This is a genomic window from Burkholderia sp. BCC0405 (genome assembly GCF_902833075.1).
Lineage (GTDB): Bacteria > Pseudomonadota > Gammaproteobacteria > Burkholderiales > Burkholderiaceae > Burkholderia.
Window position 1 is genome coordinate 339,593 of sequence record NZ_CADFEO010000007.1, and the last position, 56,758, is coordinate 396,350.

A 56,758-nucleotide genomic window follows, 5' to 3' on the forward strand; every position below is an offset into this window, starting at 1 on the left:
TCGACTTGCGCGCGATCGCGCGGTTCGGATGATCTTCCGCGTAGCCGAGCACGTCGTACATCATCACCGCGTTGGCCATCGCCGGATAGATCGCGCCGAGGCCGTCCTCGCCGTTCAGGCGCTCGTCGACGAACGACACGGCCTGGCGGATCGCGCGTTCGCGCGTGTAGTTCGGGAACAGGCCGTCGACCGCGCGCAGCGCATGGTCGACCACGCGGAAGAACGCGAACCAGCCGGGGCTCTGGTGACCCTGGCGCGGCAGCAGCCCGGCGTTGACGGGCGGATCGATGAACAGTTCGTCGATGCGCACGCCGCGCGGGTTCTTCGCGAGCGGGCGCTTCGCGTTCAGCACCAGCAGCGGCACGATCACGGTACGCGCCCAGTACGACACCTTCGACAGATGGAACGGGAACCACTGCGGCAGCAGCATGATCTCGACCGGCATCATCGGCACCGCGCGCCACGGAATCGCACCGTACAGCGCGAGCTGGATGCGCGTGAACACGTTCGACATCTCGGCGCCGCCCATCGCGTGAATGGCGCGGCGCGCACGCTGCATGTGCTCGGCGTTCTCGTCGTCGCCGATCACCTTCAGCGCGAAATACGCCTTCACGCTCGCGCTGATGTTCGGCGCGCCGTCGGTGAACAGCGGCCAGCCGCCGTCGGCCTGCTGGATGCGGCGCAGATACTTGCCGATCTTCTGCTCGAGCTCGAGGTTCGGCGTCTCGCCGAGATAGTGGACGAGCAGCACGTATTCGGCGGGAATCGTCGAATCGGCTTCGAGTTCGTAGACCCAGTGTCCGTCCGCGTTCTGCGCGGCCAGCAGCGCATCGGTCGCGCGCGAGACGGCCGTGTCGACGCCGGCCGGCACGGCGCCGGCCGACAGGGTAGCCATTTCGGTGAGATCGTTCATCGGTCCCTCTCTTATTGTGTCTGGAGCACGTCCGCGGCCAACTGGCCGGAGCGGATCGCGCCCTCGATCGTGGCGGGCAAGCCGGTGGCAGTCCAGTCGCCCGCCAGCACAAGATTGGTCCAGCGCGTACGCACGGCCGGACGTTTCATTTCCTGCGACGGCACCGCCGCAAAGCCCGCGCGCGGCTCGACGACGAGCTGCCACGCGGGGATGGTTTCCGGGTTCGCGCCGGTCACGCGCGCGACGTCTTCCCAGATGCGCCGCGCGAGCGTGTCGCGCGGCGTGTCGAGCCAGCGGCCCGCGTCGCGGATCGTCGCCGCGAGCTGGCCGCCGCCGGTGCGCACCGCATCGACGACACCGTTCACGACGGACGTCTGCTGCGGATTGCCGGCCGGCGCTTCGACCGCGAAATACGCGGTCACGACCGCGCTGAACGTGTCGGGCGCGGTGAGTTCGGGCACGAGCGGCTGCGCGACCTCGGGCGGCACGGCCAGCACGACGGCGTCGCCCGGCGCGAGATCGATCCGCTCGCCGCCGACCGAGATCGCATCGACCGCATTCCCGTGCGCGCCGAATTCGAACGCATCGAGCCGCGCGTTCAGCCGGATCTGCGCGCCGCCGTGCTGCAGCATCCGCAGCGCCGGTTCGACGAAGGCGCTGCCGAGGCCGTGGCGCGCGACGAGCGGACGGCAGCCGGGGCCGCCCGCGGCAAACGTGCCGCACAGCGCCGCGCGCGCGAGCTCGGCACTCGCGTGGCGTGGCTCGACGTTCAGCACACCGAGGAAATACGGCCGCAGCCAACGTTCCCACAGCATGCCGTCGCATCGCATCGTCTGTGCGAGCGAGCGGCCCATGCGCGCGAACGCGAGCGGGGCGAGCGCGAGGTAGTCGAGCGGCGTCGTGCCCGGCGCGCGCGACGCGGCATCGAACAGCCACGACGGCCAGCGCCCGTTGCCGAAGCGCAGCGTCCAGCGCTGCCGCGACGCGACGTCGACGACCGGAAATTCAGGCAGCGCGGGCCCCGCGAGCTGGTCGGCCGCGCCGATCGCGCGCAGGTAGCGCTGCGTCGCGGGCTGCCCCGCGAACACCGTGTGCAGCCCGCTGTCGAGCGTCGTGTTCAGCGTCCCGTCGAACCACGAGCGGCAGCGGCCGCCCGCATGCGCGTGCGCGTCGTGCAGCACGATGCGTCGCCCGCGACGTTGCAGCTCGACCGCGGCCGACAGGCCGGCAAGGCCGGCACCGATCACGTGGACGGTCCTGGGCATCGACTCGGGCGGCTCAGAACAGCGCGTAGCGCGCGGCGATCATCAGCATGCGCGCTTTCGGCTTGCGCAGCGGTGCGCGCGGGAAGGCAAAGCCGCGTGCGATCGCGGCTTCGAGAATGCAGCGATACGCGCCCGACATGATGCGCGGCGCCTTCACCTGCGCACGCGCGCAGGTATCCATCACCGCGTCGGCCTGGCGGAAATGCTCGAGCGCGCGCTCGACGAGCGTCGCGCACACGCGCGGCAGCGCCGGATCGCGCACGATCGTCGCCGGTTCGGTGATCGCGATGCCTTCGCGCGCCAGCAGCTCGCGCGGCAGATAGCAACGGTTGATCGCCGCATCGTCGTCGATGTCGCGCAGGATGTTGGTCAGTTGCAGCGCGCGGCCGAGGTGATGCGACAGCTTGATCCCTTCGGCTTCCGGCATCCCGAAGATCCTCACCGACAGCCGGCCGGCCGCGCTCGCCACGCGATCGCAGAAGAGGTCGAGCGTCGGTTCGTCGGGCGCGCAGATATCTTCAGCCGCATCCATCGCCATCCCGTCGATCATCGCGTGGAAATCCTCGCGCTGCAGGTTGAATGCGCGGATCTCGCGGTCGAGCGCGGCCAGGTGGCGCGGCGGGCGGCCGGCGAAGCACGCGTCGATGTCCGCGCGCCAGCGGTCGAGGCCCGCGTTGCGCTCGGCGCGCGGCAGGTCGCTGTCGGCGATGTCGTCGACCGCACGGCAAAACGCGTAGACCTGGAACATCGCATCGCGCTGCACGGCCGGCAGGATGCGCATCGCAAGATAGAAAGAACTGCCCGATGTGACGGCAGCGGCGTCGGTTTCTTGTTCGTCCACGACGGAATGGGAAACGGCCAAGGCGAGCTCCACGGAGACACCCACGCGGGGCGATTGAAGAAGCCATGCCCGGCTGGGATGGTCAGGGTGTCATGCGTGCGAGATATGCGAACGATCGACGCAGACAGGCACAAATTACCGGCCGGAAGCCGGAATTGGGCGAAAGTATAGCAATCTTTGAAGTTCGATGGCGGACACGCGCCGCGTGCGGCGGCGTGCCGGAAGCGGTGGGCCGGCAAGCGCGGCCGGCCCGGGCGGAACCCGGCGCCGGCGGCGCGTCAGCCGTAAACGATGTCGCGCTGCAGGTCGAGCGCAATGAGCCCCATTTCGGAGGTGAGCTGCAGCATCGAGCGGCGTTCGAGACGCGAGCCCATGAAGCTCGTCACGCGGCCGTCAGGCTCCGCGGTGAACTGGAAGACCGCGCCGCCCGTGCCGAACCACGCGCCCGGCACATCGGGAGATTCCTGCCAGTCGATCTGCGCGAACACGCGCGCGATGCCCGCGCGCACCAGGTCGCCCGGGCCGATCGGCGGCGCGATGTCGCCCAGGTCGTCGAGCGAGTAGGGACCGGGTTTGTCCGGCTTCCGGTAGAAGAGGTAGTCGACGTTCATGGGGCGCAACCGCAGGCAAAGCAACAAAGTAGCGTGCTTCGGGATAAATTCAAATCGGATACGGACGAAATGTGGCCTGTACGAGACAAGGGGGACAGGTCGAATCCGGCCCGTCTGGGCGCACGCCGGTTCGTCTAAGATGACACCTTTCTCAAAATCTGTAGACCCGGACACCATGGAGACGAACGCAAGCGCCACCCCGCAGTCCGATCGATCCGTTTTCGTGCTGGTGCACGGCGCCTGGCACGGCGCGTGGTGCTACGCGCACGTCGCGGCCGCGCTGGCCGCGCGCGGCCACCTGTCGATCACGCGTGACCTGCCCGCGCACGGCATCAATGCCCGCTTTCCCGCTTCCTACTTCGCACGCCCGCTCGACAAGGACGCGTTCGGCGCCGAGCCGTCGCCGGTCGCGAACACGACGCTCGACGATTACGCCACGCAGGTGATGCAGGCGGTCGACGACGCCTACGCGCTCGGCCACGGCAAGGTCGTGCTCGTCGGGCACAGCATGGGCGGCCTCGCAATCACGGCGGCCGCCGAACGCGCGCCGGAAAAGATCGCGAAGATCGTCTATCTCGCGGCCTTCATGCCCGCGTCGGGCGTGCCGGGCCTCGACTACGTGCGCGCACCTGAAAACACCGGTGAAATGCTCGGCCCGCTGATGCTGGCGAGCCCGCGCGTTGCCGGTGCGCTGCGCATCGATCCGCGCAGCGGCGACGCCGCGTATCGCGAACTCACGAAGCGCGCGCTGTACGACGACGTGCCGCAGGCCGACTTCGAGGCCGTCGCGAACCTGATGACCTGCGACGTGCCGGCCGCGCCGTTCGCGACCGCGATCCCGACGACGGCCGCACGCTGGGGCGCGATCGACCGCCACTACATCAAGTGCCTGCAGGATCGCGTGATCCTGCCCGCGCTGCAGCAGCGCTTCATCGACGAAGCCGACGCGTTTGCGCCCGGCAACCCGACCCACGTGCACCAGCTCGACAGCAGCCATTCGCCGTTCATGTCGCAGCCGGCCGTCCTGGCCGGCGTGCTGGCCGACATCGCGAAAAGCTGAGCGCGGCACGCGCCCAGGGGCATCCGCTCCGCGCGCGGCGGGGCGGATGCGTCGCCTATGCGTATGCGACCGACCGGTCGCGCCCGAGCCGCTTCGCGCGATAGAGCGCGGCATCGGCCTCGTTGACGAGCACGTCGCAGGTCGGCGCCCCCGTCTTCGCATACGCGCCGCCGACGCTCGCCGTCACCGGCACGCTGACCCCCTCGGCATCGACCGGCGCGCTGCCGATCGCATCGCGCACCTTGTCGGCCACCCGCATCGCCTCGTCGAGATTCGTGCACGGCAGCAGCAGCGCGAATTCCTCGCCGCCGAAGCGGCCGAACGTGTCCTGCGCGCGCACGATCGACGCAACGCGACGCGCGGTCTCGCGCAGCACGGCATCGCCGACCGCATGCCCGAAACGGTCGTTGATCGTCTTGAAGTGGTCGAGGTCGAACAGCAGCACCGACATGTCGCCGCCGTAGCGCTGCCAGCGCGCGAATTCTTCACCGAGCCGCGCCTCGAAGAAGCGCCGGTTCGCGATGCCGGTCAGGCCGTCGCGATTCGCGTGCTCGCGCAGCTTCGCGACCGCTTCTTCGCGCTCGCGCTGCATCACGCTCACATGCGTGACGTCCGAGATCGTCACGCACACGGCCTCGACCTCGCGGCCGCGCGTGAGCGGCATGAACGTGCAGTCCTGCTGCATGTAGTCGACGCCGCCCGTGATCGGCCGATCGTGCTCGAAGCGGAACAGATAGGGCCGCTGCTCCCACGAGCTGAACGCAAAGCTGCCGAGCTGGAACACGCTCTCGAGCTTGCGCGACAGCCATGCGCGCGGCAGGTCGGGAAAGCAGTCGAACAGGTTGCGGCCGATCACGTCGGCGGCCGGGATGCCACTGTGGTCCTGCATGAAGCGATTCCACATCAGCACGGTCATCGCGCGGTCGAGCACGAACAGGCCGAAGCCCACCCGCTCGATCACGAGGTCGCTCAGCGACGGGGTGGCGGCCGTCATAGCGCGGACAGCAACGCGTCGAGCGCGTCACCCATCAGCCGGATCGAATCCTCGGCCATCAGCATCACGAAGTGAGCCCGGAACGCGTGGTCCTCGAGCCCGAAGTTCACTTCCAGCAGCAATGCCACGCTCCATGCCAGCTCGGTCGGCTGGAATACGTCGTCGAACGACACGTTCGCGCCGAGCAGCCCCGGCGGAAAAAATACGGGCTTGCGGCCGAGCTCGTCGAGGATCGACGCGACGCACGCGCCCATCAGCACGTTCGCGACGTCGAACACGACTTCGTCGGGTGTCGCCATCCCGCCGTACACGCCGTCGCCGAACGTGCGGTCGACGACCGACATGAGCCGCGCGATGCTCGCGGTGCGGCACAGCACGATCGCTTCGCCCTTGATGTCGGAACGGAAGCCCTGGCGCACGGCGGTCACGTTGTCGTGAATGCCCGTCATCTCGCGCAGCGCGTCACTCGCGTCGGTCGCTTTCACGACCCGCACGCGCGGCACCGACAGCTCGATGAAATGCCCGAGCAACAACGCGAGCCGTGCGGCGGCGCGGCCCATTGCGAGGTTGGCGATCTCCTGCAACGCGTCGCGTTGCTCCGCCGTGAACACCGAGTCAGGCATACAACCCATACTCCTTGAGAATGGGCAGCAATGCCTCCGACGTCACGGGTTTGGCTACGAATGCGATCGCGCCCAATTCGCGCACGCGTGCTTGCGCCTGCGGCTGGATATCGGCGGATACCACGATCACGAACGTGTTCAGATCTTCGTGGCGCAGTGTCTCAAGAACCTGATATCCGCTCATGTCGGGCATCGTCAGGTCCAGAAACATCACGGAAGCTTTGCCGTCACGATAGAGCGCCAAGGCCTCTCGACCATTCGCGGCATACGCGACTTCGACGTCCCAGTCTCCCGGCAGCGCCTTTGTCAGAAGTTTGCGAGCGAGCAGCGAATCGTCGGCAATTACAATCGGCAAAGGCATGGAACGAAGCGGTATACGGAATGGTTTCTCTCGCGTTAACGACCGCGCGGCGCACTTCTTTAGGCGCCATGCGTTCGGGTGCGGGCAACCGCCGCAGCCACGCGCGGGCGCCGCGACGCGGATGCGCGCGACGCACCGCGCGGCGAACGCCGGCGGGCGCATATATCTGTCATTGGGAAAGCAAGGCGCGATTCTCTGAGTAAAACGGAGGCGATGCAACTCGCCATTTTCACCATTTCGAACAGAATTGGTCCGAACCTGCGCCATTCCGAAAACAGACGCGACCATTTTCGAGATAAGAACGCAAAATTTTTCCTTGTGTACGTTTGCGCTGCCGGATTCGTCGCGTTTTCAATCTGACAATTTCTTCTGTCGGAATCGACAGGATTGCTGGCGTTCAGGGCCGTGCGGCGGCCCGTCGCAACTCGTTTATGATGGCAGGCACCTCTGCCTCACCCGCCTTTTCGATGACGTCCGACCGGCCCGCCGACTCCCACGCTCCCGCCTCCCCACCCGCCGACGACTGGCAGGACGACGGCAACTATGCGTCCGGTGCGCCCGAGCACGATTTCGCGGTGCGCCGCGTGACGCTGATCGTGCTGCTCGTCGCGGCGATCGTGCTGCCGTGCATCTACGTCGTGGTGATGGCGTACAACGACCTGAAGACGCGCGAGGCCGCCGCGAGCGACGTGACGATGCGCACGGTGCGGGTGGCCGAGGAGCATGCGCTCAAGGTGTTCGACCTGAGCGAGACGCTCGATGCGCGCATCGTCGATCTCGTGCAGGACATGGACGACGCGACCGTGCGCAACCGGGAGTCCGACATCCACGAAGCGCTGAACACGATCGGCGGCGGCTATCCGCAGGTGGCCGCCGTGTCGATCTTCGGCGCGAGCGGGATGCTGCTCGCGAACAGCCTCTACTATCCGGCGCCCTATGCGTCGATCGCGAACCGCGACGACTTCGCCGGCATCCGCGACGGCAAGGTCATCGAACACATCTCGCGGCTGATGATGGGGCCGCTCAAGCTCGAGAACATTCCCGTGTTCAACACGGGCGTCGCGCGTCGCCATAGCGACGGTTCGTTCGCCGGGATGGTGTCGATCGCGCTGAAGTCGTCGTATTTCAACGCGTTCTACCGCGACCTGCTCGGCGGTGCGAGCACGCCGATGACGATGGCGCTCGCGCGCTCGGACGGCGCGGTGATCGCGTCGTATCCGCCGCCGCCGGCGCTCGCGCACACCGATCGCGCCGTCACGTTCGGCGACGCGCGCAACGATCCGCGCGCCGGTGTCGTGCGCGTGCGTCACGACGGCGCGAGCAGCGAGATCGTCGCGTATCGCCAGGTCGGCAGCTATCCCGTCTACGTGACGTGCGCGTACCGCACGTCGGCGATCTGGCATGAATGGTACGAACACCTGAGCGTGCTGTTCATCTCGATGTTCGCACCGTCGGTCGCGCTGTGGTCCGTGATCTGGCTGTCGCTCAAGCGGCTGAAGGCGGAAGAGGAAGCGTGGGATCGCTGGCAGGCCGAAGCGTCGATGCGGCGCTCGATCGAATCGGCGTACCGGCAGTCGCGCAAGATGCAGGCGCTCGGCAACCTCGTCGGCAGCGTCGCGCACGACTTCAACAACCTGCTGATGATCATCTCGAGCAACGTGCAGATCGTGCGGCGGCGAGGGATCCAGCACCTCGACAAGGAGCTCGGCGCGATCGAACGCGCGCTGAAGAACGGGCAGTCGCTCACGCGCCAGCTCCTCGGTGTCGCGCGCAAGCAGCCGCTGCACAACGAGACGATCGACGTCGGGCAATGGCTCGGCACGTGCCACGAATTACTGAAGACATCGCTCGGTTCGAAATCGGCGCTGGTCGTCGCGATCGAGCCCGGTGTGTGGCCGATCCGCGTCGACGTCGCGGAGCTCGAGCTCGCGGTGATCAACCTCGCGGTCAACGCGCGCGACGCGATGGCGACCGGCGGCCGCTTCACGGTCGGCGCGCGCAACGTGACGCTGCGTCGCGAGGACGGCTTTCCGCTGACCGGGGATTTCGTGCAGATCTCGTTCGACGATACGGGTTCGGGCATGGCGCCCGATGTGCTCGCGCGCGCGTTCGAACCGCTGTTCACGACGAAGGCGCAGGGGATGGGGACGGGGCTCGGGCTGCCGCAGGTGTTCGCGTTCTGCGAACGCTCGGGCGGCCTCGCGACGATCGACAGCGCGGTCGGCGCCGGCACGTCGGTGCGCCTCTACCTGCCACGCGCGCGCGCCGAGGATGTCGTCGCGCGGCCACCGGCGATCGTGCACGACGCGGGGGCAGGCGCGCTCGCCGGCCTGCACGTGCTGCTCGTCGAGGACAACAGCGAAGTCGCGGCCGGCACCGAAGCGCTGCTGTCGCTGCTCGGGCATCGCGTGACCTACGCGCCCACCGCCGACGACGCGTTGCGCCTGATCGAAGGCGCAGCCGCGAACGACGCGTTCGACCTCGTGATTTCGGATATCCACATGCCGGGCCGCCTGAACGGCATCGACCTCGCCGAAGCAGTCGAGCAGCGGCCGGAGAAACTGCCCGTGATACTCGTCACGGGTTACGCGGAGGAACTCGACCGCACGCGCACCGTCAACGTCCGCGTGCTGTCGAAGCCGTTCGACATCGCGCTGCTCGACGAGATCCTGCTGGGCATCCGCGAAGCGCGCGATGCACGACACGCGCGGCACGCCGGCACGTGACCCGCTGCGTGCGGGCCGGCGCCGCCGGCGTGAACGGGTGGGCCGCTCAGGCCGACTTCAGCAGGCGCACCCAGCCCGTGTAGAGATCGACGAAACCTTGCAGGAACTTGCGGGTGTCTTCGCTGACGATCTGGCCCTGGTCGTCGATGCGCGCCGGATCGTGCTTGATGAACATCTCGGGCTGCCCGAGCGTCTTCACGTCGAGATACGCGAGCACGTTGCGCAGGTGCTGTTGCGCGAGCGCGGTGCCCGTCGCACCCGGCGACGTGCCGAGCACCGCGCCCGGCTTGCCCGACCACGAGTTGGAACCCCACGGGCGAGAGCCCCAGTCCAGCGCATTCTTCAGCACGCCCGGAATCGAGCGGTTGTACTCGGGCGTGACGAACAACAGCGCGTCGGCGGCCTCGATCGACTGCTTGAAGCGCTTCGCGACTTCCGGGAAATCCGCGTCGTAGTCCTGGCTATACAGAGGCAGTTCGCCGATCTCGACGAACTCGAACGAGAAATCGGCGGGGGCGAGCGAGATCACGGCGTGTGCGAGCGCACGGTTCCACGACGCGCGACGCAGGCTGCCGACGACCACAGCGATGCGGTAGGACATGGCATTCTCCTTCCGTTGAGTGAGGAATCGGATCGATTGCTTCCGAACGAGCGACAAAGGTCTGTTTATAGGCAAGCCAGCCCGCGAACCGCCCCACGGGGCCGTCCGGCCGACTTTCCACAAGGTTTTCCACAGAAATTGTGGATAACTCGGCCGTGATGTTCCGACGTTACAGATTGCCCGCCGCGTGCCGTCGCCGACACGCGACACAAGGTTCGGCAAGCATAGCGCAGCGCGCCGGCCGCTTTCGTGAATTCGTGACGGAACATGCATTGCAGGCCGGCACCGCGCCCAGTAAGCTGCTCGCACCGCGACGCGCCCGCTTGGGCAAGTGCGCTTGCCTCGAGACACCGCAACCCAGACATGCCGGCTGCTTACGACGATCCCGCCTATCTCGCGCAACTGCGGCGCGACCTGCTGCGCTTCGCGCGACTCCAGCTCCGCGATGCCGACGCGGCCGAAGACGCCGTGCAGGAAGCGCTCGCCGCCGCGTGGTCGCATGCGGGCGATTTCGCCGGACTGTCGGCACACAAGACCTGGGTGTTCGGGATCCTGCGCAACAAGCTGATCGACGTGCTGCGCGCGCGGCAGCGGACGGTCAACCTGTCCGCGCTCGATGCCGAACTCGACGGCGAATCGGTGCTCGATCGCGAACTGTTCAAGGAAAACGGGCACTGGGCCGCACATGCGAAGCCGCGACCGTGGCCGCGCCCCGAAACGCTGTTGCAGCAGCAGCAGTTCTGGACGCTGTTCCAGGCCTGCCTCGATCACCTGCCGGAGCAGATCGGGCGCGTGTTCATGATGCGCGAATTCCTCGACGTGGAAATAACGGACATCTGCAGCGAATTGACGCTGACGACAAATCATTGCAGCGTGCTGCTGTATCGGGCGCGCACGCGCCTGCGAACCTGCCTGAGCGAACAAGGACTGACGACCGAAGATGCTGCCGGGGAAATGTACTGACGTGACGCGACTGCTGTCGGATGCTCTTGATCGGCATCTGACCCTGCATGAACGCCTGCAGGTGCGCATACACCTGCCGACCTGCAGTGGCTGCAGGGCCTATCGCGGCCAGATCACGCTGCTGCGGACGGCCGCGAAAGCGGCGGCGGGGCAGGAGCCTGCCCCGGATGATGACGGTGGGTCGTCCGGGAAAGGCTAGGGCCTGTTCATATGGGCTTGCGAACGAGCCTTGCCGGCTGTCCCCCAAGGGGACTTCCTTCGGGCGCGTGCAAGAAGCAAGAAGCGCCGTTTGGCCGAGCCAAACAAGCGACGCGCGACGCCGCAATGCGGCCGGCAACGCGCCTTCCCCTGTCTGGAAAAAATCATTCGTGGGGCTGGCCCCCAGAAGGGCCGATCGCCACGTCATGCGCCTCGCGAATACGTCGAGTATTCGCTCCGTCGCGATCCTTGCGCACGGCCCTTCCGGGGGCCAGCGCAAGCCCGTTATTCGCGTGAACAGGCCCTAGGCCGGATCGCGTGATCGCGATCGTCCGGGCGATGGCGGGTGGGGGCGTGCTGCCCGGCTTCGATTGCCGGCTTCGATTGCCGGCTTCGATTGCCGGCGTTTGTGCCGGTGCTTGCGCTGGGCTGACGCAATCAGAAAAATACGGCGGGCAAGAATTATTCGAACAGTACCTGCACCGATTCGGGCGGCCGGCCGATGGCGGCCTTGCCGAGGTAAACGACGATGGGCCGCTGCAGCAGAATCGGATGAGCGGCAATTGCCACATAGGCTTCCGCATCGGTCAGATCGGCGCGAGCAAGATTCAGCTCCTTGTACGGCTCCTCACCGTCGCGCAGCATGTCGCGAACCGGACGGCCAAGCTGCCGATGCAGCGCTTCCAGTTCCTCGACCGTCGGCGGCGTCTTCAGATACTCGATGACATTCAGCGGCGCAGCGGTGGTATTCAGCGACTCGACCAACGCAAGCGTCTCGCGCGACTTCGAGCATCGGGGGTTGTGGTAGATCGTGATCATCATTCAGGCCTGGAGGGTAGAGCCCTGTATTGTAGCTAGTCTGCATCGGGGGCTTGGTGGGGCGGTGGACGCGGGATCTCGGGTGCGGATTCGCTGCTTCGTAGCAGCAGGTGGATGAAGCCGCACGACTGCCCGCGAGAGGGGAGTGCTGCTCGGGATGCGCTTCAATGAATTGGTGGGTTTATGCGCATAAAGGCGAGCGGGACTCTATCGCGGGAGGATGAATAAAGGTCTCGCACGCCTGATCAATACGAAGAGAGGCAATCTGCAAAGGGCGTAGCCAGTAGCGTCGCAGGCTGGTGTTTATGCGCATAAAGCGGGCGATTGCCGGGCGAGGTACCTCGCGATCCACCGCGTGGTCAGTACTGACATTGCGGCGCGTCGGTTTGACGCCTGCTCGGTTTGACGCCTGCTCGGTTTGACGCCTGCTCGGTTTGACGCCTGCTCGGTTTGACGCCTGCTCGGTTTGACGCCTGCTTGGTTTGACGCCTGCTTGGTTTGAATGTGCCGTCTGTATGCTGCCTCGCAAGGAGATCATCGCGCATTGGATTCCGGCGCGGTCGGGATGTGATCCTTCGTCAATCGCCGTCTATCGCTCGCGGTTTATGCGCATAAACGTCGCGTCCGGATAGCGTGGTGTGTCCACGTCCGCTGGCTCAGTGATATACCTCGACGCTGCGTACCCGGCCAGGCGTACCATTCACAACCCACGCTCAGAAGCACCGCCCCTCGCGGGGCACAATCTAGCGCCACGGTTTCCGCTGAGTTTATGCGCACAAACTCTCGGGCTCTCAGGCAAGACCGCCCCATCCGAGCGAAAGGGCAGTGCCCCGGGATCCTGCGGCAACTCGCTACGTCATGCGTGATGACTCCACCACCGCGGTCACTCATCAACGTCTCAGGCATCCGCCACGCCATCCAATCGAGCCACAAGCCATCGTCGCTTCGTTTATGCGCATAAACCGATAGCCCGAATGGCTAATGCGTCGTTGCAGAACGACAATTTCATTGAAATTCAAATATCGTCCTGTAGAATTCCAACGACCAAAATAGGAGTGAAAATTGGCCGCGGAAATCATTGCAGTCACTCAACAAAAAGGTGGCGTCGGCAAAAGCACGATTGCCATGCACCTCGGTGCCGCGTTCCATGAAAAAGGGAAGCGCGTCCTCGTCATCGACGCAGACCGTCAAAACACACTGGTTCACTGGTCAAGCGCATCTGGCGACAGCGACACCGGCATTCCGTTTCCGGTCGTCAACCTGGCCGAAGCCGATGGCCAGATCCATCGCGAGATCAAGAAGTTCATCAACGACTACGACATCATCGTCGTAGACTGCCCGCCGTCGATCACCGAGAAGGTATCGGGCGTGGTCCTGCTAGCCGCATCGATTGCCGTGATTCCGACGTCGTCGTCGCCGGCCGATTACTGGTCGAGCGTCGGGCTGGTCAAACTGATCCAGCAGGCGCAGGTCATGAACGAAGACCTCCGCGCCGTCTTCCTGCTGAACAAGACCGAAGAGAAACGCATGCTGACCCGCGAGCTCAAGCGCGCGCTCGAGGAACTCGGCTTCCCGTTGCTGAAGACGCAGATCCCGACCCGGGAGGCGTACAAACAGGCGATGGCGCTCGGTCAGACCGTGCTGCAGATGAACGATCGTGGCGGCAAGCTGGCCGCTTCAGAAATTCGCGCATGCGCCGACGAAATCGTCGCCATGCTGCCCTGACTTTATGCGCACAAAGGAGTCACATGAAACCCTCCCAATTTGCCAAAGGATTCCAAGCGCGCCCGGATATCACGACGAGCGAGAAACGCACGGCGCTCGATCGACTCAATGCGATCGACGGCATCGTCAAGTCCGAGACGCCCACTCCGGCACCGACCCGATCCGCGAAAAAAGACACCACGCCGCCGCCCGCTCCCGAACTCACGCTCGATCCTTCGATCGACGAATCGGCACAATATCGCGCGTGGCGTCTCGAGAACCGCTATGCGCCGGGGCAGGTGATCGAACTGCCGCTGAAGGCAATCAAGCATAGTCCGTTCAATCCGCGGCACTTCTATCTGAAATCATCGATTGCCGAACTCGCGGTCAACCTCGCGAAGCAAGGGCAGCAGCAGGCGATCCACGTGATTCCGGACTACGAGAACCCGGGCACGTATTTCGTCAGCGACGGCGGCCGCCGCGTGCGGGCACTGAAGGAAGCAAACAAGGAATCGGTCAAGGCAATCGTGATCGACGTGCCGATCGGCATCCAGAGCTACAAGCTCGGCTACGATCTCAACGTCCAGCGCGATTCGCAAACGGTGTTCGACAACGCCGTCGTGTGGCGCCGCTTCCTCGACGACAAACATTTCCAGAGCCAGAAGGAGCTCTCCGAGCACCTCGGCCTCGATGAATCGACGGTGGCCGTCGCGCTGTCGATCGGCAAGCTGCCGGAAGCGATCATGCAGGAAATGGTCGCGCGCCCCGATCGCTTCGGTTCGAACATGGCGTATCAGGTCGGCCGCTATCACAATGCGCGCGGCACCGAGGCCACGCTGCGGTTGATCAACAAGATCGTGTCGGACGATCTCAGCACACGCCAGGTGTCGGACATCGTCAAGGGACGCGTTGCGGCGCAGGAAACGCCGAAGGCTGCAGGCCGTCAGCGCTATGCGCAGCGTCACGAGATCAAGCTCGGCGGCAAGTCGGTCGGCGACCTGAAATCGTATGGCGAAGATCGCATCGAATTGCGCCTGCGCGGTCTCCCCAAGGACAAGCGTGACGCGATCCTCGAGCAGCTCGAGCGGATGCTGTTGTCGGAATGATGGAATCGGCCGGCAGGGCCGGTGAGGACCCGGGCCCGCCAACTGAAGGCGGGGCTGACGGCGGCCCGTCAGCGGGCCTGAGCGGGCCTCAGGCGGCCCGCGACTGGTTCAGCGTGAACGACAGCAGATCGCCGTCCGTCGGCTCGCCCCAGGTCCTCTGGGCCAGCCAGTCGAAAAAGGCCGTCTCGGCCAGCTTGGAATCGAGGCCGCGCTTGCGCCAGTCATCGCGCAGATGCGTGCCCATCGTTGGCAGCGCCTCCGATTCGAACGACTCGCGCGCCACTTCGCGCTCGGCGTCGCCCTGCTCTTCGTACAGCACCTTTGCTTCCTTGCGGCGGAACGCCGCGAACTCGCTCAGCAGGCGTGCCTTCAGATCGTCCGGCTGGGCCGCTGCAATCTTCGGGGACGGCGTGCCGGCAGGCAGCGCGTCGACCGACTCGACCGGCGGCGCATAACCCTTCTTCAGCGCATCCTTGAACAACGCCGGCGCGCTGCGCACCGGCGGCAGCGTCGTGCTGCGCATCCGCTGCTCGGTCATCTGCAGCGCGGCACGAATGCGGTTCTCCTCGCTATCCGCATAGAGCGTCTGCGCTTCCTTCAGCGGGATCCCGAGCTTCACCATCCGGTCGACCAGCGTGCTGTCGAACACGTTCGGGTGTTCGTCGAGCGCGAGCATCGGCTGCTTGCGTTCGGTCACACGAAACTGGATTTCCGCGACCCGGCGCCCTTCACGGTGCTCGATCAGCTCGACGAAGATGTTGGTAACCGCGTTGACTTCCGCAATCGCGGGGCGCAGATAGTCGCGCTTGAAGTACTTGTACTCGCGCTTTGCCTCGTCGCCGGCTTCCGTATCGGGCGTGCCCGACAGGATCGGCCGCCACCACTCCCACGGCTCGCGCATCGTCAGGTGGCTCGGGTTCGTCAGGTAGCGCACGCAGATCTCGTACAGCGCGAGGCCGGCGCTGCTACGCAGCTGGCTCTGGAACTGCAGGCTCAGGCGCGCATACTGAACCGGGTCGAGCAGTTTCTTCTTGATCTTCGGCGCGAACGAGAATTCGACCCACACGCGGCGGGTTGCCGGATCCTCGAGAATTTCCGCGTCCGCGATCAGCGTCGAGATCCCCCACTTGCGGCCCGGCTTCTGGCTCGACGTCCCCGTGCTCCATTCGACCTGCACCGACACCATGCGGCGCAGGTGTTCCTTCACCAGCGCGGTGTCGTTCGAATCGAAGGCGGAGTTGGCGACGATGTCCGACAGCAGTGCGCGATACGTATCGCCCGAGTCGTCGGCCTGCTGCGCCACGGCCAGCAGGACATTGAACAGCTTGCGAGTGAGGAGCGTGATCTTGCCGCTCTTCGGCTGAATCGCGATCGCCTCGACGGCCTTCCGCAATTCGGCTGAACTGGCACTCACCACATCCACATCGGTTTTCTTGGCGCGCTTCGTCGTGGCCATACGTCGGGTCGGAGGAGAAGTTTTCCGGAAGGATAGCGCCTGCGGTGAAGTGCGTCCAGAACGACATGCTCACCATAGCGGGTGAAGCGCACGTGCAAAACGGCACTCACCCCAGATGCTCCCGAAAACCCTCACCGCTGCGGATTTGCGGCGTTCCGGACTCGTCCAGACGTGCTGTGGGATGCGCCGATTCACAGAATTTCACCTGTGCACGACACGTGCGAAATGGGCTCCCGTATCGGCTCACCTGTCGATTTGTCGTAATTTTACGACTGCGCGGCTGTGCGTTCGGCACAGGGTTGCGATCCCAGGTCGCCGCGCTTACCCGAGGGCCCTCATCGGCCTGTATGCATGTACAGGCGTGACTCACCGGGAGATCGGGATCGGGCCCGGCGTCCCGAAAGACACCCGCGAAACCGGCCCGCGCAACCCGATCGGGCCTGCTTTGACGGCCCGGGCGCGCATTGTACAGTGCACAAACCGTATCGGGTCCCGAAAATACTCACCTTGAGCACAGTGTGTTCATTCGTCCGGATATCGACGAATGCCCGACACGCGGGGGATCCGCTACCCAAGCCTCCCGAAAACGCTCACCTTACGGAAAAAACGCTGTGCTCCCACCGGCATGCGAGAGGCTCCCGAAAAACCTCACCGTAACTGCCTCGGTATCAAAAATCCCAATGCCTTCCGATACTTATGCACAGAAGGCATTAGGCTGTGCGCCCCCGACGTCCCCCGAAAAGCCTCACCTTTCGCCGGAAATCCTTCATACGACAACCGCATGGCAGCCCCCGAAAAATCTCACCTGTACCAAAAAGGGGCACAGCGAAAACGAGATTTCTTCCAGTCCTGGCGGGCTTTTCGGCGAATTCAACCGTACATGGGTCCCGAAAAGCCTCACCTGTGACCATTTTTCGGGCAAACGCCGTTCCCGAAAAGGCTCACCCGAAGCCGGAATCACAGCCTGTGATCCGGTCCCCGAAAAATCTCACCTTAACGGGATCCGGCCAGGAAAACCCGGATTTCCCTCCCGAAAAGCCTCACCTTTAGGGCTTCACAGGCCCCCACGAACGCTTTTGCTGTGCAAAATGGCGTTCGTTTCCCGGAAATCCTCACACCAAACTCCCGTGGAGTCCCGTGAAACCTCACCTTTCACGAAAACTGCCTAAAAGATGGGCAGAATCGGGGCGCGAAGAAGGTCCTGCAAATTCTCACCTATGTCTGCACAGGCAGAAAACTGTGCAGTCAGGCACCGCGAGGGTTCCGTGGCTGTGAGGCCCCGAAAAGCCTCACCTTTGGGAAATCTCGTGTTTCACTGTGATCCCGAATCCGCTCACGACCTTTCCCGCAACGGCTCACGCAGCTCCCTGAACCCAATCACGTCAGCTCCCGCAGAAGATCACCTTGACTCCCGTAAAACTTCACCTTGTCGGCCGGAAAGCCTTGCAGCATAAGGCTGTGCCGTGGCGTTAACGTTTTTAACTAAGGGTTCAAGGGTGTTTACTTCTAATACTCTCAAGACATCGGCTGACGAGTTTTCCACAGACACCCCAACCCCTGAACACCGCCTGGTCATCGGATCCGCGTTCATGTGAAACAAATGCCAAAATTCGGAGCCTGCAGGAAAATGCTTGCAACACAAGGACTTGGCTGATTTTCTTCGCTTTGTTTCACGGAAAATTGAGCCACAGTCGTCCAGATTGGCTCACAGACCTGATTTCTGTGCACAGCGACGTAAATTCGCAACGTCACGCGGAAACAAGTATCAATAGATACGTATTTCGTTATGATTGCCACATTTCAATCTCTGTGAGCACAGCGATGACCCTGGACGAAATACGCCAAGCCATTCGGGACGAACTGGAATCGCTGCGTACGAATGGTGCACGGCGACAGGAATTGTCCCTGCACGCGTGCAAGCGATTGTTTTTCGATCTCGGCATCAGGCCGTCGGCTGCCAACGTCCGCGATCTCACCCAGACCGGCAGCGCCAGCGATATTCCGAAAGACATCGACCATTTCTGGGAGCGCATCCGTTCCGCCTCGAAGATCAGGCTCGACGGTGCCGCAATCCCGAAAGCTGTCGAGGAAAAGGCGGGGGCGTTGCTCGGCGCACTCTATGAAGAAGCGTTGAAAGCTGCGCGGGACAGCCTGGATGGCGATCGCGAGCAGGTTCGGGCCGGCATTGCCGACGCCGAACAGCGGTTGCGCGACGCAATCGTCCGCCAGGAGACGCTCGAAGGCGCGCTCGCACGGGGTGAAGCGAAAAACGAGCAGTTGCAGGCTCGCGTAACCGAACTCGAGGTCCAGCTCGCGTCGCAAACGACGCACGGTTCGGCCAGCGAAGCGACGTTGCTCACCACAGTCGCGCGACTGGAAAAGGAACTGGCTGCAGCCGCCGGGCGCATCGAAGCCGAGCAGGCGCAGAACGCGACGCTGCGTGATCGCATCGATGCGCTGCAGGCCGAACTGCAGCAGCGCACCGAACACTATGCGCAACAAATCAAGGACGCCGTGGCCGAAGCCGAACGCCGCGTCAAGCCGATGCTGGTCGAGCTGGATTCGTTACGCAGCATGGCGTCGTCTTATCAGAGCGGTTTGCGCGACGTTCAGCGCAAGGAGTTCGACTTCCTGCAGCAACTGAGTTCGGCCAAGGCGCGTGCCGATCGGCTCGAAGAACAGTTGCGCAGCCAGGCCGATGAACTGGAACGTGCGACACGCGATGTGAGTTCGTTGCGCGCGAGCCGCGGCATGAATCCGGAAATCGCCGCGCTGATCCGCCGCCTGGCCGATGCCGGGCAACTGGATGCGGAGGCGTTTGCCGCGATCGGCACCTCGCTGGATCAGGAGATTTCGGTGCCGGCCCAATGTCCGCATTGCGACGGCGAGCCGGAGCTGTCACACAGCGAAGAAGGTTTCGAAGTGGCCTGTCCCGAGTGCGAGCACGCCTCGGGGGCATGGCCGTCCCGATTCGAAGCCGTCGCGCGCTTTACGCGCACGTGACGTCAGGATCGGCTGCGCCGCACAGGTGAGACGATCCTGAGAACCTGAGGTGAGGTTTTTCGGGAGCAGTGAAACGGTGAGGCTGTGCCACACAAGGCTGCTCACGGGTCGCTTCGCGTGAGCAGCCGTTTGGCGATCAGTGAGTTTCGTCGCTGTCGGACGCGTCACCATTGCTGTTGGCCAAACCGCCGCGCCAGGTTTTCCATGCGCGATGCAGGCGGTTCGACGAGATCGGCCGCATGAAGCCCAGCCATTTGCCGACTCGTTCGGGCGGCACGTCGTGCTCGAACAGTTCAGCCGCATAGGTATTGCGCAGCGTTTGCGGGCTCGCGCGCGCGGTGCGCGACGACGTGAGCCCGGCAGATTCGACGATCGCGTCGATCGCGCGCAGCATCGTCGCCTTGTGCATCGGCCGCCCGGCATGGGAGGCCGGAAACACCAGTTCCCCCGGAATGTCCTGGCGCTTGCGCTCGGTGAGCCAGGCTTCCAGCAGGGCGATCGCGAACGATGCGAGGTGGGCTTCGCGAGCGAAATCCGGATGCGTCGACGCGATCTGCAGCGATGTTCCACTCGAATTGATGCAACTAATCGTGAGCGCTCGAGCTTCGCCGGTTTTAATGCCGGCACCGAGAAACGCGGCGACGAGCGCACGGTCGCGCCGCTCTTTCCAGTAAGCGGAACCGGATACGCCGATCGGTGAAAACAGGTACGCGAGCAACGTCGCGCGCTCGGCAGGCGTGAGGAAACCGGTCGGTTCGTTGTCGCGCGCCTTGCGCCAGTTCGCTTCGCCATCCTGAGCAATGAACCGGGCCGGGTTGGTCGACGCATATTCGGTGCGCCGGATGTGATCGAGCACGCGCTCGATCAACCGCAAGTAGCGCATCCGCTGGGTTTTCCGGATCGGCAGCTCTGCGACGAAATTCGCGATGGTTGCGGTATCGACCGTTGCCAGATTCTTCTGGTGTGCGCGCATCCACGTGAGGAACGCGCCCCATTGCGCGCGATAGACGTCGGCCGACGAGCGGCGATAGTCCTGCATGGCGAGCCATGCATCGAATGCGGCTTCCGGCGAGATGATCCAGTCGGATGCGCCACGGTCGAACAGATCTGTTTCTTCCGGGCGTGCGAGGGTGTCGGGCGAGACGGGAAGAGACATGTGACTTACTCCGTTAGTTGCGTATATGGTAGCCCTTTCCGCAACGTCTCGGGCAGCAAGAGGCTGGGTGAGGCCGCCTTAACGCGGCGGCCCGGGCGGGGAGTCAGTCGCCCCATGCCTTGGACGGACGGTGAGCGCGCTCGTGCGGCGCCGTGCCGTTCGACGCCGTTGACGCGGCTTCATATGCGAGAACCGCGAACGAAAAAACGGCGGGCAGCGCATTCGAGCGCCCGAAGTCGATCGGATCGTCCGTTTCGGGAAACGTCATGTCCGACGGCCGTTCGAACAATTGACGCATGCCGGCCTCGTGCCGGCTGGCAAAGCCGAGATCGGCGAGTGCCTCGGCCTCGATGGCGTGCAGCAGGCGCCACGTCAGCGGGACGCGCTGGTGGATGTAGCGCCCGGCGATATGCCGGACGATCTGCTCGAGGTCGTGCGCGGCAGCCTTGAAGCTGAGCGCGGCCAAATTTTGTTCTTCTGTCATTGCAGGCTCCTGTCGACCGGGCGGGCGCCTCGGTGCGCCGGCTCCAGCCCATGCATGGCGGAATGTCCGTATACTGTACAAACATACAGTGTTTTCCGCAACTGGCCTGCAATTGGCCCTTCGGCCAGCTATACGCGCCGTCAGCGATGTATCACGATCAGCAGTGCCCGCGCTTCGGCCTTGCCGGGATTGCGGATTGCGTGCGGCTCATCGGCTGGATAGCGCGCGGTGTCGCCCACCTTCAGGCGCCGGCTGGCTGCGGCGGCTTCGATTTCCATCGCGCCCTGCAGCACGGTCAGGTGTTCGCGCGTGCCGGGCTCGTGTGCGTTCGATATCAATGCGCCGCCGCCCGGCAGCGTCAGCTCGTACCACTCGAACTTGCCGGCGAGGTCGATCGGGCCCCACACGCGCAACTGGTAGCGGCCGTCATGGCCGGCAAGCGTCGGGATGTCGTGCGGGCCGTCTACGCGAATGGTTTCGGGCGCCTTCGGCTGCGAGAACAGCTCGTCGAGCGTGATGCCGAGCGCGTTCGTCAGCCGCCACGCAACGGCGATCGTCGGGTTGGCCTTGTCGCGTTCGATCTCGGAGAGCATCGATTTCGATACGCCGGCCGCGCGCGACAGGTCGTCTAGCGTCAGTTTGCGTTCGTTGCGCAGCCGCTGGATCTGCTCGCCGACGCGCGGCGGCGTGGCGGCCGGCGGTGGCGGTGCGGCGCTGGCAGTCGTGCGCCGCGAACCGGAGGAACTTGCCATTTGGATTCCGTTCGCTTAGAGTTGTTCGGTATTTCGAATTCTAGTTCGGAATATCGGATAAATGCGGTCAACCGAACGACCGACTATAACAGTAGCAGGCCGTTGCGCCGCCGCCACGAGTGGTGCGTCGCGGAATGCGAAACCCTGTCAGGAGCTTTGCGATGCGTGATGCCTTTCTCGCCCAAGTGCGCGGGACGCTGGACCAGATCCGCGCGGACGGTTTTTACAAGACCGAGCGCGAGATCGCGAGTCCCCAGGCGGCGGACGTGCGGCTCGCCGGTGGCGCCGGCGTGCTCAATTTCTGCGCGAACAACTATCTGGGTCTGGCGAACGATTCGCGCCTGATCGACGCGGCGAAGGCCGGCCTCGACCAGGACGGCTTCGGCATGGCATCGGTGCGCTTCATCTGCGGCACGCAAACTGTCCACAAGCAACTGGAAAGCGCGCTGGCCGCGTTTCTCGGCACCGAGGACAGCATCCTCTATTCGAGCTGCTTCGACGCGAACGGCGGCCTGTTCGAGACGCTGCTCGACGAGAACGACGCGGTGATCAGCGACGAGCTGAACCACGCGAGCATCATCGACGGCGTTCGCCTCTGCAAGGCGAAGCGCTTCCGCTACAAAAACAACGACCTGTCCGACCTCGAGGCGAAGCTCAAGGAAGCCGACGCAGCGGGTGCGCGCCACAAGCTGATCGCGACCGACGGCGTATTCTCGATGGACGGCATCATCGCCGACCTCAAAGGCATCTGCGATCTCGCCGATCGTTACGGCGCGATCGTGATGGTCGACGATTCGCACGCGGTCGGCTTCATCGGCACGCACGGCCGCGGCACGCCCGAGCACTGTGGCGTCGAAGGCCGCGTGGACATCATCACGGGCACGCTCGGCAAGGCGCTCGGCGGCGCATCGGGCGGCTATGTCGCCGCGCGTCGCGAGGTCATCGAACTGCTGCGCCAGCGCTCGCGCCCATATCTGTTCTCGAACACGCTTACGCCGAGCATCGCCGCGGCGTCGCTGAAGGTGCTGGAACTGCTCGGCAGCGACGAAGGCGCGAAGCTGCGCGAGCGCGTGCGCGAAAACGGCGCGCGGTTCCGCAAGCAGATGACCGAAGCCGGCTTCACGCTCGTGCCGGGCGCGCATCCGATCATCCCGGTGATGCTCGGCGACGCGCAACTCGCGACGAACATGGCCGACAAGCTGCTCGACGAAGGCGTCTACGTGATCGGCTTCTCGTTCCCCGTCGTACCGCGTGGCCGCGCGCGCATCCGTACGCAGATGAGCGCCGCGCATACGCCCGAGCAGATCGACCGGACGGTCGCCGCGTTCGTGCGCGTCGGCAAGTCGCTCGGCATCATCTGACGGAGGCGCGACCATGAAAGCACTGGCAAAGCTCGAACGCGGCCCCGGCCTTACGCTCACGCGCGTGAAGCGCCCCGAAGTCGGTCACAACGACGTGCTGATCAAGATCCGCCGCACGGCGATCTGCGGCACCGACATTCATATCTGGAAGTGGGACGACTGGGCGCAGAAGACGATTCCCGTGCCGATGCACGTCGGTCACGAGTATGTCGGCGAGATCGTCGAGATGGGGCAGGAAGTGCGCGGCTTCGCGATCGGCGATCGCGTGTCCGGCGAAGGCCACATCACGTGCGGTTTCTGCCGCAACTGTCGCGCGGGGCGCCGCCATCTGTGCCGCAACACGGTCGGCGTCGGCGTGAACCGCGAAGGCGCGTTCGCCGAGTATCTGGCGATTCCTGCGTTCAACGCGTTCAAGATTCCGCCGGAGATCTCCGACGATCTCGCCTCGATCTTCGATCCGTTCGGCAACGCGACGCACACGGCGCTGTCGTTCAATCTCGTCGGCGAGGATGTCCTGATCACCGGTGCGGGCCCGATCGGCATCATGGCCGTCGCGATCGCGAAGCACGTCGGCGCGCGCAACGTCGTCATCACCGACATCAACGATTACCGGCTGGAGCTCGCGCGCAAGATGGGCGCGACGCGTGCGGTCAACGTCGCGCGCGAGTCGCTGCGCGACGTGATGGCTGACCTGCACATGACCGAAGGCTTCGACGTCGGCCTCGAAATGTCGGGCGTGCCGAGCGCGTTCACGAGCATGCTCGAGGCGATGAACCACGGCGGCAAGGTCGCGCTGCTCGGCATTCCGCCCGCGCAGACGGCGATCGACTGGAACCAGGTGATCTTCAAGGGGCTCGAGATCAAGGGCATCTACGGTCGCGAGATGTTCGAGACCTGGTACAAGATGGTCGCGATGCTGCAGAGCGGCCTCGACCTGTCGCCGATCATCACGCATCGCTTTGCGGCCGACGATTACGAGAAAGGCTTCGCCGCGATGCTGTCTGGTGAAAGCGGCAAGGTGATTCTCGACTGGACAGCCTGAGTGCTGAAGGGGCGGCGCGGCGTGTTTGCCGCCTGCCCCGTTTTGGTTTTACGTCTGCATCTTCGAGTCGAAACTCGTGAATCCGGGCTCAAGGTGAGACTATTCGGGAGCTGTGTTTGTGCGCCGAAACGCGACACGATCGCACCTCGGTGACCTGCAATCGCACGTTCACTTCACCTGTCGGCAGTCGCCCGGCTTTCCGCCGGCACGCCGTTCGGCACCTGCTTCCCCTCTTCCGGCCACTTCCTTCCTGGCTTGTCGCGTGACCGTCCGCGACGCACGCCATGCGATGCCGTGCCGAACCGCGCCATCAACCGTGAGCCTTCACGCCTCGTTGCGACTCACTCGTGCGAGAAGCGATCGACATCAATAGACATCGATCGGTGCGCAGACCGCTACTTGATCCGTTCACCATTCAACCCTCGCGGGTCGAGTTGAAGACTCAACACGACGAGCCAGCGCTTCGGGCACTGCGGCGCGATGTCGGCCGGATCGCCCTGCGCGCCGGGAGCGGTGACGAACCCGTGCTGCGCCGCATATTGATACGCGCGCAACGCATCCGCTTGCAGCCAGAAGCTGACGAGCGCGCACGTCACGAAGCGGAACAGCAACACCGTCGCGGCATCCGGCGCGAAGCCGGCCATGACCAGCAGGCTTTCGAACGCGAACGCCAGCGCCTGGGCGACCGCGATCGTGAGAATCGTCAGCTTCAAGACACCGCGCCGCCGCCGCGCCGCGCGCAAGCGTGCCTGCCGCACGTCGAGCCGGGTGTGATCGTCGCCGCCATCGCGCTTTGGCACTTCTTGTTTCATGATGCCGCACCCACATGCCGCGCAACGTCGAACTGTGTCGTATCGCCGGCAACGATGCGCTCGTTCGCGACGCTGACGGATTTGCACAGGATCGCGCTGTCGTAGTTGTGTCCCGGAAAGCGCATCACGTCGAGCGGTTGAAATCCTTCGCGACGATAGAAGTCGATGAGCCGGACCGCCGCGTACGGCGCGTCGAGTGCGAGATGCGTCGCGCCGCGCGCGGCGGCCCGCCGTTGTGCGAACGCGAGCAGCGAACGGCCGATGCCGCGATCCTGCCAGACGGGATCGACGGCCAGTTGGCCGAGTGTCGCGACGTGTCGGCTGCGGTACGGATCGCAGCGGGAATCCGGATCGTGCGAACGCATCGTCATCGTCGCGACCAGGTGTGCATTGCCGAGCGCGACGAAGCACTCGCCGGTGAGCACGTGTTCGCGTGTCACCGAGGCCGGCTGATCGACGCACGGGCAGTTGAAGCCCAATGCGCCGAGCGGCGCAAACGCGCGATGCAGCAGCGCGGTCAACGTGTCGTACGAATCGTTGCGCGGGTCGAAGCGCCGCACGACGACGCGGCCGTCGAGCCGCTTCGCATAAGCCGCATAGGCGCGCGCGGGGCGCGCGGATTCCGGTCGCTGCATGATGTCCTTTCGCCCAGACAGGGTGACCGAAGTGTAGTGAGCGTCGCGCGTCCGCTTCAAGAAAAAATGTCGTAAACGCGGCGGGCCGCGGCGCGCGGCCAGCGCGCGATTCATCCCTCTCGCCGACAGGGCTTTTTCATGCGGGTGTTGACGATGGAGAACGATCGTTCTACCGTAAACCCATGAACACACCTCACGACTCCTCCGGCGAACCGGGCGTTCGCGACCGGCTGCTCGATGCAGCCGAAGCGCTGATCTACTCGGGCGGCATCCATGCAACCGGCGTCGATGCGATCGTCAAGCGATCCGGCGCGGCACGAAAGAGCTTTTATTCGCATTTCGAATCGAAAGAGGCGTTGGTGGTCGCCGCGCTCGAACGCCGCGACGCGCGCTGGATGCGCTGGTTCGTCGATGCAACGCTGGCGCTCGGCAAGGCGCCGCGCGCGCAGTTGCTCGGCATGTTCGACGTGCTGCGCGACTGGTTCCGGCAGCCCGATTTTCACGGCTGCGCGTTCCTGAACGCGTCGGGCGAGATTCCCGACGCCGACGATCCCGTGCGCGTCGTCGCGCGTATGCACAAGGCGCGTCTGCTGGCATTCGTGCGCGAGCGGTTCGATGCGTATGCCGACGAAACGGGCATCGAGCGCCGCGGGCTCGCGCGCATTGCGCGTCAGTGGCTCGTGCTGATCGACGGCGCGATCGGCGTGGCGCTCGTCAGCGGCGATGCAAACGCCGCGCGCGATGCGCGCGCGACGGCCGAACTGCTGCTCGACACAGTTTCGCGGTAGTCGAAGCAGCGAATCCGAACCGGCCGCGGTTGTCCACGGCCACAACCTGAACAGGAGCCACTCATGTCCGCTTCCCCCGAAGTCCGTCCGCCCGTTCCGCCCTTCACGCTCGAAACGGCACGCCAGAAGGTGCGCGCCGCCGAGGACGGGTGGAACACGCGCGACCCGCAGCGCGTGTCGCTCGCCTATACGCCGCAAAGCCGATGGCGCAACCGTGCGGAATTCGTGACCGGCCGCGACGAGATCGTCGGGCTGCTGCAGCGCAAGTGGACGCGCGAGCTCGACTACCGGCTGATCAAGGAGCTGTGGGCGTTCGACGGCAATCGCATCGCGGTGCGCTTCGCATACGAATGGCGCGACGACGCCGGCAACTGGTTCCGCTCGTACGGCAACGAAAACTGGGAGTTCGACGAAAACGGCCTGATGGCGCATCGTCACGCGAGCATCAACGACCTGCCGATTCGCGAACAGGATCGTCTCTTTCACTGGCCGCTCGGCCGTCGTCCGGACGATCACCCGGGGCTGTCCGATCTCGGGCTGTGACGCGCGCGTCGACTCGACGCATCGGTGAACGCATCACCGGGATTCAACGGTGAGGAAATTCGGGAGTCGGTGCGCTGAAGGTGAGATTTTTCGGGACGAGGTGAAACGTCGCGTCGGACTGGGTGCTTCGAGCCGTTCGATGCGGCTTCGTATCGGGCCAGGCGGACAGGGCCGCCCACGTCGACATCGTGCGATGCACGTATCGGCATGCAACGGTGTGCTTCACCGCGTGATGCATGTCACCGATCGCACAGGGCCGGTAGTGGATTGACGATCGGTGTGCGTGCACGCGATGTGCAACTCACCGATCGTGTCGACGCCAACGACGGATAGCGCGAGTCATGTGCGCGGCGGTGCGACGTTGCCCACCGCTCGACTTCACCGTCCGGGCGTCGGAATTCGCACGAGTGCGCCAACGCATCGCGTGTTGCTCACCGCTGACCGCTCACTCGTCACGGATTCGTGCGGTCGCTATCCGGCGCGCGCAATCGCGCCGGGCGTGATCGTCAGCCCGCGATCCGCGCGGCGATCGCCTCACCCACTTCCTGCGTCCCCGCGTTGCCGCCGAGGTCGCGCGTATGTGGCCCGGCGCGCAGCACGTCCTCGATTGCGGCGACGATCGCATCGTGCGCTTCGCGCTCGCGGCCCGCGCCGTTGCCGAGGAAGTCGAGCATCAAGGCCGCCGACCAGATCATCGCGACCGGGTTCGCGATGTACTGCCCCGCGATGTCGGGCGCGGAGCCGTGCACGGGTTCGAACAGCGACGGAAATTTGCGATCTGGGTTCAGGTTCGCCGAGGGTGCGATGCCGATCGTGCCCGTACAGGCCGGCCCGAGATCCGACAGGATGTCGCCGAACAGGTTCGACGCAACGACGACGTCGAAGCGGTCAGGCTGCAGCACGAAGCGCGCGCACAGGATGTCGATGTGCTGTTTGTCGACGGCGATGTCGGGATAGTGCTCGGCCATCTCGGCCGTGCGCGCGTCCCACCACGGCATGCTGATCGCGATGCCGTTGCTCTTCGTCGCGACGGTGAGGCGCTTCGCGCGCCGCTGTGCGAGGTCGAACGCGAATTTCAGCACGCGCTCGGTGCCGTGGCGCGTGAAGATCGACTGCTGCATCACGATCTCGCGCTCGGTGCCTTCGAACATCGTGCCGCCGACCGACGAATATTCGCCCTCGGTGTTCTCGCGCACGATCATGAAGTCGATGTCGCCCGCGCGGCGGCCGGCGAGCGGCGACGGTACGCCGTCGAACAGGCGTGCGGGCCGCAGGTTGATGTACTGGTCGAATTCGCGGCGGAATTTCAGCAGCGAGCCCCACAGCGAAATGTGATCGGGCACCGTTGCCGGCCAGCCGACCGCGCCGAACAGGATCGCGTCCATGCCCGACAACTGCGCCTTCCAGTCGTCCGGCATCATCTTGCCGTGCTGCGCGTAGTAGTCGCAGCTCGCCCAGTCGACCTGGACGAAGTCGAAGCGGATGCCGAAGCGCGCGGTCACGGCATCGAGTGCGCGCAGGCCCTCGGGCATCACTTCACGGCCGATGCCGTCGCCGGGGATCACGGCAATTCTGTAGGTCTTGTCGGTCATGCAAAGCTCCTTGGCTGGTGGGCCGGCCGCGGGGAGAGGCCGCGGCGCGTCACGTCATTCTATTTATTTCCAACCGGATTAAAATCGCGCTAAAGGTTAATCGACTTTCCACGAATCGTGAACAAATCGCCGAATCTCGACGACCTGCGCGTGTTCAGCCTGGTCGTCCGCCTGAGCAGCTTCAGCGCGGCCGCCGAGCAGCTCGCGGTATCGCCCGCCTATGTCAGCAAGCGCATCGCGTTGCTCGAGGCGCAGCTCGGCACGCGCCTGCTGCATCGTTCGACGCGCCGCGTGACGGTCACGGAAGCCGGCGAACGCGTGTACGCGCGCGCCGAGAAGATCCTCGACGACGTCGATCATCTCGTCGAGGACGTATCGACCACGCGCACGGTGCCGCGCGGCACGCTGCGCATATCGAGCAGCTTCGGCTTCGGCCGGCATATCGTCGCGCCGGCGTTGCTCGACTTCACCTCGCGCTATCCGCAGTTGAACGTGCGGCTCGATCTGTTCGACCGGCTCGTCGATGTCGCGGGCGAAGGCTACGACCTCGACGTGCGCATCGGCGACGAGATCGCCGATCACCTGATCGCGCGCCGCCTCGCCGCGAACTACCGCGTGCTGTGTGCATCGCCCGACTATCTGGCACGGCGCGGCACGCCGCGCTCGCTCGCGGATCTCGCGTCGCACGACTGTCTTGCGATCAAGGAGCGCGATCACCCGCTCGGCGTGTGGCGGCTGAACGTGCGCGGCGAAACGGCAAGCGTGAAGGTGGGCGGCGCGCTGTCGACGAACCATGGCGAGGTGGCCGTGCAGTGGGCGCTGGCCGGCCGCGGAATCGTGTTGCGCTCGATCTGGGAAGCCGCGCCGCTGATCGAACGCGGCGCATTGTGTCGCGTGCTGCCGGATGCAATCCAGCCCGCGAACATCTGGGCCGTGTATCCGGAGCGCGTTGCGGCGTCGGCGAAGGTGCGCGTCTGCGTGGATTTTCTGGTGGAGACGCTGGCCGGTTTGAATGCCGCCGCGGGTGACGAGACGGCCTGAAACCGGCTAAAGGTGAGCTTTTACGGGAGCATGCGCGGAACGTCGGCAGGCACCCGTTTCCGGCTCGCAATCGCGTCGCGCGCCGGTAGCGCCCCCCTTGCCTCGACGCCTCGGCGGCCGCACTGTGCCGGGCCGGCCGACGATCGTGCTCGCACGTGGCTATGCCGCTTTCGCCACGTCTGCCGCGCCGAGCATCAGGTCGAGATTCTGCACGGCAGCCCCGGATGCCCCTTTGCCCAGATTGTCGAACACGGCGGACAGCAGCACCTGGCCGTGCTCGGCATTGACGAACACGCCGAGCCGCAGGTCGTTGGTGCCGTTCAGCGCTTGCGGATCGAGATGCGTGATCGCTTGCGTGTTCGCGAGCGGCGTGACGTCGACATGACGCGCGTCGGCATAATGGTGCGCAAGACACGCATGCAGCTGCTCACCGGTCACGCCGGCAGGGAGCAGCCGCAAGTCGATCGGCACGGTGAGCACGATGCCTTGCCGATAGGCACCGTAGGCCGGCACGAACATCGGGCGATGCGTCAGGCCGGCATGCAGCTGGATCTCGGGCACATGCTTGTGTGCGAGCGCGAGGCCGTAGACCTGCAGCGGTTTCGTGTGCGTGGCGCCGTCTGATTCGAATGCGTCGACGGCACCCCGCCCGCCGCCCGAGTACCCGGAGACGGCATGGATGCTCACCGGGTAGTCGCGCGGCAGCAGGCCGGCCTGCTGCAGGGGCCGCAGCAACCCGATCGCACCGGTCGGGTAGCAGCCCGGATTGGTGACACGCCGTGCGTGCGCAATCGTCTGCGCGTGCCCGTTCGCCATCTCGGGAAAGCCGTAGACCCAATCCGGCTGTGTGCGATGGGCCGAACTCGCGTCGATCACGCGTACCGCCGGATTCCGGATGAAGCCGACCGCTTCGCGCGCGGCCGCATCGGGCAGGCACAGGATCGCGATGTCGGCTGCGTTGATCGCTTCGGCGCGCCGCGCGGGATCCTTGCGCTCGGCATCCGGCAGCGTAACGAGCTGCAGGTCGTCGCGCCCGCGCAGGCGTTCGTGGATCAGCAATCCGGTCGTGCCTTGATCGCCGTCGATGTAGACAGTGGGCTGGCTCATGGTGGTCGCGTTCCTTCGGTTCGGTCGTCGGGAAAGCCGTATCGTCCGCCGAACGCCTAGAATAGGAAAAGTTGAATTTGCTGACTGCCAGATTCAGTTTTCTTGAACGAGGGGTGGGGAATGCGCGAGATCAGCCTGGACCGCCTGCGCACGCTGGTCGCCATCGCCGACCAAGGGTCCTTTGTCGCCGCGGCGCAATGGCTTCATCTCGCGCCGCCGACCGTCAGTCTTCACATTGCCGAACTGGAAAGCCGCATCGGTGCGCCGTTGCTGTCCCGCACGCGTGGAAACGTGCGGCCGTCGGCCATCGGCGAAGTGCTGGTGGAGCGGGCGCGTCGCCTGCTGGCCGAGGTCGAAGCCACGCTGGACGATGTGCAGCGGCAGGTGCAGGGGTTGACCGGGCGCGTGCGCCTCGGCGCATCGACCGGCGCGATCGCGCACCTGCTGCCGCAGGCGGTGGCCCGGTTGCGCGAGCAGCATCCGGACATCGATGTCCAGATCGCGGTGCTGACGTCGCACGACACACTCGCGCGCATTGCGCAGGGCACGCTCGATATCGGACTGGTGGCGCTGCCGCAGACGGCGGTCGCCGGGTTGTCGATCCGCGCGTGGCGGCGCGATCCGGTGATGGCGTTTCTGCCGGCGGACTGGCCGCTCCCGGCGCGCGTCACGCCCGGCTATCTGGCCGCCCGCCCGCTGATACTCAACGATGCGACCACCCGCCTGTCGCGGCTCACGACCGAATGGTTCGCGCTCGGCGGCCATCGGCCGGAGCCGCGGATCGAACTCAACTACAACGATGCGATCAAGAGCCTGGTCGCGGCGGGTTACGGCGCGACGCTGCTTCCGCACGAGGCGGGCGCCCCGCTACCCGACGCACGCATCGTCATGCGGGCGTTGCGCCCGGCGTTGTGGCGGGAACTGGGTATTGCGCATCGGGCGGGGCCGGTCGAACGGGCGACGCAGCACGTGCTCGATGCGTTGTGGGCGCTGAAGGCGCGATAGCGCGTGGAATGCGGGACAGCCGGCGCGGCGGTTCGTGCCGGACGCCGATACGCATCCACCGCGCGCCGTTTCAGAGGCGGTTGTCCTTCGCGAGCGTCAGCACGCGTGCCCAACGCTGCGCATCGCGCTTGTCCATCATCGGCAGCTTCCATTCGCCGCGCACGGCATCGCGCACGCGCACGACGAGATGCCAGCGTCCGCCGATCGGTGCGGCCTGACAGCCGTCGAGTTGCGACAGCGTATAGCGGCCGTCCGCGCCGTCGTGCGACAGCCACAGCAGCCCCTGCGTCGCGGATACACGGAGCTCGCCCCACGCGCGATGCACGACGTGGGTCCAGCCTTCTTCCTTCGTATTCGGTGCGATGTCGCGACGGCGCCTGATCCACCACGCGACCAGCGCGATCAGGATCGCGGCGGCGAGCACGGCGGCCGCGATCGCGACCGGCTGGCCGAACTGCGCGGCGATGACGTGAAACAGGTGAACCGCGCCCCATCCGGCAGCGATGAGCGCGAACAGTGCAATGAAAATCGGCATGGCTGATCGGAGAAGAGGACGGACCGGCGCATGCATCGCGCCGATCCGTCGCACACGGCATTACCGTTTGCGGTGAATGTCGTGCGTCACGAAGCCCGAGTCGTTGTTGGGCAGCGCGAGGCCGTCCTTGACCGCGAGCGTCTTGCGGATGTCGTCGAGACCCGCGGACCAGTGGTCACGCATCGTCGACAGACCGAACTGATAGTCCTTGTAGTGATGCTCGTACGCCTTCTGCTGGTAGATCAGGTGCTGGATGTTGTACTTCTTGCTGCACGACATCGCATCGGCCTCGATGCACCACGGATCCGCCTTGCGCTGCTCTTCCGGCACCTGGTCGAGCACGTGGCGCAGCACGTTGCGGTAGCGCTGCTCCCGCTGCAGCGTGTCGGTGACGAAACGCGTGCGGCTCGAATACTGCACGTCCTTCGTGCGTTCGGCGACGTCGGCCATCGTGCGCGGCAGCGGCCCGCGCGCACTCCACAGATCGACCTGGAACGCGAGCGTGTCGCGACGCGGCCGGGCGCGGAGCACTTCCATCAGCGGCGTGTTCGACACGACACCGCCGTCCCAGTAGTACTCGCCGTCGATCTCGACCGGCGGGAACGCGGGTGGCAGCGCGCCGGACGCCATGAAATGCTCGGGCGCGAGACGGATGCGCGAGTTGTCGAAGTACACGAAGTTGCCGGTCCCGACGTTGACCGCGCCGACCGACACGCGCGTTTCGCCCGAATTGATCCGGTCGAAATCGCACAGCTTCAGCAGCGTCGCGCGCAGTTGCGACGTGTCGTACCAGCTGATCTTCTCCGGATGATCCGACACGCCCGGCAGCGGCGGCGGGAAGCGCGGCACGAAGAAGCCCTGCTGGCCCTGCATCATCGCGCTCGCGGCCTGCGATGCGGTGAAGAACGTGCGGATCTGGTCGATGCTGTTGAACAGCGCGAACTCGAATGCGGCCGGAATCGTCGGGAAGAACGCCGGCTTGCAGATCGTCTCCCAGAACTCGCGCAGCCGCTCGACACGATGCTCGGGCGCATTGCCCGCGATCAGCGCGGTGTTGAGCGCGCCGATCGAGATGCCCGCGATCCAGTCGAGCGGAATGCCCGCCTCGTGCAGCCCTTCGAACACGCCGGCCTGGTACGCGCCGAGCGCGCCGCCGCCTTGCAGCACGAGCGCGATCGTCTCGTACGGCAGCGTGCGCGCGGCGGCCGGTGCGCCGGCCTCGTGATGCAGGTCCGCCGCATCGACGGCCTGCTTTTCGGTGCGGGCGTGCGGCTTCATTGCATGAACCAGCCGTGGCTGACGATGAACGACTGGCCCGTGAGCGCGGCGCTCGGGAAGGCCGACAGGAACAGCACCGTCTGCGCGACGTCCTGAACGGTCGTGAACACGCCGTCGACCGTATTGCCGAGCATCACCTTCTTCACCACTTCCTCTTCGCTGATCCCGAGCTCCTTCGCCTGCTCCGGAATCTGCTTGTCGACCAGCGGCGTGCGCACGAAGCCCGGACACACGACGTGCGAGCGCACGTTGTGCTTCGCGCCTTCCTTCGCCAGCACGCGCGCCAGGCCGAGCAGGCCGTGCTTGGCCGTCACGTACGCCGACTTCAGCGGCGACGCTTCGTGCGAGTGCACCGAACCCATGTAGATCACGACACCGCCGCGATCGTCCTTGTACATATGCTTGAGCGCGGCCTTGGTCGTCAGGAACGCGCCGTCGACGTGGATCGCCTGCATCTTCTTCCAGTCGGAGAACGAGTAGTTCTCGATCGGATTGACGATCTGGATACCCGCGTTCGACACGAGGATGTCGACCGAGCCGAACGTTTCGGCCACCTTGTCGATACCGCTGTTCACGGCGTCCTCGTTCGTCACGTCCATCGCGACGCCGATCGCCTTGCCACCCGCCTTGACGATCTCGTCGGCAACGGCGTTCGCGCCGTCCTGGTTCAGGTCGGCGATCGCGACGGCCGCGCCCGCCTTCGCGAGCTCGAGTGCGATTTCCTTGCCGATGCCGCTTGCGGCGCCCGTGACGACTGCGGTCTTGCCATTCAGGTTGCTCATGTTCGAATTCCCGTGGTGAAAGGATTGTCAGGGAGAAAGGACTGCGGACGTGTTACTGAGCCAGGTAATCGTAGACGACTTCGCCGAGGCCCAGTGTCAAATCTGCGACCAGGTGGCGGGCTTCGACGATTTCGAGCACGGGCAGGTCGGCCACGGGCGCGAGCGCGTGCGGCGCCAGCTCGAGCGATGCGGGGCCCGTCCATGCGCCCTTCATCTTGATGTCCTGCATGTAGTAGCGCACGAGTTCGCAGACGCGCGCGGTGCCGTCGACGTGCGGGATGATCTTCAGCAGGAAATTGGGGCCGGCGAGACGCTTGGTCTGCTCGTCGATGTCGAGTTCCTTGTGCTTGTAGCCCATCGTGCCGGTGGCGACGCGCACCTTGCCGTAATCGAGCGTACCGAGGATGTGGTCGGTGTTCACCTGCAGCGTGGGCGACGCGAGCTTCTTCGGGAAGCCCCACAGTTCGCGGCCGCCGGCGATCGGCGGGTGATCGTCGAGATACATCGCGAGCGTATAGCCGCCCGGCTGGCCGTTGTATTCGACGGGAATCACCTGGCCGCTTTCGGTGTAGTCGCCGAAGCCGGTCGAATCGGCCATGCGGATGAATTCATAGTGCACGAGCGGCTCGGTGACCTGCAGCGGCTCGGGGACGATTTCGCGGAGACGATCCGGATCGGTGCGATACGTGATGATCAGAAACTCACGATCGACGAAACGGTAAGGACCCATCGGGAAGGCGGGGCTGGTCAACGGCATCGCAAACGCTTTCGATCGGACATCGCTGGGTTTCATGCGGACTCCTTGTTGTTGATCGCTTCGTGGGTGAGTGCTCGTAAGCTCGTAATCCTATGCCTGTGCGTTGCCGTTGTGCGATGCCGCATTTGGAATTAATTGTTGCCGATTTCGAAGCATTCGCAGCGTAAATATTGAGATGAATGACGCAAACGGCCTGGACGGCGGCGGGCGTCTCGATGTTTCCATACGTCGATGACGCCACGATGTGAAAAAGGTGAGCCTTTACGGGAGACGGTTGCGCGGGAATATGACAATTATGTGAACTTGTGTTGCGATGCAGGCTCTAAGTGCGTTCGCCGCGGCGGGCTTCGTCGCGTGCGGCCACCCCGTGCGGCCACCCCATTAAGCATCGCTTAAGCGCGTGCGCCTTAGCATCGTTCGTATCAGGCCGGGCAACCGGCCGATTTTTTACGCCCCACGCAACCGGATTCATGCAGACCCTCAATCTCACCCTCTTTTCCGCCATCAACGCCGGGGTTGCGCCGCAGCCGGGCATTGCCCGCCTCGCCATCTTCGCCGCCGACTGGCTCGTGTACGCGTTGCCCGCGATGCTGCTGCTGACCTGGCTCTTCGGCGCACGCCCGACGCGGCGCCAGGCGATCGAAGCCGGCGTCGGCGTGTGTGTGGCGCTCGCGCTCGCGCAGGTCATCGGACATTTCTGGTTCTCGCCGCGCCCGTTCATGGCCGGCGTCGGCACGCAACTGATTCCGCACGCGCCGGACAGCTCGTTTCCGAGCGATCACATGACGTTCGCCTGGAGCATGGCGGTCGGGCTGATGCTCGCCGGCACGACCCGGCTCACCGGGTTCGTGATGGCCGCGATGGCCGTGGCGATTGCATGGGGACGCATCTATGCGGGCGTGCACTGGCCGTTCGACATGGCGGGCGGCGTGCTGGTCGGCACGGCCGGCGCGCTGGCCGCGCACCTGTTCGGGCAGCGCGTGACCGCACGGCTCGAACGGCTCGGCGATTCGGTACATGCAGTCGTGATGGGCCGCCGGCACGCGCCGTAAGCGGCAGGAGATCGGGCAGGACGCCGTCACCCGGGTGTCTTGGCCGATTCGGCCGATGCAGACGGGCCGCCGCCCGCATCGTGCAGTTCAGGCGTATCGGCCGGGTGTTGCGCGGCGTCGCGGTCGAGTGCGCTTTCCTTCAGGATCGCGCACATCGCGACGAACAGCGCGAGTACCACCGCGGCAAGGCCGCAATAGCCGGCGATCTTCAGGTTGCGAAGGAACGGCGACGCGTGGCTTTCTTTTGTCATGACCGGGCGCTCCTGGGCGGGCTGCGGCGGCTGTCGCCCGACAGCGGCGTCGCACACACAGATATATACCAGTCGCGATAGCGGTGCCAAGCCCGCTGGTGCGCCGACGCCACGATTGTGTCATCGGCCGGTCAACTTCAATCGGGTACCCCTTTCCCGGGTACCCGCATCCATCAGTCTTCCAGCGTTTCGTGCACGGCCGCCGCGCCGCGCTTCCAGTAGGCCGCCGCGCGGATGCGCGACTTGTCGACGCCGCGCTCGCCGGTCAGGTGCTGGCGTACCGCGCGCATCGACAGCGCTTCGCCCGCCGCCCACACGTAGCCGTCGCCGGACGGCGGCAGCGGCAGGTCGCGCACGGCATTCAGCAGCACGTCGCCGCCTGCCGCGTCGGCTTCGGCGCGGAAACGCCAGATTTCATGCACGTCGGCGCGCGTGTCGAAGCCGATCTGCGCGGTGCGATCCGCGACTTCCAGCACGACGGCCACGCGCGCACCGGCCGGCAGTTCCTCGAGACGCCGCGCGACCGCCGGCAGCGCCGTATCGTCGCCGATCAGCAGGTGCCAGTCGAAACCGGTCGGGATGACGAACGAGCCGCGCGGACCGCCGATGCCGAGCCATTGGCCGACGCGTGCCTGTGCGGCCCACTGCGACGCGGGGCCCGGGTGGTTCAGCACGAATTCCAGATCGAGTTCGCAGGCGGCCCGGTCGAAGCGGCGCGGCGTGAAGTCGCGCGCGACCGGCTTCGGTTCGCCTTCCGGAAACTCGGGACCGTTCGCGCCGAGCGCCGGCAGCACGGGCCGTTCGGCGCCGGGCGGCGGGAAAAATACCTTCACGTGATCGTCGAACGACGCGGATTCGAAATCCGCGAGATCGGGGCCGCCGAGCGTGACGCGCAGCAGGTGCGGCGTCACGGCGTGCACGCGCAGGACCTGCAGCAAGCGGAACTTGAGGGGGTGGCGCACGCGGGTCACGGTGCGCTCGGATGGGTTCTGCATCAATCCGTTCTCCTGATGGTTTGGCGGGGCGGCGCGGCTTACGCGCCGGCGCCGCCTTCGATTTCGGCCGTCGCGCGGCGCATGATGGCCGCGATGCGGCGCTGTTCGTCGGCGTCGGCGGCGCTCTTGTGCAGCAGCGCGCGCTTGAGCGCGAGGCGCGCCTCGACGAACTCCGGCAGCCAGCCTGCTTGCGCTTCGTCCTGCGTTTCGTTGCCCGCCGATTCCCCGGCGAACGCGCGGCGCATGAACTCCATCTTGCGCGCGAGGTGCGTGAGGCGGGCGAACAGCGTGTCGACGCGTTCGCGCTGGGCGTCGAGATGGGCGCGGCCGGCGTCAGTCAGCGCATAGCGCTTGCGGTTGCCTTCCGCCTGCGACGCAACGAAACCGACTTCTTCGAGATACGTGAGCGCCGGATACACCATGCCGGGGCTCGGGCTGTAGAAACCGTTCGAACGCGTGTCGAGCGCCTTGATCAGCTCGTAGCCGTGGCTCGGTTGCTCGGCGACCAGCGCAAGCAACAGCAGTTGGAGATCGTCGGAGCTGAACTGGCGGCCGCGCGGCATGCCGTCGTCGCCGAAATCGCCAAAGCCGCCGCGCCCGCCACGGCCACCGAACGGGCCGCCACCGAATGGATCGTGGCCGCGACGGTGGCGGCCGATCGCGTACCAGAGACCGGCGAACCAGTCAGGGCGAGCATGCGCACCATGACCGTCGCATCGGGCATGGCCGCGGGAGGAGTTGTGTCGCATGATCGAGTCCTATATGTCGTAAAACATATCTAAAGATATATATCGAAAGATAGGTCGTCAAGGGGATTTATTGGGGTTGGATGAAGCGTGCCATGCTCGTGTGACTCACGTGCCGGTTGGGATGACGGGATGGTCGACGGGACGTCTGCTTTCGTGATCGGTCAGGCCATAGATCCGGGCGTACAGCCGAGCCGATACCAATCGATCTCCCGATGACGTCGCGAACCATTCGACATCGCATAACCGACATTGTCAGTAAATCAATTAATAGTGGTTTTAAAAATTCCGGATGAAATCATTTGAATTTTCGAAACGATTTGATTTATTTCATATTATCCAAACAAAATTTCCGCTCTGGAAAAGATCATTGAATCGGCTCCGTCCTTCAATGTGACCGTATTTCATCAATGCTTGATTCAAGGGGGCATGCGCGGCGATGATGATCTTCGACCCTTTATTTTCAACTCGGAAATCCGTCGAAAATGTAAAGCATTGCAATGTGAAATGCATGGCGAGGTATTTCGGTTGCGGTGTGTGATTTTATTTGGCAGGATTTTTATCAAGTTGCTCTGCTTTAAAAAAATAAAGAACTCGATAATTCAATTTAATGAAATGACGTGTGCGGGTCGAGCAACGATTTGAAAGGAAGCTGACGAGGAAACAGGTAACGAGGCGGCGAACAGGCGGCATTGTTCGCGATCATTGAATCAATCGCTGGCCCGGCAACGTCGAAGCGTCACTCGAGCGATCCGGGCGAATCCGATACGGGGCGGCCATGGCGATGCTCAAGAACCACTCTTCCGGAGAAGCTTGCCTGCTCCGCGCATATCACGTGTTCGGCCGCGATGCTGCGCGCTGCGATACGGTCATCCAGGATGCGTCGGTGTCCCGCGCCCATGCCCATATCCGCTGGGCTGGCGGGCGGTGGGAACTTCACGACCACAGCAGCAACGGCACGGCGGTATCGGGTGTGCCGTTGCGCGACGGCGAGCATGCGGTGCTGCAGCAAGGCGACGTGATCCGGTTCGGCAGGGCCGGTAGCGCGCCGTGGCACGTCGATACGCTCGACGATCCGGCTGATACGCTGTGGCCGATCCGAGGCGCCACGCATCCGATCGTGCTCGTGCCGCGCCAGATCCTGCCAGCCCGGGCGGCACAGCCGGTCACGATCGTCCGGTCGCCGGCCGGTGAATGGCTGTGCGACGACACGTTGCCGCCGCGCACGCTCCATGATGGCGATGAAGTGTCGATCGGCGACTGCGCGTGGCGCCTGTCACTCGTGCGCAACGGTTCGACGATGCAGATTGGCGCATCGGCGGATCCGGCCGCGCCGGCGCAATTGCTCGAATTCTTTGTCAGCCAGAACGAAGAGCACGTGCGCATGTTGCTGCATGTGCGCGGCGGGGTGGTCGACCTTGGCGAGCGTGCCCATCACTACGGCCTCGTCACGCTTGCCCGCGCGCGCTCGGCCGACATGCAGGCCGGTTATGACGCCGCCACGCAAGGCTGGATCGAACTCGACCGCCTCGCGCGCATGCTCGGCCTCGATACGTCCCACGTCAACGTGCAGATTCACCGCGCCCGAAGCCAGTTCGCGGCGCTGCCAGGGGCGAATGCGAGCCAGCTCGTCGAGCGCCGGCGCGGCAGCGTCCGCTTCGGCGATGTTCCGTTCCGCATCATGCGCGGCGAGCACCTCGAATGCCAGTCGGTGCCGGACGTCGAGTCGCGTATCGGTGTGCGCCGCGCGGCGCCGGCTCCTGTCGTCCACTACTCGTGAACGCGGCCGAACCGGCGGTGATGCCGACCGTATCCCGCGCGCCCGTCGAGCCGGACGCCCCTGCGCAGCAGCAGTCCGCCGCGCCTTTCGCCACGCTTGCCGGCAAGCGGCATTACCGGCTTGGCGCGAGGCTCGGCGAAGGCGGCGCCGGCGTGGTGTTTCGAGCGACCTGCGACGAGACGGGACAAGACGTCGCGATCAAGCTGATGCGTGACGATGCTGCGCTGAGCGCCGAGGAACGCGCGCGCCAGCGTGCGCGCTTTCGGCGCGAAACGAACCTGTGCGAAGCGCTGCGCCACCCGAACATCGTGGCGTTGCTGGACAAGGGGGAAGCACCCGACGGCCGGTTGTTCGCGGTATTCGAGCTGGTGCAGGGCCGGACCTTGCGCGACAGGCTCGCGGTGGAGGGGCCGCTGTCGGCCGTCGACACGGGCCGGCTGATGGCGGAGGTGCTCGACGGGCTCGCGGCCGCGCATCGGCGGGGCATCGTGCATCGGGACCTGAAGCCGCAGAACATCGTGATCACGATGGCCGATGGCGGGCCGCACGCGAAACTCCTCGATTTCGGCATCGGCGCGTTGCTGCCAGGCACGGAAGACATCGCGCGCCAGACCTCGACGCTGGCAACCGAGGTGCTCGGTTCGCCGCCCTATTGCGCGCCCGAGCAATTGCGCAACGAGCCGCCGACGCCCAGGAGCGATCTGTATGCGTGGGGCCTGGTCGTGATCGAATGCCTGACGGGCGATGTGGTCATGCGCGGCGCGAGCGTGGCGGACATTCTCTATCAGCAGCTCAGCCCGGTGGATGTCGCGCTTCCTCCGTCGATCGCGTCGCATCCGCTCGGCTCGGTGTTGCGGCGCGCGCTGAACAAGAATCCGGAACAGCGCGCCGCGTCGGCCGACGAACTCGCGGAGCCGTTTCGCGCGCTCAACTTCGCCGCGCTCGTCGGCCAGTTCGATGCCGGCCGCGCAAGCGGGCAGGCGCGTCCGCACCCGTTCGCACCGTACAGCGAGACGATCGCAACGGCTGGCGAGTACCGGCAGATCACCACGCTGTGCTGTTGCGTGACGATTACCGGGGCGGGCCGGCGACGCCACGCCGGCACCGATCACGGCGACTTGCTCGACGGCTACGAGGAGCAATGGCTGACGAAGTGCGCCGACATCGCAGTCGGCTATGGCGCGCAGGTCGACGGACGGCTCGGCGACACGCTGCTGTTCCATTTCGGCCTGCGAGGCGACATCGACCGGCCGGCGCGGCGGGCGGCGCGCGCGGCGCTCGACATGGTGCGATTGGCCGAGCGCGCACGGCTGCCGACGACGGCCGGCGGCCGCGCCGGTGCCGAAAGCTGGCGCGTCGAAGTGGCCGCCGCGATTCACGTCGGGCACGTTCTCACCCATGCGTCGCGCATGTCGGGCGTATCGACGCCCGCGGCGGCGGCGCGGCTGCTGCGGCTTGCAGGACCCGGGCAGATCCTGATCAGCGACGATGCGCGGCTCGCGCTCGAACGGCATGCCGACTATCGGCCGACCTCGTTGCGGCTGGCGCGTGCGGGCCTCGTGCCGCAGCCGGTTCATGAATTGCTCGGCGAGCGTCGCGCCGATACGCCGTTCGATTCGCTCGACGCCGGCATGCGAGTGCCGATGGTCGGCCGCGCGCGCGAACTCGACGCGCTGTTGCGCGCGTGGCAGGAGACGCTCGCAAGACATCGTCGCTTGAAGCGCGGCGAGCCCGCGCCGCACGGTGTGCCGCGGCTCGTCGTCGGCGACGCGGGAATCGGCAAGTCGCGCCTCGTTCACGAGTTGTGCGAGGCCGTCCGGATTCAGGGCCACGCCTTCGCGCATTGCGGATGCCTGCCCGAGCGGGAGAATCATGCGCTGTTTCCGATCCTGCGATTCATCGGCGCGCATTGGCATATCGGCACCGACAGTCCGGCCGGTTTCGCGCTCGCGGCGATCGACGCCATGATCGCGCCGCTCGAATGCGATCACGCGGCGGCCCGTGTCGCGCTCGCGACCTGGCTGGGGCTGCCCTGCGACGCGAAGGGGTTGCTGTGGTCGAGTGAGCGCGAACTGCACGCGCTGTTCGACGTCCTCGAGCAACTGATCGTGTCGCTCGGCCACGGCGCTCCGGTACTGCTCGTCGTCGAGGACGTCCAGTGGATCGATCGCTCGACCGAGGACTTTCTTGCGTACCTGCAGCGCTCGCCGCGCGCAGCGGCGCTCGGCATCGTGTTCACGTCGCGTCCGGACAAGCTCGGGCGCTGGCGCGGCGCGACCGAACGCCTGGTGCTGCGCCGCCTGCCGCGCGACGACGCGCAGCGCCTGATGTCGGCGTGTTTGGGCCGGGGCGCGCTCGATCCGGCCTGGCTCGACCAGCTCGCCCAGCGCACGGCGGGCATCCCGCTGTTCATCGAGGCCGTTGCGCGCGAGCTGACGATGAGCGGCGCGGACGGCGCGCTCGCGGGGCTGCGGGACACGGACCCTTATCCGCTTCCGCTCAGCCTCGGCGGCATGCTCGGACTCGCGTTCGACCGGATCGACGACGCGCGCGACACCGCGCAGCTCGCCGCGACCATCGGGCTCGAGGTGGATGCGCAATTGCTCGCCCACGCATCGCCGCATGATCGGGCCACGCTCGACGCGCATCTGCAGCTGCTGCTCGAAGAGCGGATCGTGTACGCGCAACATCGGCGCGATCGCGTGTTTTATTCGTTCCGTCACGCGTTGATTCGCGATGCGGCCTATGAATCGATGCCGCCTGCCGTGCGGCGCGTCAACCACGCACGCGTCGGCCGCGCGCTGATCGCGGAGGCCGATCGCGGTGCCGATGCGCATGCGTTCGGCGTTGCCGGGCACTTCGCGCGCGCGGGTGATTTCGCCGACGCGATCGCCCACGGCATCGACGCGGCGCGTCGCGCACTCGAACGTTCCCGGTACGACGATGCGATCCGCTACGGGCAGTCGGTGTTCGACTGGCTCGGCAATGCCGACTACGCGCAACGCGAGCACGACAGCGCGCGCATCCGCGCGACGTTGACGCACGCGACGATGGCACGGTTCGGCTGGGCGGATCCGCAGGTGCGCGAGCATGCGGAGCAACTGTTGCGGCAGATGCAGACGCTCGACGACCCGGAGCTCGAGATCAGCGCGCTATGGACGCTGTCGACTTATTACCACGTCGCCGGCGATCGTCCCACCGTGCGCGGGATCGGCATGCGGCTCGACGCGCTCGCGACCGAGCGCGGCGATGCCGGCGTCCAGGTCGCGGCGGACGCGATGCGCGGCATGAGCCTGTGGGTCGACGGCGACTATACACGCGCCCGCGCCGCGTTCGACGCGGTGCTGGCCGGTTACGACGTGCGGCGCGACGCGGACCATCGGCGCCTCCTGGGGCTCGATACGCGCGCGTGGACGATGGCGTCGCTCGCGAGCGTGCGCTGGTCCATGGACGACGATCCGCAGGCCTCGCTCGCGTTGGCGCGCGACGCGGTGTATTGCGCGGCCTGCCTCGACCATTTGCCGACGCTCGGCGTCACGATGATGTACCTCGCGCGCATGTACCAGCTGGCGGGCGATCGCGACGCGGCCCGCACCTTGTCGGAAGCGATTCTCCGTCTGTCGGACGCGCATCGGCTGCGCGCGGTCGGGCACTACGCCGCGATCATTCATGCGTGGGCGCAAGGGGACCGCGCGGGCGTCGTCGCGCATCTCGATGCGCAGCGGCAGTCGGGCGGCCTGCTCGGGCTGACCTACTACGCATCGCTGCTTGCCGAGCTGGATGCCGAGCGCGGCGACTACCCCGCCGCGCTCGCGCAGGTCGAGCAGTGCCTCGCATGGTGCGAGTCGACCGGCGAGCGGTATTACGAAGCACAGCTGCTGCTGAAGAAGTGCGAGTACCTGCGCCAGGCCGACCCGCGATGCGGCGGCGTGGCCGCGCTGGCCGCGTGTCGGCGCGCATGCGAAGTTGCAACAACGGCGGGCATGGGCCGCATTGCCAGGCTCGCCGGAGCGATGTTGCAGTCGTTGCCGTAAGTCGTTCCATTCGTCAATCAGGAGAACATACCGATGAGCAAGGATCTTCGATTACCGACGTACGAACAGTTTCTCGAGTACCGGGCAACCGTCATTCGGGCGATCGCCCTCGCGTGGCATTCCCCGGCGTTTCTCGACGAACTCGAGGCCGATCCGGTCCACGCGTTGCGCGAGCATTTCGGCTATCACTTTCCGTTCAAGCTCGACCTGAAGGTGCAGACCAAGTCGTCGGCCTGGACACCGAGCGTCAACGGCGACTGGACGTCCGGCCGGAAAAACAAGCTCACCCTGTTTCTGCCGCCCGCGCCGGCGGACGAGGCGCAATTCGCGCAGGCACTGGCCGCGTACAACGCGAACCACATCACCATCATGGAATGACCTCGGGGAAACCGACATGGCAAAGGACAACGCTAATCCGACGCTCGAATCGATGCTGGAGTTTCAGAAGGTCTATCTGCGTGCGATCGCGCTCTCGTGGCGGAACCCGGAGTTCAAGGGTGAGCTGCTGGAGAAACCGCTGGAGACGCTCGCGAAATACTTCGGTTACCAGTGCCCGTGGATCATCGACATCGAGGTCGTCAAAGCGGGCGGCGATCATGGCTGGACGAGCGACGGAAACGGCAGCGGTAGCTGGAACCTGCCGCGCAACGTGATGACGGTCGGCATACCGGAGCAACCGACGAACCTGGACGAAGAGGCCGTCGCGCTCGCGGCTTACTGCGACGCCGGGCAGAGCTACCTGTTCACCTGCTGCTGACCTGGCGCGGCCGAGCCGCGCACCGTCGCGCGGCCCGGGCCGGCCGCCCGGGGCGCGCGATGTTTTTTTACCCGCCGCACGGAATCCGACGATGCTTGATGACTTTTCGCGTGTGTTGCGCTTCAAACCGCATTTGCTGGTGCTCGATGCGGGCCCCGAGACGCTGTTCGTCGTCGACGAATTCAAACGCGCGATGCTGTCCGGCGCGATCTTCGTGCGAATCGCCGCGTGTTTGCGGGCGCGGATGACGATCGCCGAGATCGTGACATCGCTTGCCGGCACGTTCGGAGAATGGGATGTGCTCGCGCGGCTCGATCACCTGGTGCGTCGCGGCTACGTGCGCGCCGACTCGCCGCACGACGCCGATGCGGCACGCGGTTTCTTCGAGCGCGCCGGACTCGACGGCGACGCGGCGTGTGCGCGCGTCGTTCAACTGCGCGTCGCGGTCGAGGCGTTCGGCGCCGACGATGCGGCGCTCCGGCGCGCGCTCGACACGGCCGGCATCGATGTCGTGCCGGACGCCGAATTGACCGTCGCGATCGCCGATACGCACGATCGCGACGATCTCGCCGCGTGCGCCGCCCGTGTGGCGGCGCGCGGCGGGGCATTGCTCGTCGTGGCGGCCAGCGGCGTGCAGACGCTGATCGGGCCGTTGCTGGCCGGCAGCGGCGCGCCGGCCGACGCGCCGTGCATCGAATGCGTGCGCTACTGGATTCGCATCAACCGGCCTGTCGAGGCGCTGCTTGCGCGCCATCACGGCAGCGACGCGACGCGTCTGCCGCCGGCCGCCTCGCGTGCCGGGGCAGCTGCAGCGGCGGCGCTCGTGGCGGCGACGGTCGAGCAGATCGCGGTCAACCGCACGGCATCGGAACGGTTGGAAACGCATATCGTGGCGCAGCGCATCGACACGTTGGCCGCCGAGCGGCACCGCGTGCTGAAGCGTCCGCAATGCCCGTGCTGTGGCAACCCCGCGTGGATGCGCGAGCAGGCGGCGCGGGCGCCGCGTCTCGCCGATCATGCGCCGTTGGCGCGCGCCGACGGCGGCTACCGCACCGCCGATCCGCAACAGGTGTTCGAGCGTTATGCCCATCTGATATCGCCGGTCAGCGGCGCGATCGCGTATCTGCACCCGATGCCGAAGCGACACGCGGGCCTGCGCAAGGTCTATGCGTCGGGCTTTCTCGTGTGTCCGGCAGCCGTGCCGGCCAGCAACCGGTTCGACAGGATCTGTTCAGGTAAAGGCCGCACCGACGATCAAGCCCGGGTGAGCGCGCTATGCGAGGCGCTCGAACGATTCAGCAGCGTGTATCAAGGCGACGAAGCGACGCTGACCGGAAGCATCGAAAGCCTGCTCGCCGATCCGGCATGCGACGCCGTACCGATTCACGTGAACGATCTTCAGCAGTTCAGCGAACGGCAATTCGACGCGCGCGATGCGATCAACGCATTGACCCGCGATGTTCGAAAACAGGTGCCGCCGCGCTTCACGGTGCGCGACGTCATCGACTGGACGCCGGCCTGGTCGCTCGCGACCGGCAGGCGCCACCTCGTGCCGCTGAGCTACTGCTATGCGGAAACGCCCGACAGTGCGCAGGCGCACGCCGCATGCGTGCACAATCCCAACGGCTGCGCGGCAGGATCGAGCGTCGACGAGGCGATTTTGCAGGGCATGCTCGAACTGATCGAGCGCGATGCGGTCGCGATCTGGTGGTACAACCGGATCCCGCGCCCCGGCATCGATCTCGCGAGTTTCGACGATCCGTATTTCGATGCGCTCGTTCGCGAGTACGCGACGTTCGGGTGGCGTTTGTGGGCGCTCGACATCACCACCGATCTCGGGGTGCCGGCCGTGGCCGCGCTGGCGGAAAATCCGCAGGACGGGCGTTTCTCGATCGGCTTCGGCTGCCATCCGGATGGTCGAATCGCGGTGCAGCGGGCGCTGACCGAAGTCAACCAGTTGCTCGATGTCGCAGCGGAGGCGCCGCACCCGTGGGATCGCGACAAGCTTTCGGCAACCGGATTCCTGTATCCGGCGAACGGTGTGCGCTGCACGACGCGCGCGACGTGGCAGCCGATCGACGCTGCGTCGTTGCCGGCGGCGCTCGCGCATTGCGTCGGGCGCATCGCGGCGGCCGGCATGGACGTGCTCGTCGTCGACAAGACGCGGCCCGACATCGGCTTGTCCGTGGTGCAGGTCATCGCGCCGGGGCTGTGCCATTTCTGGCCGCGTTTTGGCGCGCGACGGCTTTACTCGGTTCCGGTGGAACTGGGATGGTGCGCGCAGCCGTGCGGCGAACAGGAACTGAATCCGGCGCTGCTGTTTCTGTGATCTGACGGATTGTCCGCCAGCGATAGCGGGAAGCGGCGGGCGGGCAGATTCCGCCCGCCGCAAGCCGCCCGGCATCTGGTTCCGATCGCGACGTCGGTCGTGTCGGAGGCGCCGGCTGGAGATCACCGTTCGCTGATGGTGATGTACGGATCCCACGTGACGTAGCCCTTCAGTTGCGCGTGCCGGTCGTAAATCGCGACGACGAACGTATAGGTTTCGTCGCCGGGGCTGCGCACGGTGGCTTGCGCGTAGTAGTCCGCGCTCGGCTCTTCGTTCACCCGGTTGTTCTCGGGCCAGCCCGGTGCAGGATAAGGCTCCATGATGTTGGCGGTGATGTACGAGATGTCGCCCAGCCGATTGACGCCGAACGCCTTGAAGCTGTACAGGAAGCACTTGTAGTCCGCCGTGTCGGTCAGCGACACGGTGCGCCAGCGAATCACGTCGTTGACGTTGGCCTTGATCCGCAAATTGCTGCCGGCCTCGCCCTGGTTCGTGCCCGGCTTCGGGCCCTGGCCGTAGCCATACGCCGCATTCGCCAGCGTGGTAATCATGTAGACGGTATCCGGATTGCTCCCGAGGGACGTCGCCGTACCCGGCTTCGAACTGAGCGAGTTGTTGTTCCTTCTCAGGATTTCCTCGACATCGAACGCGGTCAGGACATCGATGATGTTGTAGGTACTCAGAATTTCAGGCATGGCAGTTCCTTTCGAGCGTGAGCGTTGAAAAGCGGAGTGTCACGTAGCGGCCCTTCCGGCTTTCGAGCCGCCTGGGTGCAGCATGGTCGGACGTTCGGAAATTGCCGGGAGCGAACAGCGGGCCGGTTGAGCCTGCCCGCCGAAAGCTGCCGGGCGCCCTGGGGCGGCAACGGCGTTCGCGGCAATCGCGGCGCCCGTTCGCGCTCAGTAGCGGATCGTGATCGACGGGTCCCACTGGAAGTAGCCCACCAGCTCGCCGTGGTGCTGGTACACGGCGACGACGAACGTATAGGTCGCCGTGCCCTGGCGTCGCGCGGTGGCGTGCCAGTAGAAGTCCGAGCCCGGCCGTTCCTTCACGCCGTTGTTCGGCCAGCCCGGCGCGGGATCGGGCTCGCTCGGGTGGGTATGCTCGAACTTCGGGGTGGACAGCGGCGGGTCGTCCGGGGTCGAGATGTACGAGAACTTGAACGTGTGAATGAAGCACTTGTAGTCCGCCACGTCGGTCAGCGAAATCGTGCGCCACCGGATGACGTCGTTGACCTCGGCGCGCATGCTCAGATTGCTGCCGGCCTGGCCGGAAATGACGTTCCGGTCCGTGGTGATCATGTAGACCTCGTCGTAGCCGTTGGACGGCAACAGGGTCGGTGTTGACGGATCCTTGCTGAGTTGGTTGTGCGGCTTTTGATAGCCCAGGATTCTTTCCACATCGAACGCGGTCAGGACGTCGACGATGTTGTAGGTACTCAAGATCTGAGACATGGCAGTTCCTTTCACGCCTTATCGTTGGCGAAACACGTTGCTGAGTGACGACGCTCGTGGCGCCCGCACCTCTCCCATCCTGTGAAGCGGCGCCCTCGGAGAAATCGGGCGCGCGGAAGAGTATCGACAGCGTACGAAGATTCGTTATGCGAATCGATTACACGTGGTTACAGTGCATGTGTGACGCGGCGCGCGATGCGTGACGGTGCCAACGCAGGACAACCGTGTCGCGGCCGCGCGTCATCCGAGGTTCGACGGCTCGGTGCACTGCCGCCAGAAATCCGCTTCCGGCCAACGCTGTTCGAGGCTGTAGAAGTGACGCCGCATCTGCAGGTAGTGCCGGTATTGCGCTTGCACCATTCGCGAGAACGCGTCCAGCGCATCAGGATCGCCGCCCATCCGCTTCTGGATCGCTTCCGCCGCCGCGACGCCATGCGATAGCGACTTGATGATGCCTTGAGCGGTGATGGGATCGTAGGCCGACGCGGCATCGCCGATTGCCAGCCAGCAATCGCCATGCAGCCGGTCGAGATGTTGGGACGGCGCTGGATACGATTTCAGGCGCAGATCCAGCAGATCCAGGCCCAGGTCGCACGCGAGCTGCCAGGTGCGCCGCGCAGCCCGCAACATGCGATGCCAGGGTTCGGGCTGATGCAGCCGCATTGTCCGGACTGCCTGCGCATGCGTGGCGAACATCACGACGACCGTATTGTCGGGCACGGACGCGAGGTACCACCAGCCATGCTCGACCGCCTCGAGGTGAGTCAGCATCGAAGCGGGCGCGCCGGCGTCCGGCCGTGCAAGCCTTGCCGCAATGCAGATCAGCGGATTCGAATCGAGCCGCGTCGCGCCGCGCTGCCGGGCAAATACCGAGCGTGCGCCGCTTGCGTCCACGACGAAATCCGCCCGAACCCGCGACGCGACATGTGCCGCGCGTCCCAGGCTCAACGTGTACCCGGACGGGTCGCCGGGCCCGGATGCCAGAAGCGCATGCCCGGTCAGCAATTCCGCGCCCGCGGCGCGCGCTCGCGACGCGAGGAATGCGTCGAACTTGCGCCGGTCGAGATGCCAGCCATGCCCGTGCGGGCTCAGCACGGAATCGTTATAGCCGCGCTTGTCGCTGCCCCAGTACGAGCAGCTGCCGTAGCAGGGCTCGTGCGCCTGCGCGACGAAGGCTTCGTCGATGCCGAGGCGCCGGAACAGGATCCGGCTCTCCGGCGGAATGCTCTCGCCGATCCGCGCGTCGGCGTAGGAACCGGCTTCGACGACCAGGACGTCGGCGATGCCGGCCCTTGCCAACGCCAGCGCGCAACTGCTGCCCGCCGGGCCGCCGCCGATTACGGCGACCCGGTAATAGGCCTGGCCGGGCACCGGCGAATCCGATCGTTCGATGGTCGGCATTGGCGTGACCTGTTCGGCGTGCATCGCGCGACCTCAACTGTTGTCGGGGGGCAGGAGCGTGTCGGTCACGGTGTTGGGCCACGGTTGAACGAGGTTGCTGTAGTCCCTCTTGAAGAGGCTTTGCACTTCGAGGTAGTAGTTCGGCGGATAACTGCCGTCGTATCGGTCGATCGCCACGCCCTGTATGACGAAGCCGATCTTGTCCCAGTTGAGCAGGATGTCGACGCGATTCTGATAGCGCCCGACATTCATGGGCGGCGAGTTGAATGTCCTGGTCGAATCCTGCTGAATGGCGGCCGTGCCTTCCCCGCGTAACGAGTAGCGCTGCACGGGCAGCTCGCCGTGGTTCGCGACCAGGTCGTCGTACGTGTAGACGGCCACCGGCCGCTGCGCGGGCCAGGACCAGTACAAGGTCGTGTTCACGCCGCTATAGACGTTGCTGCCGTCCGGCTTGATCTCGGCGCCCGGATTGGGCGAGGGCAGGTGCGTTGCACAGGAGTTGTAGTCGGTGTGCCACGGAATCGACATGAACTTGCACAGGTCGCCCGGCTCGACCTTGGCATCGCGCCGCGGGAAATAACCGACACCGAGGAACGGCTGGTTTGCGCTGACGGTCGTGTAGTCGAGCTTGCGCATATTGATGCGGAACGGGCCGACCACCGGGCCGACCGCGTGATCGGCCGACCAGCTCGGGTTGTACAGGTTGGGATCGCGGACGATGAACGTCAGGTCGATGCCGGGGCTGAGGCGCCCGCCGAGGCAGTTCGAGAGCACGATCCTGTCGAGCGCCTCGCCGGGGCCGTACGACGCCGGCGTGGCTTGCTCGGACATGCCGTTCGCCCATTGATTGACGAAAAAGTACTGTGCGTCGGTCAGGGTCAGGAAGCTGCGCTGGTTGTCGCCCAGCGCGAGCGGCATCAGCGGCGAGCCGACCTTCGACGACGGCGAATCCGGATGCGGATTCCGAATGAACGACATGATGTCGAAGGGCGGCTTGGCGGCCGTCAGCTGGTCTATATTCTCGTGGCTCTTCATTGCCTTGGCCGGCAAGTTGGTATTCCACATCTGCAAGGATGCCGCGCGCAGGATCGGGAAGACGTGCTCGTCGAACGACGGCCGGAAGTCCTGCCGGTAAGCGAGGCCGTTGTGGATGTCGGGCCGCAACTGGAATGTCTCGATCCACATGGTCAGGATCTCGTCCCACAGCGTCACGACGTTTCTCGTCTGAGGCGCGTATGCGGGATCGGTCGACACCACCCATGCGCTACTGTCGGCGGCGCGCGCCGTGCCGTCGCTGAAAACGATCCACGCGGTCACCGGCCCGTCGCCGGTATCGTCGAGCCAGTTGTCGTTGTCGACATCCCCCCCCAGGGGGGCGTCGTCGGTCGCGCGGCCGTCGGCGTCGAATCCGCACGCAAGGCCGAATGCGCCCAGCACGAGCAGGCGCCCGTTCGGCTCCGTGGTCATCGCGCCGAGCGTGGTGATCGGCGTGCTTCCCGATGCGGGCGGCAAGTTCGCCACGTTCGACGCGGGAAACGAGATCGGATAACGCGGCACGTCGACCACATCGCCGGAGGACGAGCCATAGCTCGCCCGCGTGTTCTTGTCGAACGCGACGGTTCCGCCCGCGGATGCCTTGATCGCACGCGGCCCCGCATCGATGACGAGCTTTTGGAGCCGCGTCTTGTTCGAAGGATCGGACGTCGACGCGAAACCCGCGTTGCGGATCGGCGGATGCTTGTCGTTCTCGTAGGCGGGCAGTCCCGCAGGAGTCGCTTCCAGCACCCAGCAGTTAGCCTTCTTGTTGGCGAGGTGTACGGTCCACACGATGTCCTTCACGACCTTGCCGTCCACCGACGAGCCGATCACGACTTCGGTGCCCGACCCGGACGGATAGCGGTTCAACGTCGCGTCATCGTACTGATAGATCCTGAAGCGCGCGGCTTGTCGCTTGAGGCGCCCCTGGGCATCGCGCAGGTCGCTGCTGCTGATCGGCGTATTTTCCGTGCCCGGCTTGATCGGCAGCCCTCCCGTGAGGGCTTGCCCGGCGATCGGTAACCCGGCCGAGGTCTCCGGCGCAATGTAGTACTCCTGGCTGCTACCGACACGCGCGAATCCGATGGCGGGATGGATGCGTAACTTCGTGTTTGACATGACGGGCCTCTGGAAGCTCGATGGCGATCGTGCAGGATGTCGCCGTCCTGCACGGATGGACTGAAGCGGAACCGTGCCGGCGCTATCGCTGGATCTGCGGGTTGTTCATGTACTTGCGCAGCAGGATGTGGCTGGTGCTGATTTCCTTGCCCGGCAGCGTCAGTGTCAGGTCGTTGGTGTCGGTGACGGCCATCGAGTTGTGACAGCTGAAGCATTGATTCTTCGAAACCTGGTTCTGCGTGAAGGTTTCGATGACCGAGTTGGACAGCTTCGGTGCGCCGCGGATGGGCGCGGGGTCGACGTTGGGGTTCCAGTTGGGGCGGAACGGCTCGTCGGGATCCTTGATCCAGACCGCGCCCACTTCCCTGTAGTACTGCCAGATGGAATTGCGCTTCACCAGACGGGCCAGGATGTCGCTGTTGAGTTGCTCGATGTTGGGCTGGTTGATCTCGACGTCTGCCCCGCCGAACTGGTATTGCCGGCACACCTGCGTGATCGGGGTCAGTATCTGGGTCTTCTCGTCGATCGTCACCCGCGACGCATTGTTGACGTTGCAATCCGAAGCCTTGGTGCCCGCCTTGTAGAACGTGAACGACTTGTCGGAGACCGGCTGCGACGGTTGCTGGTCGGTCTTGAAGTCCGGCGCATTGTCGACGTGCTCGAACGTCGACCAGATCGCCTCCGGATGACCATTGACGACCCACGCGATATGAAACCCGACCAGCGCGACCTTCACGGTGGCGGTCTTGGGTTGCGGCGGGATGCCGACGGAATTGCCGATCTTCGACAGCAGCTGGATCTTCGCGGTGGTCGTATAGAAGCGGCTCGTGTCTTCATTCGCACCGACGATTTTCCACGCGGCCTTGAGCGACAGCGCGCCGTTCGTGAATTCGAGCTTGGGTGACGCCTTCTTCATACCCGCACGCGTGTACAGCCGATTCGAGATCGCGAAATCGCGATAAATGGAATTGATGTACATGTTCGTGTAGACCGCGCGGCCGTTCTGGTCGACCACGATGCCGAGCGAATCCGCCTGTTGCACACCGTCGAGCACGTGCTCGGTGGGCGCCGCGGCGTTCGGGTCGATTGCGGCATCGGAATACAGGCTGTTGAAGCGCGGCGCGCCATTGAAAGTGTCGGTGAGCCACAGGAACGCATGCCAGGAGAATCTGTGGAAGTTGCAGTTCTCGTTCTGTTTGCTACTCGGATCCTGGAACTGGGGATTGAGGAAATTCGGCTCGGTGATGCCGGCGGGTGTAAACCACGTGTCGAATGCAGTGCACGTTTGTGCCGCCGCGGTCTGACTGAAACCGGTGCAGCAGCTCATCAAGGCGATCGCCACGCAAGTGCCAAGGCTTTTCATTGGATGCTCCGCTCGTTCAATTGTCAGTGGGGCAAGGCGCCGGATGCGGTTCGACGCATTGCGCTTGCCGTACCGGCCTGTGTCGCAATGCGAGGCGATCGGCTCGCTTCATCGATGGTGGAGACGGAGCGACGACGTGTCGTTCCGGATCGCGCATGCCGCCGCGTCCGGGCATCCCGGTTCATGACACACGAGTTGCGCCGAAAGCAGGCCGGCGCGTGCCCGGCTGCGCGGCGCCGTCGTCATTCGATCGGGCAATCCCGTTCGAATCCAAGGCTAGATGGACGATGTGGTCGAATCAATTACACGTGATTACGCCGTCGGGTCTGTCGCGCGTTGCGCTCCCGATGCGGGTCATTGAACTGAAAGGGAAACGACGAGCTGCTTCGCGAGCGGCCGGGTTTTCTGCGAATTTTGGCCGTTGACAGAGCGACGGCGACGCGGCTGCCCGAATACACCCTCAAATTCCGGAGGCAGGCGATCCGGATGCACGACCGCCGACAGGATTCGCAGGGGCTGGAACCTAGAACCGCGTACTGAACCCGATCCGCGCGATCGACTGCAGCGCGCCGCTCGACGCGCCGTTCGCGTCCATCACGCCGTTGATCTGCGCGTTGCTGCCGTGGCTCGCGCGCTGATGCACGCCCGCCACGTACACCATCGTGCGCTTCGACAGCCAGTACTGAACGGCCGCCAGAACCTGATGCGCATGCGCGTTGTCGAGCGTATCGTTGCCCTTCATGTACGTGTACGACGCGCCGATCACCCACGCAGCCGACGGATGCCACGCCGCACCGGCCTCCGCCGACCACGCGCCCGCGCCGTTTTGCGCGTTGTGCACGGTCGTGAAGAGCGCCTTCGCGGTGACCGTGCCGAGCGTATAGTGCGCGCCTGCGCCCCAGTTGCGCACGCTGGTCGGCGGCAGCCCGTCCGACGCGCCGTACTTCTGGTTCGTATAGGCCGCGCCCGCGCCGAACGGCCCGTTGTCGTAGCTCGCGCCGACGCTGACCGTGTTGTTCGCGCCGACCGACCCCGCGACGTTCCCGAAGCCGTACAGCGCGCCGAACGTCAGGCCCGACAGCGACGGACTCGTGTACTTGACCGAATTCGCGACGCGATTGCTGCCCGCGACGCGATCCCAGTCGAATGCGCCGGTCGGGTTGTTCGGCAGCGCGAGCTTGTCGAACGGGCCGTTGCGAAAGCCGTACAGGCCGACGAGATCCTGCGCGATCTCGTTGCCGCTCGCGGCCAGCGCGTCGACCATGAACTCGTACTGGTTGCCGAGCGTCAGCGTGCCGTACCGGTCGTTCTGCAGGCCGACATAGGCGGTGCGCCCGAACAACCCGCCGCCGATGATCGAGCCGTTGCCGAGCGAATACTGGTTGACGAGCCGGAAGATCGCGCGCGTGCCTGCGCCGAGATCCTCCTTGCCTTCGAAACCGAGCAGGTTCGGAAAGAAGATGTTGTCGTCGAATTTCGCGGCGCCGTGGCCGCCCTGATTGCTGACGTAGCTGATGCCGGCATCCATCAGCCCGAACATCGTCACGCTGCTCTGCGCGAACGACGCAGCAGGGATCGCGCACGCCGCGAGTGCCAGAAGGGTCTTTTTCGTCATCTCCAATGTGCTCCTCACATGTTTCCGATCGGGTCGGATATTTTTGATTGGACTACTGATTGATATGAATAAACCCGAGCCGGGACGATCCCGGTTCGGGCGCAACCGAAGGGGGCCGGGTCGCGCACGGCGCATCGGGAGCGACTGCCTGCCCGCCGACACGCCGTGCGCCGGGCGGCTAGACCGTCGAATATCCGCCGTCCACCGGCACGATCGCACCGGTGACGAACGACGCACTGGGCGAGCACAGGAACAGGATCACGTTCGCGACCTCGTCGGCGGTGCCCCAGCGCCCGAGCGGGGTGCGATCGAGGATCTGCCGCGACGCGTGCGCGTCGGCTATCAGCCCGCTGCTGAGCGGCGTGTCGATCCAGCCGGGCGCGACCGCGTTCACGCGGATGCCGCGATCGGCCCACGCCTGCGCGAGCGAGCGCGTGAGCTGCGCGACGCCGCCCTTGCTCGCGCTGTACGCGGGCCGGTCCTTGCTGCCGAAGTACGTATACATCGACGCGACATTGACGATGCTGCCGCCGTGCGCCGACAGCGCCGGCAACGCGGCGTCGGATGCGCGCATCACCGACGTCAGGTTCACGTTCAGCACGAGCTCGAACTGGTCCATCCGGTATTCGTCCGCGTGCCGGCTGATGCCGACGCCGTTGACGAGCACGTCGAGCCGCGGCAACGCGGCGATCGTGCGTGTCAGTGCGTCGCTGTCGGTCACGTTCAGCTCCGTGCACCGGATGCGCGGATGCACCGGCGAATGCGGGCCGGTGATGTTGAGCCCGAGCGCGACGACCGACGCGCCCGCTTCCGCGAAGCGCCAGGCCGTGCTCGCACCGATGCCCGACGTGCCGCCCGTCACGACGACGGTCTTGCCTTCAAACGCCCACCGGTGACTCATGTTCGACACTCCCGACAGTGTGTGCGCGGCGGGCGGACCGCTGCGCGGGGGAAACCAGGATCTTGATCTGCGTACGATCGGCGAGCAGCGCGTCGAAGCCGTCGGCGACGGCATCTTCGAGCGACACGGTGCGCGTGACGATCGACGTGAGATCGAGCGCGCCCGACGCGACGATGCGCAGCAGGTCTTCGTACGCATGCCGGTAGCCGACGCTCGCCGTGAAGGTCAGCTCGTCGTTGACCGCGCGGAAGGCGTCGAAGCCGGCATGCGGCATCAGGCCGACCATCACGACGCGGCCGCCCTTGCGCAGCGCCTGCATGGCCGATTCGAACGTGACGGGCAGCCCGGCCGCTTCGAAACTGGCGTCGACGCCGAGCCCGCCCGTGGCCGCGCGGATCGCGTCCTGCAGCGCGAGCGCACCGAGTGCGCGCGCGTCGAACGTATGCGTCGCGCCGAAGCGCGTGGCCGCCGCGAGCCGTTCGGGCGACACGTCGACGGCGACGATCGTCGTCGCGCCCTGCAGCTTCGCGAGCATGATCAGCAGCAGGCCGATCGGCCCGAGCCCGAACACCGCGCAGGTCTCGCCGAGCCGCAGTTCGGCACGCCGCAGCGCGTGCAGCGCAACGGCGGCCGGCTCCATCACCGCGGCCTGCTCGAGGCTCACGCCGTCGGGCAGCCGATGCAGCATGTAGGCCGGCACGACCGCGAAGTCGGCCATGCCGCCGTCGCCCATCAGCCCGGCGAAACCCATCGACACGCACAGGTTGTACGACCCCGAGCGGCAATACGCGCACTGGCTGCAGCGATACTCGGGCTCGACCGCGACGCGATCGCCCGCGCGCAGCGCCGTCACGCTGTCGCCGACTTCGACGACGGTGCCGCAGAACTCGTGGCCGAGCGTCAGCGGCGCGGTGCGGCGCGACAGCGCATGCGGCGTGTCGACCGGGATCGCGTGCGGGCCGTCCGCGTACTCGTGCAGGTCGCTGCCGCAGATCCCGCAATACGCGACCGC

At 65.5% G+C, this 56,758-nt stretch carries 51 protein-coding genes (2 of these 51 cut by a window edge); 19 read left to right on the forward strand and 32 right to left on the reverse strand.

From position 1 onward, the window contains the following. The 4 genes from shc to HWX36_RS14560 form a co-directional block, all read right to left on the reverse strand. On the reverse strand, positions 1–913 hold the 5' end (the start) of the coding sequence (gene shc / locus HWX36_RS14545; RefSeq protein ID WP_175952774.1) for a squalene--hopene cyclase. 1,061 nt of this gene lie to the left of the window's left edge; 913 of the gene's 1,974 nt are visible here — the first part of the coding sequence; it begins with the start codon at positions 911–913; the stop codon falls past the left edge of the window. An 11-nt stretch (positions 914–924) separates the two neighbouring features. Then, positions 925–2,178, reverse strand: coding sequence for a hydroxysqualene dehydroxylase HpnE (hpnE, locus tag HWX36_RS14550; protein ID WP_175952775.1), 1,254 nt, complete (start codon positions 2,176–2,178; stop codon positions 925–927). A gap of 13 nt (positions 2,179–2,191) precedes the next feature. Beyond that, complete coding sequence (hpnD, locus tag HWX36_RS14555) at positions 2,192–3,040, reverse strand: presqualene diphosphate synthase HpnD (protein WP_175952776.1); 849 nt, start codon at positions 3,038–3,040, stop codon at positions 2,192–2,194. Positions 3,041–3,297: 257 nt separating this feature from the next. After that, a complete protein-coding gene (locus HWX36_RS14560) occupies positions 3,298–3,630 on the reverse strand; it encodes a hypothetical protein (protein ID WP_175952777.1) in 333 nt (110 codons plus the stop codon). Positions 3,631–3,805: 175 nt separating this feature from the next. Here HWX36_RS14560 and HWX36_RS14565 point away from each other — a divergent pair, with 175 nt between their 5' ends. Then, complete coding sequence (locus HWX36_RS14565) at positions 3,806–4,690, forward strand: alpha/beta fold hydrolase (protein ID WP_175952778.1); 885 nt, start codon at positions 3,806–3,808, stop codon at positions 4,688–4,690. A 55-nt stretch (positions 4,691–4,745) separates the two neighbouring features. Here the strand turns inward: HWX36_RS14565 and HWX36_RS14570 are convergent, their stop codons facing one another. The 3 genes from HWX36_RS14570 to HWX36_RS14580 are packed head-to-tail and all read right to left on the reverse strand — an operon-like array spanning position 4,746 to position 6,668. Then, entirely contained in the window at positions 4,746–5,684 is a 939-nt protein-coding gene (locus HWX36_RS14570) for a diguanylate cyclase (RefSeq protein ID WP_175952779.1), read from the reverse strand. Continuing rightward, complete coding sequence (locus tag HWX36_RS14575) at positions 5,681–6,307, reverse strand: chemotaxis protein CheC (protein ID WP_175952780.1); 627 nt, start codon at positions 6,305–6,307, stop codon at positions 5,681–5,683. The genes HWX36_RS14570 and HWX36_RS14575 overlap by 4 nt, the downstream gene beginning before the upstream one ends. Then, positions 6,300–6,668, reverse strand: coding sequence for a response regulator (locus HWX36_RS14580; RefSeq protein WP_034187557.1), 369 nt, complete (start codon positions 6,666–6,668; stop codon positions 6,300–6,302). The genes HWX36_RS14575 and HWX36_RS14580 overlap by 8 nt, the downstream gene beginning before the upstream one ends. Positions 6,669–7,135: 467 nt before the next feature. On the opposite strand from HWX36_RS14580, the gene HWX36_RS14585 reads away from it, so the two are divergent. Next, entirely contained in the window at positions 7,136–9,394 is a 2,259-nt protein-coding gene (locus HWX36_RS14585; RefSeq protein WP_175952781.1) for a hybrid sensor histidine kinase/response regulator, read from the forward strand. A 46-nt stretch (positions 9,395–9,440) separates the two neighbouring features. On the opposite strand, the gene HWX36_RS14590 is transcribed toward HWX36_RS14585, so the two are convergent. Next, positions 9,441–9,995, reverse strand: coding sequence for an NAD(P)H-dependent oxidoreductase (locus HWX36_RS14590; protein ID WP_175952782.1), 555 nt, complete (start codon positions 9,993–9,995; stop codon positions 9,441–9,443). 363 nt (positions 9,996–10,358) lie between these two features. On the opposite strand from HWX36_RS14590, the gene HWX36_RS14595 reads away from it, so the two are divergent. Together HWX36_RS14595 and HWX36_RS14600 are read left to right on the forward strand one after the other, a co-directional pair. Further along, positions 10,359–10,958 carry an RNA polymerase factor sigma-70 gene (locus HWX36_RS14595; RefSeq protein ID WP_175952783.1) on the forward strand — a complete coding sequence of 200 codons (600 nt, stop codon included), beginning with the start codon at positions 10,359–10,361 and terminating at the stop codon, positions 10,956–10,958. Then, entirely contained in the window at positions 10,936–11,157 is a 222-nt protein-coding gene (locus HWX36_RS14600) for a zf-HC2 domain-containing protein (protein ID WP_175952784.1), read from the forward strand. The genes HWX36_RS14595 and HWX36_RS14600 overlap by 23 nt, the downstream gene beginning before the upstream one ends. A 461-nt stretch (positions 11,158–11,618) precedes the next feature. Here HWX36_RS14600 and arsC read toward each other — a convergent pair whose 3' ends face one another. Beyond that, on the reverse strand, positions 11,619–11,975 hold the full coding sequence (gene arsC / locus HWX36_RS14605) for an arsenate reductase (glutaredoxin) (RefSeq protein WP_175952830.1): 357 nt from the start codon (positions 11,973–11,975) through the stop codon (positions 11,619–11,621). A gap of 1,062 nt (positions 11,976–13,037) precedes the next feature. Between arsC and parA the strand changes: the two genes are divergently transcribed. Together parA and HWX36_RS14615 are read left to right on the forward strand one after the other, a co-directional pair. Beyond that, positions 13,038–13,700, forward strand: a complete 663-nt coding sequence (gene parA, locus HWX36_RS14610) for a ParA family partition ATPase (protein ID WP_175952785.1) — start codon at positions 13,038–13,040, stop codon at positions 13,698–13,700. 23 nt (positions 13,701–13,723) lie between these two features. Next, positions 13,724–14,785 carry a ParB/RepB/Spo0J family partition protein gene (locus HWX36_RS14615; protein ID WP_175952831.1) on the forward strand — a complete coding sequence of 354 codons (1,062 nt, stop codon included), beginning with the start codon at positions 13,724–13,726 and terminating at the stop codon, positions 14,783–14,785. An 88-nt stretch (positions 14,786–14,873) separates the two neighbouring features. Here HWX36_RS14615 and HWX36_RS14620 read toward each other — a convergent pair whose 3' ends face one another. Then, positions 14,874–16,241 carry a replication initiation protein gene (locus HWX36_RS14620; protein WP_011353619.1) on the reverse strand — a complete coding sequence of 456 codons (1,368 nt, stop codon included), beginning with the start codon at positions 16,239–16,241 and terminating at the stop codon, positions 14,874–14,876. 1,821 nt (positions 16,242–18,062) lie between these two features. Between HWX36_RS14620 and HWX36_RS14625 the strand changes: the two genes are divergently transcribed. Further along, the gene (locus HWX36_RS14625; protein ID WP_175952786.1) at positions 18,063–19,244 is read left to right on the forward strand and encodes a DNA-binding protein; all 1,182 of its coding nucleotides are present in this window, start codon (positions 18,063–18,065) and stop codon (positions 19,242–19,244) included. A gap of 136 nt (positions 19,245–19,380) precedes the next feature. Here the strand turns inward: HWX36_RS14625 and HWX36_RS14630 are convergent, their stop codons facing one another. The 3 genes from HWX36_RS14630 to HWX36_RS14640 form a co-directional block, all read right to left on the reverse strand. After that, a complete protein-coding gene (locus tag HWX36_RS14630; RefSeq protein ID WP_175952787.1) occupies positions 19,381–20,400 on the reverse strand; it encodes a tyrosine-type recombinase/integrase in 1,020 nt (339 codons plus the stop codon). Between the two features lie 103 nt (positions 20,401–20,503). After that, entirely contained in the window at positions 20,504–20,884 is a 381-nt protein-coding gene (locus tag HWX36_RS14635; RefSeq protein ID WP_175952788.1) for a DUF2471 family protein, read from the reverse strand. Between the two features lie 140 nt (positions 20,885–21,024). Continuing rightward, complete coding sequence (locus HWX36_RS14640; RefSeq protein WP_175952789.1) at positions 21,025–21,636, reverse strand: XRE family transcriptional regulator; 612 nt, start codon at positions 21,634–21,636, stop codon at positions 21,025–21,027. A 161-nt stretch (positions 21,637–21,797) separates the two neighbouring features. On the opposite strand from HWX36_RS14640, the gene HWX36_RS14645 reads away from it, so the two are divergent. Together HWX36_RS14645 and tdh are read left to right on the forward strand one after the other, a co-directional pair. Beyond that, positions 21,798–22,997 carry a glycine C-acetyltransferase gene (locus HWX36_RS14645; protein ID WP_175952790.1) on the forward strand — a complete coding sequence of 400 codons (1,200 nt, stop codon included), beginning with the start codon at positions 21,798–21,800 and terminating at the stop codon, positions 22,995–22,997. Between the two features lie 13 nt (positions 22,998–23,010). After that, the gene (gene tdh / locus HWX36_RS14650) at positions 23,011–24,039 is read left to right on the forward strand and encodes an L-threonine 3-dehydrogenase (protein ID WP_047902093.1); all 1,029 of its coding nucleotides are present in this window, start codon (positions 23,011–23,013) and stop codon (positions 24,037–24,039) included. A gap of 395 nt (positions 24,040–24,434) precedes the next feature. Here tdh and HWX36_RS14655 read toward each other — a convergent pair whose 3' ends face one another. Further along, the gene (locus HWX36_RS14655; protein ID WP_175952791.1) at positions 24,435–24,851 is read right to left on the reverse strand and encodes a hypothetical protein; all 417 of its coding nucleotides are present in this window, start codon (positions 24,849–24,851) and stop codon (positions 24,435–24,437) included. After that, positions 24,848–25,486, reverse strand: coding sequence for a GNAT family N-acetyltransferase (locus HWX36_RS14660; protein WP_175952792.1), 639 nt, complete (start codon positions 25,484–25,486; stop codon positions 24,848–24,850). The genes HWX36_RS14655 and HWX36_RS14660 overlap by 4 nt, the downstream gene beginning before the upstream one ends. Positions 25,487–25,668: 182 nt before the next feature. Between HWX36_RS14660 and HWX36_RS14665 the strand changes: the two genes are divergently transcribed. Both HWX36_RS14665 and HWX36_RS14670 read left to right on the forward strand, forming a co-directional pair. Next, entirely contained in the window at positions 25,669–26,274 is a 606-nt protein-coding gene (locus HWX36_RS14665) for a TetR/AcrR family transcriptional regulator (protein ID WP_175952793.1), read from the forward strand. Between the two features lie 63 nt (positions 26,275–26,337). Further along, on the forward strand, positions 26,338–26,817 hold the full coding sequence (locus tag HWX36_RS14670) for a nuclear transport factor 2 family protein (protein WP_175952794.1): 480 nt from the start codon (positions 26,338–26,340) through the stop codon (positions 26,815–26,817). Positions 26,818–27,323: 506 nt separating this feature from the next. Here the strand turns inward: HWX36_RS14670 and HWX36_RS14675 are convergent. Further along, positions 27,324–28,409: a tartrate dehydrogenase gene (locus HWX36_RS14675; RefSeq protein WP_175952795.1), complete on the reverse strand. Its 1,086-nt coding sequence runs from the start codon at positions 28,407–28,409 to the stop codon at positions 27,324–27,326. A 117-nt stretch (positions 28,410–28,526) separates the two neighbouring features. On the opposite strand from HWX36_RS14675, the gene HWX36_RS14680 reads away from it, so the two are divergent. Next, a complete protein-coding gene (locus HWX36_RS14680) occupies positions 28,527–29,450 on the forward strand; it encodes a LysR substrate-binding domain-containing protein (RefSeq protein ID WP_175952796.1) in 924 nt (307 codons plus the stop codon). Between the two features lie 159 nt (positions 29,451–29,609). Here HWX36_RS14680 and argC read toward each other — a convergent pair whose 3' ends face one another. Beyond that, complete coding sequence (gene argC / locus HWX36_RS14685) at positions 29,610–30,557, reverse strand: N-acetyl-gamma-glutamyl-phosphate reductase (RefSeq protein ID WP_175952797.1); 948 nt, start codon at positions 30,555–30,557, stop codon at positions 29,610–29,612. A 120-nt stretch (positions 30,558–30,677) separates the two neighbouring features. Here argC and HWX36_RS14690 point away from each other — a divergent pair, with 120 nt between their 5' ends. Further along, complete coding sequence (locus HWX36_RS14690) at positions 30,678–31,562, forward strand: LysR family transcriptional regulator (RefSeq protein ID WP_175952798.1); 885 nt, start codon at positions 30,678–30,680, stop codon at positions 31,560–31,562. Between the two features lie 70 nt (positions 31,563–31,632). Here the strand turns inward: HWX36_RS14690 and HWX36_RS14695 are convergent, their stop codons facing one another. From HWX36_RS14695 to HWX36_RS14710, 4 genes are read right to left on the reverse strand one after another with little or no spacing between them, the layout of a single operon-like run. Continuing rightward, complete coding sequence (locus HWX36_RS14695; RefSeq protein WP_175952799.1) at positions 31,633–32,097, reverse strand: hypothetical protein; 465 nt, start codon at positions 32,095–32,097, stop codon at positions 31,633–31,635. Positions 32,098–32,157: 60 nt separating this feature from the next. Continuing rightward, the gene (locus tag HWX36_RS14700; RefSeq protein ID WP_175952800.1) at positions 32,158–33,375 is read right to left on the reverse strand and encodes a patatin-like phospholipase family protein; all 1,218 of its coding nucleotides are present in this window, start codon (positions 33,373–33,375) and stop codon (positions 32,158–32,160) included. Continuing rightward, the gene (locus tag HWX36_RS14705) at positions 33,372–34,157 is read right to left on the reverse strand and encodes a 3-hydroxybutyrate dehydrogenase (RefSeq protein WP_175952801.1); all 786 of its coding nucleotides are present in this window, start codon (positions 34,155–34,157) and stop codon (positions 33,372–33,374) included. Before HWX36_RS14705 ends, HWX36_RS14700 begins: the two co-directional genes overlap by 4 nt. Positions 34,158–34,209: 52 nt before the next feature. Then, on the reverse strand, positions 34,210–34,950 hold the full coding sequence (locus HWX36_RS14710) for an acetoacetate decarboxylase (RefSeq protein WP_175952802.1): 741 nt from the start codon (positions 34,948–34,950) through the stop codon (positions 34,210–34,212). A gap of 434 nt (positions 34,951–35,384) precedes the next feature. Between HWX36_RS14710 and HWX36_RS14715 the strand changes: the two genes are divergently transcribed. Continuing rightward, positions 35,385–35,966 (forward strand): undecaprenyl-diphosphatase, encoded by a 582-nt coding sequence (locus HWX36_RS14715; RefSeq protein WP_175952803.1) that lies wholly within the window; start codon positions 35,385–35,387, stop codon positions 35,964–35,966. A 26-nt stretch (positions 35,967–35,992) separates the two neighbouring features. Here HWX36_RS14715 and HWX36_RS14720 read toward each other — a convergent pair whose 3' ends face one another. The 3 genes from HWX36_RS14720 to HWX36_RS14730 form a co-directional block, all read right to left on the reverse strand. Then, positions 35,993–36,217, reverse strand: coding sequence for a hypothetical protein (locus tag HWX36_RS14720; RefSeq protein WP_089446765.1), 225 nt, complete (start codon positions 36,215–36,217; stop codon positions 35,993–35,995). Between the two features lie 173 nt (positions 36,218–36,390). Beyond that, positions 36,391–37,212 (reverse strand): siderophore-interacting protein, encoded by an 822-nt coding sequence (locus HWX36_RS14725; RefSeq protein WP_175952804.1) that lies wholly within the window; start codon positions 37,210–37,212, stop codon positions 36,391–36,393. Positions 37,213–37,250: 38 nt separating this feature from the next. Next, the gene (locus HWX36_RS14730; RefSeq protein WP_175952805.1) at positions 37,251–37,961 is read right to left on the reverse strand and encodes a PadR family transcriptional regulator; all 711 of its coding nucleotides are present in this window, start codon (positions 37,959–37,961) and stop codon (positions 37,251–37,253) included. A gap of 775 nt (positions 37,962–38,736) precedes the next feature. Between HWX36_RS14730 and HWX36_RS14735 the strand changes: the two genes are divergently transcribed. The 5 genes from HWX36_RS14735 (at position 38,737) to HWX36_RS14755 (ending at position 46,858) form a co-directional block, all read left to right on the forward strand. After that, positions 38,737–39,738, forward strand: coding sequence for an FHA domain-containing protein (locus HWX36_RS14735; protein ID WP_175952806.1), 1,002 nt, complete (start codon positions 38,737–38,739; stop codon positions 39,736–39,738). Then, positions 39,735–43,772, forward strand: coding sequence for a TOMM system kinase/cyclase fusion protein (locus tag HWX36_RS14740; protein WP_175952807.1), 4,038 nt, complete (start codon positions 39,735–39,737; stop codon positions 43,770–43,772). The genes HWX36_RS14735 and HWX36_RS14740 overlap by 4 nt, the downstream gene beginning before the upstream one ends. Positions 43,773–43,805: 33 nt before the next feature. Further along, positions 43,806–44,150 (forward strand): BMA_0021/BMA_0022 family TOMM bacteriocin, encoded by a 345-nt coding sequence (locus HWX36_RS14745; protein WP_175952808.1) that lies wholly within the window; start codon positions 43,806–43,808, stop codon positions 44,148–44,150. A gap of 16 nt (positions 44,151–44,166) precedes the next feature. Next, the gene (locus tag HWX36_RS14750; RefSeq protein WP_175952809.1) at positions 44,167–44,529 is read left to right on the forward strand and encodes a BMA_0021/BMA_0022 family TOMM bacteriocin; all 363 of its coding nucleotides are present in this window, start codon (positions 44,167–44,169) and stop codon (positions 44,527–44,529) included. 91 nt (positions 44,530–44,620) lie between these two features. Continuing rightward, positions 44,621–46,858, forward strand: a complete 2,238-nt coding sequence (locus HWX36_RS14755; protein ID WP_175952810.1) for a TOMM precursor leader peptide-binding protein — start codon at positions 44,621–44,623, stop codon at positions 46,856–46,858. Between the two features lie 122 nt (positions 46,859–46,980). Here the strand turns inward: HWX36_RS14755 and HWX36_RS14760 are convergent, their stop codons facing one another. The 8 genes from HWX36_RS14760 to HWX36_RS14795 form a co-directional block, all read right to left on the reverse strand. Continuing rightward, positions 46,981–47,553: an AidA/PixA family protein gene (locus HWX36_RS14760; protein WP_175952811.1), complete on the reverse strand. Its 573-nt coding sequence runs from the start codon at positions 47,551–47,553 to the stop codon at positions 46,981–46,983. 204 nt (positions 47,554–47,757) lie between these two features. Beyond that, positions 47,758–48,312 carry an AidA/PixA family protein gene (locus HWX36_RS14765; protein ID WP_175952812.1) on the reverse strand — a complete coding sequence of 185 codons (555 nt, stop codon included), beginning with the start codon at positions 48,310–48,312 and terminating at the stop codon, positions 47,758–47,760. 240 nt (positions 48,313–48,552) lie between these two features. After that, positions 48,553–49,737 carry an NAD(P)/FAD-dependent oxidoreductase gene (locus HWX36_RS14770; RefSeq protein ID WP_175952813.1) on the reverse strand — a complete coding sequence of 395 codons (1,185 nt, stop codon included), beginning with the start codon at positions 49,735–49,737 and terminating at the stop codon, positions 48,553–48,555. Positions 49,738–49,746: 9 nt separating this feature from the next. Next, on the reverse strand, positions 49,747–51,867 hold the full coding sequence (locus HWX36_RS14775) for a LodA/GoxA family CTQ-dependent oxidase (protein ID WP_175952814.1): 2,121 nt from the start codon (positions 51,865–51,867) through the stop codon (positions 49,747–49,749). Between the two features lie 82 nt (positions 51,868–51,949). Beyond that, entirely contained in the window at positions 51,950–53,194 is a 1,245-nt protein-coding gene (locus HWX36_RS14780; RefSeq protein ID WP_175952815.1) for a hypothetical protein, read from the reverse strand. A gap of 559 nt (positions 53,195–53,753) precedes the next feature. Further along, positions 53,754–54,845: a porin gene (locus tag HWX36_RS14785; protein WP_175952816.1), complete on the reverse strand. Its 1,092-nt coding sequence runs from the start codon at positions 54,843–54,845 to the stop codon at positions 53,754–53,756. Between the two features lie 178 nt (positions 54,846–55,023). Then, positions 55,024–55,746 carry an SDR family NAD(P)-dependent oxidoreductase gene (locus HWX36_RS14790; RefSeq protein WP_175952817.1) on the reverse strand — a complete coding sequence of 241 codons (723 nt, stop codon included), beginning with the start codon at positions 55,744–55,746 and terminating at the stop codon, positions 55,024–55,026. After that, positions 55,724–56,758, reverse strand: the 3' portion of a protein-coding gene (locus HWX36_RS14795; RefSeq protein WP_175952818.1) for a 2,3-butanediol dehydrogenase. The gene runs 87 nt beyond the window's last position; 1,035 of the gene's 1,122 nt are visible here — the last part of the coding sequence; its start codon lies beyond the right edge, outside the window; the stop codon is at positions 55,724–55,726. Before HWX36_RS14795 ends, HWX36_RS14790 begins: the two co-directional genes overlap by 23 nt.

What these genes read in the sequence shown, in the direction of transcription:
- HWX36_RS14625 (WP_175952786.1), top strand. Translation starts at nt 18,063, where the DNA reads ATGACCCTGGACGAAATACGCCAAGCCATTCGGGACGAACTGGAATCG.
- argC (WP_175952797.1), bottom strand. Translation starts at nt 30,557, where the DNA reads ATGAGCCAGCCCACTGTCTACATCGACGGCGATCAAGGCACGACCGGA.
- HWX36_RS14750 (WP_175952809.1), top strand. Translation starts at nt 44,167, where the DNA reads ATGGCAAAGGACAACGCTAATCCGACGCTCGAATCGATGCTGGAGTTT.
- HWX36_RS14720 (WP_089446765.1), bottom strand. Translation starts at nt 36,217, where the DNA reads ATGACAAAAGAAAGCCACGCGTCGCCGTTCCTTCGCAACCTGAAGATC.
- HWX36_RS14635 (WP_175952788.1), bottom strand. Translation starts at nt 20,884, where the DNA reads ATGACAGAAGAACAAAATTTGGCCGCGCTCAGCTTCAAGGCTGCCGCG.
- HWX36_RS14700 (WP_175952800.1), bottom strand. Translation starts at nt 33,375, where the DNA reads ATGAAGCCGCACGCCCGCACCGAAAAGCAGGCCGTCGATGCGGCGGAC.
- HWX36_RS14790 (WP_175952817.1), bottom strand. Translation starts at nt 55,746, where the DNA reads ATGAGTCACCGGTGGGCGTTTGAAGGCAAGACCGTCGTCGTGACGGGC.
- HWX36_RS14560 (WP_175952777.1), bottom strand. Translation starts at nt 3,630, where the DNA reads ATGAACGTCGACTACCTCTTCTACCGGAAGCCGGACAAACCCGGTCCC.
- HWX36_RS14655 (WP_175952791.1), bottom strand. Translation starts at nt 24,851, where the DNA reads ATGAAACAAGAAGTGCCAAAGCGCGATGGCGGCGACGATCACACCCGG.
- HWX36_RS14690 (WP_175952798.1), top strand. Translation starts at nt 30,678, where the DNA reads ATGCGCGAGATCAGCCTGGACCGCCTGCGCACGCTGGTCGCCATCGCC.
- HWX36_RS14765 (WP_175952812.1), bottom strand. Translation starts at nt 48,312, where the DNA reads ATGTCTCAGATCTTGAGTACCTACAACATCGTCGACGTCCTGACCGCG.
- HWX36_RS14745 (WP_175952808.1), top strand. Translation starts at nt 43,806, where the DNA reads ATGAGCAAGGATCTTCGATTACCGACGTACGAACAGTTTCTCGAGTAC.
- HWX36_RS14695 (WP_175952799.1), bottom strand. Translation starts at nt 32,097, where the DNA reads ATGCCGATTTTCATTGCACTGTTCGCGCTCATCGCTGCCGGATGGGGC.
- HWX36_RS14755 (WP_175952810.1), top strand. Translation starts at nt 44,621, where the DNA reads ATGCTTGATGACTTTTCGCGTGTGTTGCGCTTCAAACCGCATTTGCTG.
- HWX36_RS14600 (WP_175952784.1), top strand. Translation starts at nt 10,936, where the DNA reads ATGCTGCCGGGGAAATGTACTGACGTGACGCGACTGCTGTCGGATGCT.
- HWX36_RS14595 (WP_175952783.1), top strand. Translation starts at nt 10,359, where the DNA reads ATGCCGGCTGCTTACGACGATCCCGCCTATCTCGCGCAACTGCGGCGC.
- HWX36_RS14675 (WP_175952795.1), bottom strand. Translation starts at nt 28,409, where the DNA reads ATGACCGACAAGACCTACAGAATTGCCGTGATCCCCGGCGACGGCATC.
- HWX36_RS14770 (WP_175952813.1), bottom strand. Translation starts at nt 49,737, where the DNA reads ATGCACGCCGAACAGGTCACGCCAATGCCGACCATCGAACGATCGGAT.
- HWX36_RS14630 (WP_175952787.1), bottom strand. Translation starts at nt 20,400, where the DNA reads ATGTCTCTTCCCGTCTCGCCCGACACCCTCGCACGCCCGGAAGAAACA.
- HWX36_RS14660 (WP_175952792.1), bottom strand. Translation starts at nt 25,486, where the DNA reads ATGCAGCGACCGGAATCCGCGCGCCCCGCGCGCGCCTATGCGGCTTAT.
- HWX36_RS14575 (WP_175952780.1), bottom strand. Translation starts at nt 6,307, where the DNA reads ATGCCTGACTCGGTGTTCACGGCGGAGCAACGCGACGCGTTGCAGGAG.
- HWX36_RS14715 (WP_175952803.1), top strand. Translation starts at nt 35,385, where the DNA reads ATGCAGACCCTCAATCTCACCCTCTTTTCCGCCATCAACGCCGGGGTT.
- HWX36_RS14775 (WP_175952814.1), bottom strand. Translation starts at nt 51,867, where the DNA reads ATGTCAAACACGAAGTTACGCATCCATCCCGCCATCGGATTCGCGCGT.
- HWX36_RS14590 (WP_175952782.1), bottom strand. Translation starts at nt 9,995, where the DNA reads ATGTCCTACCGCATCGCTGTGGTCGTCGGCAGCCTGCGTCGCGCGTCG.
- tdh (WP_047902093.1), top strand. Translation starts at nt 23,011, where the DNA reads ATGAAAGCACTGGCAAAGCTCGAACGCGGCCCCGGCCTTACGCTCACG.
- HWX36_RS14580 (WP_034187557.1), bottom strand. Translation starts at nt 6,668, where the DNA reads ATGCCTTTGCCGATTGTAATTGCCGACGATTCGCTGCTCGCTCGCAAA.
- HWX36_RS14585 (WP_175952781.1), top strand. Translation starts at nt 7,136, where the DNA reads ATGACGTCCGACCGGCCCGCCGACTCCCACGCTCCCGCCTCCCCACCC.
- HWX36_RS14780 (WP_175952815.1), bottom strand. Translation starts at nt 53,194, where the DNA reads ATGAGCTGCTGCACCGGTTTCAGTCAGACCGCGGCGGCACAAACGTGC.
- HWX36_RS14645 (WP_175952790.1), top strand. Translation starts at nt 21,798, where the DNA reads ATGCGTGATGCCTTTCTCGCCCAAGTGCGCGGGACGCTGGACCAGATC.
- HWX36_RS14565 (WP_175952778.1), top strand. Translation starts at nt 3,806, where the DNA reads ATGGAGACGAACGCAAGCGCCACCCCGCAGTCCGATCGATCCGTTTTC.
- HWX36_RS14615 (WP_175952831.1), top strand. Translation starts at nt 13,724, where the DNA reads ATGAAACCCTCCCAATTTGCCAAAGGATTCCAAGCGCGCCCGGATATC.
- HWX36_RS14670 (WP_175952794.1), top strand. Translation starts at nt 26,338, where the DNA reads ATGTCCGCTTCCCCCGAAGTCCGTCCGCCCGTTCCGCCCTTCACGCTC.
- hpnE (WP_175952775.1), bottom strand. Translation starts at nt 2,178, where the DNA reads ATGCCCAGGACCGTCCACGTGATCGGTGCCGGCCTTGCCGGCCTGTCG.
- HWX36_RS14665 (WP_175952793.1), top strand. Translation starts at nt 25,669, where the DNA reads ATGAACACACCTCACGACTCCTCCGGCGAACCGGGCGTTCGCGACCGG.
- HWX36_RS14640 (WP_175952789.1), bottom strand. Translation starts at nt 21,636, where the DNA reads ATGGCAAGTTCCTCCGGTTCGCGGCGCACGACTGCCAGCGCCGCACCG.
- HWX36_RS14760 (WP_175952811.1), bottom strand. Translation starts at nt 47,553, where the DNA reads ATGCCTGAAATTCTGAGTACCTACAACATCATCGATGTCCTGACCGCG.
- HWX36_RS14705 (WP_175952801.1), bottom strand. Translation starts at nt 34,157, where the DNA reads ATGAGCAACCTGAATGGCAAGACCGCAGTCGTCACGGGCGCCGCAAGC.
- HWX36_RS14710 (WP_175952802.1), bottom strand. Translation starts at nt 34,950, where the DNA reads ATGAAACCCAGCGATGTCCGATCGAAAGCGTTTGCGATGCCGTTGACC.
- HWX36_RS14730 (WP_175952805.1), bottom strand. Translation starts at nt 37,961, where the DNA reads ATGCGACACAACTCCTCCCGCGGCCATGCCCGATGCGACGGTCATGGT.
- HWX36_RS14785 (WP_175952816.1), bottom strand. Translation starts at nt 54,845, where the DNA reads ATGACGAAAAAGACCCTTCTGGCACTCGCGGCGTGCGCGATCCCTGCT.
- arsC (WP_175952830.1), bottom strand. Translation starts at nt 11,975, where the DNA reads ATGATCACGATCTACCACAACCCCCGATGCTCGAAGTCGCGCGAGACG.
- HWX36_RS14570 (WP_175952779.1), bottom strand. Translation starts at nt 5,684, where the DNA reads ATGACGGCCGCCACCCCGTCGCTGAGCGACCTCGTGATCGAGCGGGTG.
- HWX36_RS14725 (WP_175952804.1), bottom strand. Translation starts at nt 37,212, where the DNA reads ATGCAGAACCCATCCGAGCGCACCGTGACCCGCGTGCGCCACCCCCTC.
- HWX36_RS14620 (WP_011353619.1), bottom strand. Translation starts at nt 16,241, where the DNA reads ATGGCCACGACGAAGCGCGCCAAGAAAACCGATGTGGATGTGGTGAGT.
- HWX36_RS14735 (WP_175952806.1), top strand. Translation starts at nt 38,737, where the DNA reads ATGGCGATGCTCAAGAACCACTCTTCCGGAGAAGCTTGCCTGCTCCGC.